This window comes from Rhodopirellula maiorica SM1 (assembly GCF_000346295.1).
Classification (GTDB): domain Bacteria; phylum Planctomycetota; class Planctomycetia; order Pirellulales; family Pirellulaceae; genus Novipirellula; species Novipirellula maiorica.
The window spans coordinates 1-57,671 of the sequence record NZ_ANOG01000025.1 but is presented as its reverse complement, the minus strand read 5'-3'; the positions used below and the strand labels follow the sequence as shown (position 1 = coordinate 57,671).

The 57,671-nt window shown below is 53.9% G+C and carries 37 protein-coding genes and 1 pseudogene (1 of these 38 running past the window's edge); 32 read left to right on the top strand and 6 right to left on the bottom strand.

All coding sequences use genetic code 11. The features are described from left to right. Together RMSM_RS01015 and RMSM_RS01010 are read left to right on the top strand one after the other, a co-directional pair. Positions 1–724, top strand: the final stretch of a protein-coding gene (locus tag RMSM_RS01015; RefSeq protein WP_144057274.1) for an apiosidase-like domain-containing protein. 890 nt of this gene lie to the left of the window's left edge; only the last 724 of its 1,614 coding nucleotides appear in the window; the start codon falls outside the window, past its left edge; its stop codon occupies positions 722–724. A gap of 120 nt (positions 725–844) precedes the next feature. Next, positions 845–3,331: a glycosyl hydrolase family 95 catalytic domain-containing protein gene (locus RMSM_RS01010; RefSeq protein ID WP_144057268.1), complete on the top strand. Its 2,487-nt coding sequence runs from the start codon at positions 845–847 to the stop codon at positions 3,329–3,331. A gap of 70 nt (positions 3,332–3,401) precedes the next feature. On the opposite strand, the gene RMSM_RS01005 is transcribed toward RMSM_RS01010, so the two are convergent. Beyond that, on the bottom strand, positions 3,402–4,793 hold the full coding sequence (locus RMSM_RS01005) for a sulfatase family protein (protein WP_008690173.1): 1,392 nt from the start codon (positions 4,791–4,793) through the stop codon (positions 3,402–3,404). Between the two features lie 601 nt (positions 4,794–5,394). On the opposite strand from RMSM_RS01005, the gene RMSM_RS00995 reads away from it, so the two are divergent. The 21 genes and pseudogenes from RMSM_RS00995 to RMSM_RS00895 all read left to right on the top strand — a co-directional run bounded on the left by RMSM_RS00995 (position 5,395) and on the right by RMSM_RS00895 (position 34,942). Then, positions 5,395–6,207, top strand: a complete 813-nt coding sequence (locus RMSM_RS00995; RefSeq protein ID WP_144057267.1) for an alpha/beta hydrolase family protein — start codon at positions 5,395–5,397, stop codon at positions 6,205–6,207. Between the two features lie 92 nt (positions 6,208–6,299). Next, on the top strand, positions 6,300–7,814 hold the full coding sequence (locus tag RMSM_RS00990) for a sulfatase family protein (RefSeq protein WP_008690170.1): 1,515 nt from the start codon (positions 6,300–6,302) through the stop codon (positions 7,812–7,814). Positions 7,815–7,916: 102 nt separating this feature from the next. Further along, complete coding sequence (locus RMSM_RS00985) at positions 7,917–9,311, top strand: sulfatase (protein ID WP_008690169.1); 1,395 nt, start codon at positions 7,917–7,919, stop codon at positions 9,309–9,311. Positions 9,312–9,469: 158 nt separating this feature from the next. After that, positions 9,470–10,909: a sulfatase family protein gene (locus RMSM_RS00980; RefSeq protein ID WP_201766985.1), complete on the top strand. Its 1,440-nt coding sequence runs from the start codon at positions 9,470–9,472 to the stop codon at positions 10,907–10,909. A 55-nt stretch (positions 10,910–10,964) separates the two neighbouring features. Then, positions 10,965–12,476, top strand: coding sequence for a sulfatase family protein (locus RMSM_RS00975; RefSeq protein WP_008690167.1), 1,512 nt, complete (start codon positions 10,965–10,967; stop codon positions 12,474–12,476). A gap of 76 nt (positions 12,477–12,552) precedes the next feature. Further along, positions 12,553–13,503: a sulfatase-like hydrolase/transferase gene (locus tag RMSM_RS42225; protein ID WP_008690166.1), complete on the top strand. Its 951-nt coding sequence runs from the start codon at positions 12,553–12,555 to the stop codon at positions 13,501–13,503. Next, positions 13,442–14,152, top strand: a complete 711-nt coding sequence (locus tag RMSM_RS42220) for a sulfatase/phosphatase domain-containing protein (protein WP_236621951.1) — start codon at positions 13,442–13,444, stop codon at positions 14,150–14,152. Before RMSM_RS42225 ends, RMSM_RS42220 begins: the two co-directional genes overlap by 62 nt. 173 nt (positions 14,153–14,325) lie before the next feature. After that, positions 14,326–16,122, top strand: coding sequence for an alpha-L-fucosidase (locus RMSM_RS00965; RefSeq protein WP_008690164.1), 1,797 nt, complete (start codon positions 14,326–14,328; stop codon positions 16,120–16,122). A 440-nt stretch (positions 16,123–16,562) separates the two neighbouring features. After that, positions 16,563–17,768 (top strand): DUF1559 domain-containing protein, encoded by a 1,206-nt coding sequence (locus tag RMSM_RS00960; RefSeq protein WP_008690163.1) that lies wholly within the window; start codon positions 16,563–16,565, stop codon positions 17,766–17,768. Between the two features lie 568 nt (positions 17,769–18,336). Next, positions 18,337–19,511: pseudogene (locus RMSM_RS00950) on the top strand (DUF1559 family PulG-like putative transporter). 119 nt (positions 19,512–19,630) lie between these two features. Beyond that, a complete protein-coding gene (locus RMSM_RS40520) occupies positions 19,631–19,804 on the top strand; it encodes a hypothetical protein (RefSeq protein WP_160168202.1) in 174 nt (57 codons plus the stop codon). 171 nt (positions 19,805–19,975) lie between these two features. Then, a complete protein-coding gene (locus tag RMSM_RS00945; RefSeq protein WP_390172471.1) occupies positions 19,976–21,379 on the top strand; it encodes a sulfatase family protein in 1,404 nt (467 codons plus the stop codon). Positions 21,380–21,453: 74 nt separating this feature from the next. Further along, positions 21,454–23,118 (top strand): hypothetical protein, encoded by a 1,665-nt coding sequence (locus tag RMSM_RS00940; RefSeq protein ID WP_052031436.1) that lies wholly within the window; start codon positions 21,454–21,456, stop codon positions 23,116–23,118. A 77-nt stretch (positions 23,119–23,195) separates the two neighbouring features. Next, positions 23,196–25,352 (top strand): sulfatase-like hydrolase/transferase, encoded by a 2,157-nt coding sequence (locus RMSM_RS00935; RefSeq protein ID WP_008690157.1) that lies wholly within the window; start codon positions 23,196–23,198, stop codon positions 25,350–25,352. Between the two features lie 473 nt (positions 25,353–25,825). Then, entirely contained in the window at positions 25,826–27,313 is a 1,488-nt protein-coding gene (locus RMSM_RS00930; RefSeq protein ID WP_236621950.1) for a sulfatase, read from the top strand. A gap of 71 nt (positions 27,314–27,384) precedes the next feature. After that, complete coding sequence (locus tag RMSM_RS00925; protein WP_081613957.1) at positions 27,385–28,923, top strand: arylsulfatase; 1,539 nt, start codon at positions 27,385–27,387, stop codon at positions 28,921–28,923. Positions 28,924–29,021: 98 nt separating this feature from the next. After that, on the top strand, positions 29,022–30,545 hold the full coding sequence (locus RMSM_RS00920) for a glycoside hydrolase family protein (RefSeq protein WP_040763363.1): 1,524 nt from the start codon (positions 29,022–29,024) through the stop codon (positions 30,543–30,545). 143 nt (positions 30,546–30,688) lie between these two features. After that, the gene (locus tag RMSM_RS00915; RefSeq protein ID WP_040763378.1) at positions 30,689–31,750 is read left to right on the top strand and encodes a ThuA domain-containing protein; all 1,062 of its coding nucleotides are present in this window, start codon (positions 30,689–30,691) and stop codon (positions 31,748–31,750) included. Positions 31,751–31,980: 230 nt separating this feature from the next. Further along, positions 31,981–33,738 carry an alpha-L-fucosidase gene (locus tag RMSM_RS00910; protein WP_085980582.1) on the top strand — a complete coding sequence of 586 codons (1,758 nt, stop codon included), beginning with the start codon at positions 31,981–31,983 and terminating at the stop codon, positions 33,736–33,738. 125 nt (positions 33,739–33,863) lie between these two features. Further along, a complete protein-coding gene (locus tag RMSM_RS00905) occupies positions 33,864–34,070 on the top strand; it encodes a BON domain-containing protein (protein ID WP_008690151.1) in 207 nt (68 codons plus the stop codon). A gap of 269 nt (positions 34,071–34,339) precedes the next feature. Next, a complete protein-coding gene (locus tag RMSM_RS00895) occupies positions 34,340–34,942 on the top strand; it encodes a hypothetical protein (RefSeq protein ID WP_052031435.1) in 603 nt (200 codons plus the stop codon). On the opposite strand, the gene RMSM_RS00890 is transcribed toward RMSM_RS00895, so the two are convergent. After that, positions 34,943–36,127: a XylR family transcriptional regulator gene (locus tag RMSM_RS00890; RefSeq protein WP_008690148.1), complete on the bottom strand. Its 1,185-nt coding sequence runs from the start codon at positions 36,125–36,127 to the stop codon at positions 34,943–34,945. Positions 36,128–36,573: 446 nt separating this feature from the next. Here RMSM_RS00890 and RMSM_RS00885 point away from each other — a divergent pair, with 446 nt between their 5' ends. The 6 genes from RMSM_RS00885 to mqo all read left to right on the top strand — a co-directional run bounded on the left by RMSM_RS00885 (position 36,574) and on the right by mqo (position 45,488). Further along, positions 36,574–38,373, top strand: coding sequence for an L-fucose isomerase (locus tag RMSM_RS00885; protein ID WP_008690147.1), 1,800 nt, complete (start codon positions 36,574–36,576; stop codon positions 38,371–38,373). Between the two features lie 166 nt (positions 38,374–38,539). Continuing rightward, on the top strand, positions 38,540–39,298 hold the full coding sequence (locus RMSM_RS00880; protein WP_008690146.1) for a class II aldolase/adducin family protein: 759 nt from the start codon (positions 38,540–38,542) through the stop codon (positions 39,296–39,298). Further along, positions 39,298–40,776, top strand: coding sequence for a rhamnulokinase (locus RMSM_RS00875; protein ID WP_008690145.1), 1,479 nt, complete (start codon positions 39,298–39,300; stop codon positions 40,774–40,776). The genes RMSM_RS00880 and RMSM_RS00875 overlap by 1 nt, the downstream gene beginning before the upstream one ends. 81 nt (positions 40,777–40,857) lie before the next feature. Continuing rightward, positions 40,858–42,342 carry an aldehyde dehydrogenase family protein gene (locus tag RMSM_RS00870; protein WP_008690144.1) on the top strand — a complete coding sequence of 495 codons (1,485 nt, stop codon included), beginning with the start codon at positions 40,858–40,860 and terminating at the stop codon, positions 42,340–42,342. Between the two features lie 231 nt (positions 42,343–42,573). Continuing rightward, a complete protein-coding gene (locus RMSM_RS00865; protein WP_008690143.1) occupies positions 42,574–43,866 on the top strand; it encodes a class II aldolase/adducin family protein in 1,293 nt (430 codons plus the stop codon). An 89-nt stretch (positions 43,867–43,955) separates the two neighbouring features. Further along, positions 43,956–45,488: a malate dehydrogenase (quinone) gene (gene mqo, locus RMSM_RS00860; protein ID WP_236621949.1), complete on the top strand. Its 1,533-nt coding sequence runs from the start codon at positions 43,956–43,958 to the stop codon at positions 45,486–45,488. Between the two features lie 153 nt (positions 45,489–45,641). On the opposite strand, the gene RMSM_RS00855 is transcribed toward mqo, so the two are convergent. Continuing rightward, positions 45,642–46,337 (bottom strand): response regulator, encoded by a 696-nt coding sequence (locus tag RMSM_RS00855; protein ID WP_008690140.1) that lies wholly within the window; start codon positions 46,335–46,337, stop codon positions 45,642–45,644. Between the two features lie 16 nt (positions 46,338–46,353). Beyond that, the gene (locus RMSM_RS00850; RefSeq protein WP_236621948.1) at positions 46,354–48,348 is read right to left on the bottom strand and encodes a histidine kinase; all 1,995 of its coding nucleotides are present in this window, start codon (positions 48,346–48,348) and stop codon (positions 46,354–46,356) included. Positions 48,349–48,738: 390 nt separating this feature from the next. Here RMSM_RS00850 and RMSM_RS00845 point away from each other — a divergent pair, with 390 nt between their 5' ends. The 3 genes from RMSM_RS00845 to RMSM_RS00835 all read left to right on the top strand — a co-directional run bounded on the left by RMSM_RS00845 (position 48,739) and on the right by RMSM_RS00835 (position 51,792). Continuing rightward, positions 48,739–49,701: an alpha/beta hydrolase gene (locus RMSM_RS00845; RefSeq protein ID WP_008690138.1), complete on the top strand. Its 963-nt coding sequence runs from the start codon at positions 48,739–48,741 to the stop codon at positions 49,699–49,701. A gap of 59 nt (positions 49,702–49,760) precedes the next feature. Next, positions 49,761–50,876 (top strand): alpha-L-fucosidase, encoded by a 1,116-nt coding sequence (locus RMSM_RS00840; RefSeq protein WP_008690137.1) that lies wholly within the window; start codon positions 49,761–49,763, stop codon positions 50,874–50,876. Positions 50,877–51,045: 169 nt separating this feature from the next. Further along, a complete protein-coding gene (locus tag RMSM_RS00835; RefSeq protein WP_008690136.1) occupies positions 51,046–51,792 on the top strand; it encodes a dioxygenase family protein in 747 nt (248 codons plus the stop codon). 60 nt (positions 51,793–51,852) lie between these two features. Here RMSM_RS00835 and RMSM_RS00830 read toward each other — a convergent pair whose 3' ends face one another. Both RMSM_RS00830 and RMSM_RS00825 read right to left on the bottom strand, forming a co-directional pair. After that, entirely contained in the window at positions 51,853–55,005 is a 3,153-nt protein-coding gene (locus tag RMSM_RS00830) for a DUF7133 domain-containing protein (protein ID WP_052031433.1), read from the bottom strand. Positions 55,006–55,135: 130 nt separating this feature from the next. After that, positions 55,136–57,523, bottom strand: a complete 2,388-nt coding sequence (locus tag RMSM_RS00825) for a LamG-like jellyroll fold domain-containing protein (protein WP_008690134.1) — start codon at positions 57,521–57,523, stop codon at positions 55,136–55,138. Between the last annotated feature and the right edge of the window lie 148 nt (positions 57,524–57,671).

Sequence of the window (57,671 nt, the reverse complement as noted above, 5' to 3'; positions counted from 1 at the left end):
GCGGATCGAACGACTGCGTAACCTGGATGCGTACAAGCGGTTGGTCACCGTGCATGACTACAGCTACTGCAGGCGATTTCCCCAAAATCTGGATTTCGTCTCGGTGCAACTGTGGAGTTCCGAGCTATACAGCGTGATGCGTAACGTGTGTGACGATTTCCCAAACCAACCGATCTTGAATATCGAACATGGCGGGTACGAGCGAGGTCCCTACGTCGTTTTCACGGGAGACTACACGTCACCGGAAGTCTGCCTAGAACGCGCGTACCAGTGTGTTTTTGCCGGCACATATCCGACACATTACTGGCAAGGTGCCGCATGGAATGTGATCATTCCCGATATCAACGCGATGGATGCAGAATCGCAACCGCGTCTTGATTACTACCGCCACATGCGGACGCTGGTCGACAAATACGATATCGGGCGACTGAAAGCCGGAGACAAAAAGAGCAGTAGCGGTTTCTGTCTGCACAACAACAAAGACCTGTTCGTGTACTACGTCCCCAAAGAAAACGAGCACATCGGAGTTCGACTTCCCAAGGATCGACAAGGGCAAACGATGACAGCTACTTGGTTCGATCCGATCAGCGGAACCTTTGGCGAACCGATCAAGAGAACGATCACTCAGTGGCCAAGCTTTCCCAAACCCGAGGCTGAAAACTTTGCGATTTTGATTGTGCAACTGCAGTCACAAACAGACAAAAACAGCCTTAAAAATCGGTGACAGGGATCATGCTTAGCGTCCGACATCGGCGGCCTCGAAATTTTCGTATTCATTCACTGGCCTCGCAGCAAACGCTGCTGGCTCACCGACTCACAATTTCCCAATCTCAAGAGTAAACCTTTGACGATAACGCGACGCCCTCTGTTGGCATGGATGGCCCTACTGACGATCTGCACCACTTGTATTGCTCAAAATTGTAATGCTCAAATCAATCGTCCACTGAATTCAAACTTCAGCGATACCCCGGCTACCGCGTGGCAAGATGCTCTCGTTAGCGGCAACGGAAAAATGGGCATCTTGGTTTACGGAGATCCCCAGCACGAGAAGATCATCTTCAACCATGAAATGCTGTACGAGTTCATCGGTACCGAAGACATTGAACCGGCCGACATCGCGGATGTCATTCCGCAAGTCAAAGAATTGATCAAGCAACAGAAGTACCGCGAAGCTGAAACGCTCGCACTCAAACGAGCGTTCGAAAAGGGGCATCCCGATATCCTGTGGACCGATCCCTATCACCCCGCCTGTGTGATGAACATCGAGCAAACGTTCGCTGGGGATGTCGCCGAATATCGCCGCAGCACCGGCTACACGGATGGTGAGATCGTGGTGCAGTGGTCCGCCAACGACACCGACTATCAGCGAAAATCCGTTGTCTCGCGACCGGCGAACGTGATCGCAACGCACATCACGGCCTCGACCGCTGCTTCCGTCAACGTCACGATCGACCTTGATCAACAGGCCGTTGCTACGAAAATCAGGGGAGCAAAAGAAAAGCAAAACAATATCACCCGCAATCTGAAAACGTTGTTTCCAGAGAAGTTTTCGGAACTGAACTACCCTCTGGTCGAACCCTTCGAAAAGAAAGCCGAGCAAAACTGGCTGACGTTTTGCGTTCAATATCAAATTTACGATCGCGGCTATGACGTGATTGTCCACGTCCGAAACGACGGCGGAACACTAAGCGACCAGGGGAACGTGATCTCGATTTCCGCTGCTGACAACGTCGAAATTCTGGCCGAAGTGATTCCTACCGACCCCGCTTCGAACACACAGATCGCCACCAGTAAGAAACGCATCGCTGATCTCGCATCCTACGACGAACTACTCACAGCGCACACTGCGGTTCACAACGAGATGTTCAAGCGGGTCCGTCTGCATCTCGACAAAACGGGTTTCGAGGATGGTAGCAACGAAACACTCATCCAAACGCAAAAAAGCCAAGAACGCATCAATCCGTATCTGTTGGAAAAGATTTTCAACATGGGCGTCTACGGTTTGATTTCGAGCTCCGGCGACAACCCACCGAATTTGATGGGTATTTGGAACGGGGCGTGGCGTCCGGAATGGTCGGGCGACTTTACGCTTGATGCGAATCTCAATCTACAGATTTCCGCTGCCGCTCAAGCGAACCTTCCCGAAGCGATCGACAGCTACATGACAATGCTCGAGCGGATCGCTCCGGACTGGGAAATCAACGCGAAAAATCTGTTTGGATGCCGGGGTTATTTGGCCGGAACGCGAACATCCGGTCGCCGTGGCCTGCACACCCACTTCGGCAAATGGCCAGGCAATCACTGGACTGCTGCGGCTGCTTGGTTATTGTCTCCGTGTTACGAGCATTACCAGTGCAGCGGCGACAAAGCATTTATGGTCGACCGACTGTTGCCCATGATGGAAAAGGCCGCGTTATTCTACGAAGACTTTTTGAACACTTATGACAGCAACGGCAAATTCCTGATCGCCCCGTCGTACTCACCCGAGAACCATCCTAGCAACACCGACTCGGCCGTCGTTGCCAATGCAACGATGGACATTTCCGCGATTCGGGAATTGCTGACCAATCTGATCACGGTCAGCAATGAATTGGATCGCAATCAAGACAAGATCGAAACGTGGCAAACCATCCTAGCGAAGCTGCCACCCTATGTGACCAACGAGGACGGCGCGCTTCAGGAATGGTCGCACCCCAATATTCAAGATCAATACAATCATCGCCACGTTTCGCATTTGTATCTTGCCTGGCCAAGCTTGGAATTGACGCCAGAGAACGCGAAATTGTTCGAGGCGGCTCGTGTGGCGATTGCTAAACGAGGGCGTGGAAACGGCAGTGCCCACGGATTGGCTCATACCGCCCTGATCGGTACCCGACTGAAACAACCCGAATTGGTCTATGGCAATCTGTTGTTCTTGATGCAAGGGAACTACTTTTACCGCAGCCTGTTTACGTCTCACAATCCAGGCGTGATCTACAATTCAGACGCATTGCACTCGATCCCGTCGGTGATCATGGAGATGCTGGTTTACTCGCGACCAGGCGTGATTGAATTTCTGCCAGCCTGCTCTGACAAATTGCCAAAGGGCTCGATCCAAGGCGTGATGTGTCGGACGCAAGCTCGAGTCGATTCACTGCGTTGGGATTTTCCTCGCCGCGAATTGACGGCGGTGGTGACGAGCAAGAAGGCACAAACGATCCAAATTCAACTGCGCCGTAATGTCACTGCAGCAACGGTATCAGGCAATTCGGTACTGCCGGAATCCGATACCATTACCGTGGATTTCAAAGCGGGCGAAACAAAGCCAATCAAGCTGCAGTGGAAAGACTGATCGTCCAGCGAGAAGCTTACACGGTGCCAGGGATGTTCCGCGACATCCCTGACACGTGCAATCGATCGTTTTACTGCACGGTTTTATTTAATGGCACGGGTTCGTCGGTTTGCGATTGCGATTCGAGCACCGCAGTAAGACGTTTTCGCACCGCCGCGGTCTCTGGGGTATCCTCCTCGGCGGTGATTGGCTGCTGCTCTAAAACGTCCGCTTCAACGTCAAAAAGCTGTCCGGTTGCGTACAGATGCCAGCGTCGATCGCGGGCCGAGACATGCCGGGTAAACTGATCTTTGTCCCATCCCGGACGAGGATCGTAAAACGAGTAGATCCACTTGCGACGTGGCGCCGAAGAATCCGCTCCGACCAATTCCGGATAAAAGCTGATCCCATCCAAGTCGTGGTCCGATGGCAATGGATGCCCTGCCGCCTGCATCAAAGTGGGAAGAAAGTCGGTCGAATCGACGAGCGCATCCGAAACGCCTGGCTGAACCTTGCCCGGCCAATTTGCGATCAACGGCACATGCGTTCCCGCGTCCGAGGGCAACCCCTTGCCTCCGGCAACAGGCCCCGATTTCGTTTGCGACGTAATTGTAAGATGGGTGCCGTTGTCGCTGTAGAACAGGATCAAGGTATCCTCACGCAAACCAAGGTCGTCGACTTTCTTTACGATCTTGCCGACGCACTTGTCCATATACTCGACCATGTCCTTGAAATAGCGAGGGTCTTCCTCGAACCGCTTTGCCGGATCACTCCAATCGGCACTGTCCGGTGTGGGGTTCATCGGCCAATGAGGAAGCGCCATCGGATAATAGACAAAAAACGGGTTGGCTTTTTCACGCTCCATAAACTCATTGATGTAATTCACCCACTGGTCAGGCCCATATTGGCCCTCGGCCTTGATCAGCGTGCCGTCTTCGAGCCAAGTGGGATCGGCGTACCGCGAGCCTTTGTCTTCGGTGTGCAACGAATGATACAAGGCGTATTGATCAAAGCCGGAGTCTTTGGGGTGCATCCCGATGCCACGCCGAGCTTCCGAACCGGGGTAGTCCGGTGGATCGTAGCTCTGCAGCTGCCATTTGCCCGCGATTGCCGTTTTATAACCAGCCTGTTTCAAATAATGACCAAACGTTTTCTCGCTCGGGTCCATAATCCCAAAGCAAATCCAGTTGCGATCGTTGTGCATCCCCGTCATCAGCTGCATGCGAGTGTTCGCACAGAGAGGCTGAGCATGAGCGTGCGAGAAGCGAAGTCCTTCGGCGGCAAGTCGGTCCAAGTGGGGCGTCGCATAACTGAGTCCGCCATAGCACCCAAGTCCCTCGACGCCGAGATCATCAGCCATGATCAAGACGATGTTCGGTTGACGATCATCCGCGGCGATCAGTCTCGACGTGCCGGCAAATGCGGCGATCGTCGCGATCACGACTGCCAATGCCAGTACAGGGCTTTTCCATTTTTTCATCATCGGCCTTTGGGGGGGAGTTGTTACGGTCACTTCGTTCTCACTTTGATTTTCCAGGCTGCGTGGCGCAAGCCCAATGCCATCTACCTTCGCCGCACCTCTGTCAGTGCGAATGTCGCCGGCAGCGAAAATGTCAACTCAATCGTAATCCAATTCGACAAAACAGGGATCGATGCACGCTCACCGACGGAAATCGCAACGAAAAAGCTCGATCTCTCATCTTACCACCTCGCCCGGGCATGATCGATCCAATGCTGCAAAGGCTCATCCGCTAAACTAGAATACACTGCTCGCACTGCTGCTTGCGACCATATCGCTGGGCTTCCTCGGCATGCTGGGCTTCCTCGGCATGCTGGGCTTCCTCGGTATGCTGGGCTTCCTCAGCATGAGGTTCCTGGCTTCCTGCTAAGTTTGGCGTGTGCGCGGTTGGACACACAGAACCAACAGCAAAACACGCTCCTCCCGATATCGCAATACGCTTGTTTCCATGAACCGTCATCGTCTCTTTGCTCTGATCCTAGTTTGCGTGTTCGCGGTTTCTTCGTGTGATGCCCAGTCCGATTCCCATTCGGATGCTCGGGCAATCGCCAACCCCGTTAACAAAGTGAAATCCTTGACCACGTTCGATCTCGTATCACCGGCGATGACCGAGGGTTCCCCAGGGGCGGGCAAACGAGTGCGCCAGACCGCGCCCGAGTACGAGGGAACTCAGGTTCATCACTCGCTGTATTTGCCGCTGGATTGGAAACCTGGGGGCAAGTTTCCAGTGATCGTCGAGTACACCGGTAACAAGTGGGCGGCCTGCAATTCCAGCGGCGAAGTCGGCGACGCCAATTTGGGTTACGGCATCAGCGGCGGACGAGGTTTTGTTTGGGTTTGCATGCCGTATGTTGAGATCGGACGACAAAAAAATGCGGTGACGTGGTGGGGTGACAAACAAGCCACCATCGATTACTGCAAAACCAACCTTCCTCGCATCTGTGCCGAATTCGCAGGCGATCCCGACAACGTCATCCTCTGTGGTTTTTCACGTGGGGCTATCGCAACCAGCTATATTGGACTCGCCGACGACGAAATCGCCGGTCTTTGGAAAGGCTTCGTGACGCATGACCATTTTGATGGTGAAAAGACATGGGGCTACCCCGACAGCGATCGTGCCTCGGCGTTAACACGACTGGCCCGACTCGATGGCCGTCCAGTGCTGGTTTGTGGAACCCACGCCAGTACGGTGCGCGATGTATTCCTAGGGGATCATCAAGAGTTGGCTCGTTTTACCTTTGTTGATGTGCCTACCAGCCAACTCTTTGCGATTCCCGAAGGCGATGTCGTGCACCCGCATACCGACCTGTGGATGCACAAGGAAAGCGTCTACCGCGCACAAGTCCGAGACTGGGTCCAATCTGTGCTTGATCAATAACAGAATGGCAGCAGTCGATTATGCTGAACAGATTCGCCCCCATTGCTTAACAACTTATCCCTTACTTCTCGAACCCAAGTCGGGCATTTTTGATGAAAGCGTTTCCCATCCTTCGATTGTTGTATCCCGTTGTCGTTTGTTTCTGTCTTTGCTTGTCGTTGTGTGCCGCCGAAAACACGGAACGGCCGAACTTGGTTTTGATTATCGCCGACGATATGAACTGGGACGACTGTGGTGCTTATGGGCATCCCGCGATCCGCACGCCCCACATCGACCAACTTGCAAACGAGGGACTCCGGTTCGAACATGCGTATCTGACCACCAATTCGTGTAGCCCTTCGCGATCGAGCATCTTGACGGGCAAGTATCCGCACAACACCGGGGCCGAGCAATTGCATTGGCCATTGCCGCCGGAGAGCAAGACGATGGCGGCGGAGTTAAAACAATCCGGATACTACACGGCGGCTGCGGGCAAATGGCACTTGGGCGACGCCGTGCGTGACCATTTCGACCGAATCTACGAAGCATCCACGGCGGGCTTTGTGTTGCCATCGGGCAAGGACGGTGAACCGCCAAAGATGATCGCGGCCCAACCGAGCGGCTGCGAAGATTGGGAGCGGGCGATCGATGACCGTCCGCGTGACAAGCCGTTCTTTCTGTGGCTGGCCGCACTGGACCCGCATCGCGAATACAGCGTAGGAGCATTGGATCCACCGCATCACCATGACGACGTGATCGTGCCGCCTCATTTGCCTGACACCAGGGACGTGCGCGAGGACTTGCGGCTTTACTATGACGAAATCGGTCGACTGGATACCTATGTCGGTAAAGTCATGAAGAAGCTCGACGAACAAAACGTAGCGAAAAACACCGTAATCTTGTTCATCAGCGACAATGGCCGTCCGTTTCCTCGCGATAAAACGACGCTGTACGACGGCGGCATTCGCACCCCATGGATCGTCCGCTGGCCCGACGAGATTCGCGGCGGCGTGACCACGAAATCACTGGTCAGTGCGATCGACATCGCTCCCACTTTTTTAGAACTGGCGAATGTCAGCAAAGACAGGAAGGATGCGATGCAGCTCGAAGGAAACAGTTTTGCACCGGTCCTGCGTGACCCAATGACCGAGTCTCGCCAATACGCGTTTGCCGAAGACCACTGGCACGACTACGAGGATCACGCACGCTGTGTCGTAGACCAACATTTCAAACTGATTCGCAACGACTACGTCGACTTGCCTCCAACGCCTTCGGCTGACGCCGGTCGCGGACTTTCGTGGCAAGCGATGTTGCGACTGCACAACGAAGGCAAATTAACAAAGGAACAACAAACTTGTTTTGTGTCGCCGCGTCCGCAGTGGGAATTGTATGACTTGATGCGTGATCCTGGCGAATTGAGCAATCGCATCGACGACCCAGCGTACCAATCGGTCCGCAAACGGTTGACGCAGGCATTGGCGACTTGGAGCGAAGAAACGTCTGACTATTTACCTTCACAGCGTACCCCGGACGAATTTGATCGAGTCACGGGGGAACCCGATCACAGCGTTCGTGTTCGTCCGCGTCCTTCGAAAAAAGAGATGTTTGGCACCAACGGCAAGTATTGAGCAAGAGAGTGTGTCGTGGATCGATCCCACGATCAAAACGAGATTCAACGACGACACCAATAGTCGCACTCACCTTCGTCCCTTCAATCCACGGCAGACTCCATGATCAAGATGACGACCGCGTTTTTTCTACTGTTGGCCGTTCTACCGTGGACGAACGTTACTGCGGCCGATGCGGTGACCACGACGAGCCCCAAACAGCCGAATATCGTCTTGCTGTTTGTTGACGATTATGGTTGGGCCGACATGGGGTGTCGTAACCCGGTATTTGAAACGCCAAATATCGACAAACTGGTTCACGAAGGCCTCGATTTTCGCCAAGCCTATATCGCGTGTCCGACATGCAGCCCTAGCCGCGGCACCCTTTTGACAGGCAAACATCCGGTGCGACTGGACCTGGTGCGTCACATTCCCACCGGCCCCAAGCACCCCGATTTTGATATATTCGGCAGAACAAAGACAGAGTTCAATCTGCTTGAAACCGATCCCGCCCAGTTTCCCTGTCGCAATTGGTTGCCGCTCGAAGAAACCACTTATGCCGAGGCGCTTGATGAACTCGGTTATTACAACGAATTTGTCGGCAAGTGGCATCTCGGCCACGAGGAATATCATCCTGTCAAGCAAGGTTTTGACGAACAGATTGGCACATCGAACTGGGGACATCCAAAGTCGTATCATCCTCCTTACTTTGTCAACTCGGACGTTCTAGCCGATGAGACAGATCGCTATCTGACCGACAAATTGACCGACGAATCGGTTCAGTTTATTGACAGCTATCACAAAGCCCAACCGTTCATGTTGTCGTTGTGGTATTACACCGTTCACGGACCGCATGATGGACGCGAAGACCTGGTCAAGCATTTTCAAGAAAAAGGTGTAACAGGAGCCTACGCACATTATGCTGCGATGGTCAAAGCACTCGACGAATCGGTAGGACGCGTCCGCGACGCTATCAAAGCCAAAGGAATCGAAGACAATACGATCGTCATTTTGTTGTCCGATCAAGGAGGCGCGTTTGACAACCCGCCGTTTCATGGCGGCAAGAAAATCGACACGCTCTACGAGGGCGGAGCCCGGGTGCCGTTCGTCTTCCACTGGCCTGGCGTTACCAAACCGGGCTCGCAAAACAACAGCATTGTTCAATCGACCGATCTGTTTCCAACGCTCCTCGAGATCGCGGGCGGCGATCCATCGAAGTACAAAGACCTGGATGGCCTATCGCTGGTCTCGACGATCAAAAACAACAGCACACTCAAACGCGATGAACCGATTTTTGGTTACCGTGCCTACGAGGACCTGTATGCCTCGGTGCGACAGCATGACTGGAAACTGCTCGCCTACCGAAGTGGCCTCGTAAAGCTCTACAACATCGCCAACGACATTGGCGAACTACACGATCTGTCGCAAACCCATCCCGAAAAAACTCAGGAACTGGTGCAAAAACTAGCTGCGTGGGAGCGACACATGAACGTTCAAAAGTATTCAGCAATACAATAGCCATTGTCGTTGATCGCTCCGCGATCAGAGCGAAACTCTCTCTTCTCACGAAAACATCTTCACTCCGCACGAAACGTGACTCTAATGAACGCTATGATCGCGGAGCAATCAGCGACACTGGCTACACGAACCGATGACATTCAAGGCAGCAAGGTAAAATGACTATGAACAATCCAGTGCGAACGCTTCGGATGCTTGCGTTTGTCCTTCTCGCATGCGTGCCAACGCACGCAGCTGAAGCAAAAACCGAGCGGCCGCCCAATGTGATTTTGATCATGGCGGACGACGTCAGCTGGGAATGCTTTGGCTGCTACGGCGCCCAGGATTACTCAACGCCCAACATCGACGCGTTGGCAGCCAAGGGAGTGCGTTTTTCAAACTGTTATTCGACTCCGATTTGCACCCCGTCACGAGTGAAGTTGATGACGGGCAAATATAATTTTCGCAACTACACCCATTTTGGTTATCTGGATCCGAAAGAGAAAACGTTTGCGCAAATGATGCAGTCCGCTGGCTACAAGACGGCGGTTGCAGGTAAATGGCAACTCAACGGCTTGTACCACGGTGCCGCTGGCCACGATGACAACACGCGGCCAATCAAGGCCGGTTTTGACGAATATTGCTTGTGGCAACTGACCGCGGCAATGGGGGGAAAGCAGGGTGGCGAACGTTTCTGGAGTCCACCGCTGGAACAGAACGGCAAATTTTTGACCAAACAGGATAACCACGAGCAATACGGTCCCGACATCATGTCGGACTTCCTTTGCGATTTCATCAAACGGAACCAAGACCAACCATTTTTCGTCTACTACCCCACGGTGTTGGTCCACAATCCGTTTGTTCCCACGCCGGATACGATCGGCGATTCGCCGCAGACACATGATGCGAACAAGGCTCCCAAAAACGCGAATGCCCAAAAGGCCAACTTTGTCGCGATGGTCAACTACTTGGACAAAATCGTCGGCAAGCTTGTCAAACAAGTCGATTCGGCTGGGCAGCTTGACAATACGCTGTTCCTGTTCACTGCCGACAACGGCACTAATCGATCGATCACCTCGCGTTGGAACGGCCAAACGATTCGCGGCGGCAAAGGCGGCACCAAAGACATGGGAACGCACGTTCCGCTGGTGGCGTATTGGAAGGGGCATACCCCGGCTGGCGCGGTGCTGGATGACCTCGTCGACTTTACCGATTTTTACGCTACGTTGGCCGAGGCCGCTGGCGTCAAACTCGGCAGCGAGGATCCGGTCGACGGCCGCAGCTTTCTGCCGCAATTGCAGGGAAAAACAGGCAATCCACGTGACTGGGTGCTCTGTCACTACCAACCGTACTGGGGCAAATTCCCAAGCTCACAATACGTACGCAATGAAACGTACAAGCTGTATCGTGACGGCAGCTTTTATCGGGTGCCGACCGATTTGTTAGAGACGAATGACTTATCAGCGGAGTCGCTCGATTCGCAGGCGACCGTTGCCAAAAACGAACTAGGGCGCGTGCTTCAATCTGCGCCACCTGCTCCGCCAGAAAAGGGCGGCCCTAACGCGTCCCGGCGGCCCATCCATCCCGACTGGAAAAACATCGTCGATCCCAACGACTGAGCCATCGCCAAAGATTTATTTCGCACATCCCCCAAAATCTGAAGTATCCACTATCATGAAATCCCACGCACTCATTCCCATTCTGCCTTTTCTGCTATTGGCGACTGCAACGCTCCAAGGCGGCGAGGAAAACCATTCGCGTCGTGACGATTCGCGGCCAAACATTATTTGGATCATTCCCGATGACATGTCGGCGAACTTTTCCTGCTACGGCGAAACGGCGATCGGGACACCGAACGTCGATCAACTCGCCCGCCGTGGCGTCAAGTTTACCAACGCCTACGTCACCGCTCCGGTTTGTTCGACTTGCCGTTCCGCGTTTATTACCGGGATGTATCAAACCAGCATCGGAGCGCATCACCATCGCAGCGGACGTGGGACTGAAAAAATCCACTTGCCCGCCGACGTCACGCTTGTTCCCAAACTGTTTCAGGACGCGGGTTACCATACCTCCATTACCGGTTGGCCATTGAACGGCAAACTTGGCAAGACCGATTACAATTTTGAGTGGGACGATTCGGTCTACGACAGCAACGATTGGCAGGACCGCAAACCAGGCCAACCTTTCTTTGCACAAATCCAAACCGCCGGCGGCAAGCTTCGCGGCAAAGACGAAGACGGCTGGAACAAGATCGCTCGACAAGCCAAAAAAGAATTAGGCAGCAGCACACCGATTGATGCCGTCACGTTGCCGCCCTATTACCCCAACCACCCCAACATTTTGCGGGACTGGGCCGCCTATCTGGATTCCGTTCGGTTGACCGATGCGATGGTCGGCGAAGTGCTCGAGCGACTCCGGCGCGAAGGCGTGCTCGACAACACGTTAGTATTGTTCATGACCGATCATGGCATCAGCCACGCTCGGGGCAAACAGTTTCTATACGACGAAGGGTTACATGTACCGTTGGTGATCGCGGGTCCCGGAGTTTCACCGGCAACGGTCCGCGAGGACGTGGTCGAGCATATTGATATCGCAGCATTGTCGCTGGCGGCGGCTGGAATCGAAATCCCTGCGAACATGCAGGCTAAGGATATCTTGGCGAGTGATTATCAAGCTCGTGATGCCGTTTTCGCCGCTCGCGATCGCTGTGACGAAACGGTCGACCACATACGTTCGGTGCGAACCAACGGATTCAAGTACATCCGCAACTTTTTGCCAAACCGTCCCTACTTGCAACCGTGCGCATACAAAGACGCCAAAGCGATTCTGATCGCGCTGCGTGAAGATCATGCCGCTGGCAAGTTAAACGAAGTGCAAGAACTGATTTTCCGCGACGTACGGCCCCGCGAAGAACTTTACGACGTCAAAAACGATCCTCACGAGATTCATAATTTGGCAGAGGATCCGGCGTATGCGAACAAGCTGAAAGAGTTACGTGATCGCTTGGACCGATGGATGGAAGAGACTGGCGACCAAGGACGCAAACCCGAGTCGGCCAAGATGTACAACAGCGACATGAAGGTCTACACCGACCGCCTCGCGTTGCCAAAGTTTGATCCCGATCATTTGAAGGAAGTCCAGGACAACATTTCGCTCATGAAAAAATGGGCTGCCGAAGGCAAGTAAGCCTTTAGGGCTGAACCATCCGATGAAATTGGATTCGCCGCCACAAATTCCGCTTCCCTACAGCGAGCACAATTGAATGAAACACGATTATCGACGACGAACCGGCACTGGCTACGCACCACGACCGGCGACGGCAGTCCCAAGCTTGTTTAGAAAGCTTGCCGTGCTAGCCCTCGTGATGGGCGGCCTGTTTACGGTGCTGGCGCCCGTGTCCGCACAGGAGCAAGCAACCAGCGAGCGACCTAACATCCTTTGGATTTTCTCCGAAGACTTGTCGCCATTCATGGGATGTTACGACGATCCGATCAATGCGGGGCATACGCCAGCGATTGATCAATTGGCCGCTGAAGGAGTGTTATTCAAACGCGTCTATGTGCCGGCGCCGGTTTGTTCCGCGTGCCGCTCGGCGATGATCACCGGGGTGATGCAGACGACGACCGGAACGCATCAACACCGGTCGGGACGAACGACCGAAGGACAAATCGTTCCGCCGGATACCCAGATCCACCTTCCTGAAGGAATGAAGACGATCCCAGAATTGATGCGAGCAGCGGGGTACTTTACTTTTAATAGCGGTAAAGACGACTACAATTTTCACTACGATCGTCGAGCCTTGTACAGCGTCGGCAGTAAAGACAATTACAAAGCCGGCATGAACGGATGGCAGGGAAACAAAGCCCGTCATGCCTTGTCGATCAGCGAAGACACCTGGAACGCTCGCGAGGACAAAGACCAACCCTGGTTCGGACAAATCGAGATTAAGGGTGGCAAAGCAAACGCGAAACACACGCGCAAAGGAGAAGTATTGGCGGACGATGATGTTCCGCTGCCACCGTATTTCCCGGACACTCCAGCGCTTCGCAAGTCGTGGACGACGCACTACAACGCCGCTCGCGGTGCCGATGCTTCGGGTCGAAGCGATCCTCGATCAACTAAAATCGGACGGCGAACTCGAAAACACGATTGTGTTCTTCTTTTCGGATCACGGCAGCAACCATTCGCTCCGCCACAAACAATTCTGTTATGAAGGCGGCGTCCATATTCCGCTTGTGATCACGGGCAAGCATCCGGGGCTGAAAGCAGGTACGGTCCGCAACGAGATTATCACGGCACTGGACATCCCGGCGACCACGCTGGCGATGGCGGGTGTCTCGCTGCCCGATTATCTTGACGGCCAAGATCTGTTTAGCAGCGAATACAAGCCGGTTCGCTATGTGATCTCAGCTCGCGATCGCTGTGATTACACGATCGACCGCATTCGCACCGTCCGCTCGGATCAACTGCGTTACATTCGCAATTTCTATCCCGATCGGCCGATGTTGCAGCCGCAATATCGCGACAACAAAAAAGACGTTCTTGATCTGAAACGGCTGCATCAAGCGGGCCAGCTCAATGATTATCAAGAACAGCATTGGTTTGGCGTCCGTCCCACCGAGGAATTGTACGACATCGCCAACGATCCGCATCAGATAAATAATCTAGCCGGCGATCCTCAGTACGCCGACGTCCTTCGCGAACACCGTGACGTTCTGGACAAGTGGATCAAAGAGACGAACGATCAAGGCCAGTATCCTGAATCGGTGGTCCAGCTGAAAGCGACCTACGAGTTGTGGAAGGACAAGTCGGTGTTCAAGAACGCGGACGTTAATCCCGAATACGATCAGTTTCGTAACTAGACCACATTGTTTTTCGCATGACCTTATCCTGTGAATACACGATACGAAACGGTGGCCTCAGCAGGTAACCTTTTTCGGGTTACGGCTGCGTGAGACTGCACCAACAGCGGTACAGCTGACGCGGGCGTAGCAGTTCTAATTCGACACCAAACGCCTCCCCAAGAGCTGATTGAATGACCTTAAAAAATACGACTTGCTGTCTGTTGATGGTATTCACACTGATGTCTGCTTCGCCTGTGGAATCACAAGAGATGGATAAAATGTGGGGCGAGTCGATCGTCAAACTTCGCGCCGATGATGCAGAGCGAGGTCAACTTTTTGCCGATGGCAATTACGCGATGTTCATCCACTGGGGGATCTATTCTCAATTGGCCAACGAGGTCGATGGCAAAACCTATTACGGTATCGGCGAATGGATCATGAATCCACGGATGGCGGGAATTCCGATCCCGCGATACCGCGAATTGGCGAAAACGTTTAATCCGGTGAAGTTCGACGCGATGGCGATCGCTCAGCTGGCCAAAGACGCGGGCATGAAATACATCATTATCACTGCCAAGCATCACGACGGCTTTGCGATGTACCATTCCCAAGCCAACAAGTTCAACATCGGCGATGCGTCGCCGATCAAGTTGGACCCGATGAAAGAATTGGCTGCGGCATGCCAGAAACTGGGTCTCGGTTTTGGCTTTTACTACTCGCATAATCAAGATTGGACGTTTCCCGGTGGCAATAATGGTCCCACCAAGGATGCTCAAGGCAATCCGGCTACCTTTGACGATTACTTTCAAAAGAAATGTTTGCCGCAAGTCAAAGAGATCACCAGCGAGTACGGCCCGATTGTATTGGTCTGGTTCGATACGCCCGGAAACATGCCAAAGAAATACGTCCAAGAATTGGTCGATGTTGTGCGAGAAAATCAACCCAAGGCATTAGTCTCGGGGCGTGCCGGTCACAACCTGGGTGATTACCAATCGCTCGGCGACATGGAAGTGCCACACCAAAACGTCGAGGGACTCTGGGAAGCCGTCGATACCACCAACGATTCGTGGGGCTATGCTTGGTACGACGAGAACTGGAAAACGCCCGAAGAAATCTTGCATCGGTTGATTGCATGCGTCGCCCGCGGTGGTACCTACATGCTGAACATTGGCCCCCGCGGCGACGGGTCGGTTCCCGAGCGGGCTGCGGTCTCGTTGCGAAGTTCCGGCGAATGGATCAAACGTTATCCTCAGGTGGTGTATGGGACCGATGCTTCGCCATGGCAGCATGCGCTGCCGTGGGGCGATGTCACGGTGAAGGGCAACCAAATGTTTTTGTCGGTATTCGAGTGGCCATCCGGTGGCCAGTTGTATTTGCCCGGGCTACAAACCAAGATCCGTTCAGCCCGATTGCTGGCTGGCGATGATGCGAACCCAATTCAATTCGACACGGCAGGCACATGGACTCGCTTTACGCTTCCCGAATGCGCCCCCGACGAACTGGTCTCGGTTATCGAAGTGAATTTGCAGGGAAAACCGGAGGCCGATCCGACTTGGGGGCTCGACCCCGAGGTCGCCACGGAGATCCAAGCCGAGTTCGCCTCGGTATCGAACGCCGTCCAGAAGAAAAAACGCTGGATGGAAAAGTTCGGCGAATGGAAACATGTGATCGAGGTGACCGATTGGCCAACGGGCGACGATGCAACCACAGGCAAAGCGAGCTGGGAGATCGACGTGGTTGTCCCAGGTGATTATCAAGTCGATCTCAGCTATGCCGGCGAAGGACGATTGGTTTGGGGCGTTGCGATCGACGGCGGTCAGTCGATCCAGAACCAGCAAAATGCATCCCACATCTACCAAAATTTTCCGATCGGTTGGCTCAACTTTCCGGCAGCCGGACGCTACACCGTCTCGGCGTCATGTCTTGACGGCAACGTGGAAACCGGAAGTTTGAAGTCAATTACCTTCACTCCGATTCACAAGGAATAAGTCATCCTTTGCCGGACCGCATTAGGCCGAATGCCCGGTGCAGCCACGACCTCTGCAGGTAGGCGGGCATGACAGGATGAAACCTCACTGCTTATGAGCCTTTGCAGGCTGTCGCATATTTCGCCGACGGCCTGGAAAGGCCGTCCTACTTTCTCGGGAACCAACCTGGGCCGTCCCATCGAGCAGAAGGCCCTGCGAGTTTGCAGTTGCGATTGCCTTGCTGTGTGAATCCGCGGCCTCTCTTAACTATCCCCGCCGCCCCTCAGACACCTCGACGTGTCGCAAAACGTTATTGCCACGTCGCAAAATATTACTACCGCCAAAGCGATGGACTCTATGATTATCCCGTCTTGGGGAATCTCATGCCTCGTTGACGCTCTCTAGCGTCAAGCAAAGCGCCCAATGTTATTGATTTTTATAACTTTCTTTAGGGTAGCACAATGTTTTCCACACGAAAGAAATCCGGATTTACGCTCGTCGAATTGCTGGTGGTCATCGCGATCATTGGCGTCTTAGTTGGACTTCTCTTGCCAGCGGTCCAGGCGGCTCGCGAAGCAGCACGCCGAATGAGCTGCAGCAACAATTTCAAACAGATCGGGCTGGCAATCCACAATTATCACGCGGCCTATAACCAAGTGCCGACTCATGGTACCGGCACGCAGCCGGGAACCGCTTCGAACTACTTCTCTCCCTCGACGCTCGGAAACCGAATTCGCTTGAGCATGCTTGTGCCGTCCTTGCCGTTTCTCGAGCAGCAAGCACTGTGGGAGCAGATTTCCAACCCCAATCTCCAACGCACCGACGGCACGGTCCAATCGCCTGCTTGGCCGGCAATGGGACCTACCCCCGATGACATTCAGTACATTCCCTGGACAACAGAGATTTCCGGTTACCGCTGTCCTAGCGATCCGGGCTTTGGGCTTCCTGCATTGGGCCGAACGAACTATGCCGCCTGTGTCGGAGACTCGTCCTGGGAAATCTATTTTGGCCCTTGGAACAACCTGCGAACGGTAAAGAACAACTCCGAAGACGCGCGGGCGGCACATCGCGGCTTCTTCAAACCGATTGACACGACACGGTTTAGTGACTGTTTGGATGGTTTGTCCAACACGATCGCCATGGGGGAAATCATTACGGATCTTGGGGACAACGATAATCGAAGCCAAGTCACCGAATCGGCTGCCAACAGCAGTGCGCCAGGCATTTCGCTCGGAAACATTCGCAATAATCCCTCACGATGCCAGCCCTTGGTCGACGTAACCCGCCCTCGCTTTTGGGATCCACAGTACTTCATGATCTCGCGGACTCTGTTTGCACGAGGCTATCGATGGGCCGACCAAGGCCCACTGTTTTCCGGTTGCATGACGATCCTGTCCCCGAATCGTGAGATCTGCGGTCCTTACAACACGCTTGGAACCACACTGGTCGCCACGATGTCCAGTCGCCACCAAGGCGGTTGTCATGTTTTGATGGGAGATGGCGCGGTGAAATTCGTCACCGATTCCATCGAAGCAGGCGATCCGAAGGCTGGAAATGTTTGGTTAGGTGGCACGGGAGCTCAGGCGCCTGGTTCGGCAAGCCCCTATGGGCTGTGGGGTGCACTGGGGACACGCGCCAGCCGCGAAGTCATCAACGCCGAGTTTTAGACTTCGGCAACACGAACACGCTTTACGACACGCCCGATTCGGATACCGATCCAAGCGTGGCAAACGTCGAGGTCGTCCGACTTCGACACTTAGTTGAATACCAAGGCACCGTCGACGGCGATCCCAAATTACCGTTTCTCAACTCGTTTAATACGACCGTGATTTGCAACAGCCGATGGCGGTGCGACCAACGACTTCACTGCAACCTCGCTACGGGCGTGGGACGTCAAGTCGCGGGGCAGTTACCGCTGGATTGTTTGGAGCGTTTCGCATGGGAGTCCATCGGGTGAAAATACCGCCTTTCAAGAACCGAATGTCGAACGACAGAACTAGCACATGGCGAGCCTATCGGACATGTCAAAGCATCGAAAAATGGATGCGTGGTAGGTCCACTGCTGCAAGCCCCCCAATCAACGTTCCTATCCAGTAAATACTTGATGGTCTAACACATATCGTAGGTATAAAATTTGCCACCAGAACTCTCTGGCGGCACCTACGCTTCCTTTTCCTGTTTTCTGGGCTGTCGTCATTCGCCAGCCACCCTTCTTTTCTTTTTAAGGTAGTGATCATGAATGGTTCGAGAGTAAACCGCGGTTTCACTTTAGTGGAATTGCTAGTCGTCATCGCAATTATCGGAGTGCTGGTTGGCTTGCTGTTGCCGGCGGTACAGGCGGCCCGCGAAGCAGCCCGGCGGATGAGCTGCAGCAACAATTTCAAGCAGCTAGGTCTTGGAATTCACAACTATCATTCCGCGTACGACCAACTGCCCACCCACGGTACAGGGACGCTCCTTCCTAACCCCGGCAAATCGTGGTGGGAACCTACACCTTTGGCTAACAACATGCAGCTAAGCATGCTGGTTGGCGTGCTGCCGTTTATGAGCAGCAAGCATTGTGGGAGCAGATTTCCAACCCTAGCCAAGTCGGCGGAACATGGAATGCCATGGGGCCGACCCCCGATGAAATCACCTACGTGCCATGGACGATCGATATCCCATCGTACCGCTGTCCAAGCGATCCTGGGGTAGGACTTCCCGCGTTGGGACGGACCAATTACGCCGCCTGTATTGGTGACTCGTGTGACGAAACGGCATACGGTCCTTGGCCCAACACACGAATGATCGGCATGACCCGAACGCGTGCACAAACGGCTCAAAAAGCTCATCGCGGCTTCTTCAAACCATTTGATGTTACCAAGTTCCGTGATTGCTTGGATGGGCTGGCGAACACGATTGCGATGGGTGAAATTGCGACCTCGCTGGGCGACAAAGACAATCGGACGGTTTTGCCAAACTTCACATCGGGCAGCAACAATGCAACCATGAGTGCGATTCGCGACAACCCCAAGGCTTGCGAGGGTGTGATCGATCCCGCACGTCCTCGCTTTTGGACTGCGGACAGTCGCCCCACGCGTGCCCGCGGCTATCGCTGGGCGGATGCCAAAACCATTTTCTCTGGCATGACGACGATTTTGCCTCCCAATAGCGAGATCTGCTCACGTACCAATGGCGACGATTTGAACGTCGTTGGATCGGTATCGAGCTATCACCAAGGTGGTGGCCATGTGTTGATGGGTGACGGCGCGGTGAAGTTCATCACCGACTCGATCGAAGCGGGCAACGCGCGTGCAGGCATGGTGTGGGCCTCGGGTACGGGTGCCCAAGCTCCTGGTTCCCAAAGTCCCTACGGGCTGTGGGGTGCACTAGGAACTCGCGCTAGTAAAGAAGTCATCAGCGAATTCTAACTCTTGAAAAGAGCATGCTTCTGATCCGTTGTATCGAAGATGTCCGTCGGCACACTTGACCGGCGGACACCTTTTCCTTCCCCATCAACGAACTTCCTCATTTACCAAACGGTGTTCCAGTGAAACGCTTTGCATTGATTCCCTTATTGCTATCCAGTTTTCTTCCTCTAATGTCGGGTTGCAGTGATCCTAAACCGACCTCGGTGACCGAAGGTTTGCCGCCCTCGGCCATCGAGGAATACAAGGCAAACGAGAAAAAACTGATGGAAGAAACCGAACAGTCAATGAAGTAGCCTTCAGCGACTGCATCCGTTGTGCATGACTGAAAACGCCGAAGGCACTCGCTGCAAATTTGTTTTGCCGAGGTGCCTTCGGTTTTTCATTTCGAGACGAGACGAGTTAAGATCAATACAAGTCCGACACCCCGCGTGAACCAAAACATGGAAAAACTTCTCATGACGAAGATCCCTCGAGCAGTGTTAATCATCTTATTATTGACGTTCGCAACAGGCGTCGTTGACCGAGTGTCGGCGAACGAGCGATCGAGCAAGCCAAACATTCTGTTTATTTTCGCCGACGATTGGGGCTGGGGTGATCTTGGATGCCACGGTCATCCGTATGTAAAAACCCCCAACATCGATCGGCTTGCTCGCGAGGGCACGGACTTTCATCGCTTCACGGTCGCCAGCGGTGTCTGTTCACCGAGTCGCACCGCGGTCATGACGGGACACTTCCCGGCCCGCTACAACATCGACGGGCACTTTGCCTGGGTACCCAGCAATGCCAAACGCAATATGCCGGACTGGTTGGGTGTCGACGCGGTTACGATGCCACGGCTGCTGCAATCAGCCGGATATACGACGGCCCATTTTGGCAAATGGCACTTGTCCAACGACATGATCCCCGACTCGCCCTCGCCAGGCGAATATGGATACGAAACCTACGGCGCGTTTAATTGTTCAGGCGAACAAATGCCAGTGCACGAGGACGCTGACAATGCAATCGAATTCATTGAAAACAGCAACCAAGCCGGCAAGCCATTCTTCATCAACTTGTGGGTGCATGAACCTCACACTCCCTTCCACGTGGTACCGAAATACCGCTGGCGATTTCGCGACAGCGGACTCGAAGAAACGGATGAGATCTATGCATCCGTGCTGGCCCACGCTGACGATCGTATCGGCGAAGTCCTGGATACACTTGACCGGCTTGGTCTAAGCGAAAACACCCTGGTGATCTTCAGTTCGGACAATGGCCCCGCTCGGGGGAAACCAAGTGCGACACTTGATTTGACCTACGACACGGCCACCGGCGCGGGGTTTGGGATTGCCGCATCCAAAGGCATCACCGCGGGACGCAAAGGCTACAAAGCATCGCTGTTCGAAGGCGGCATCAACGTCCCGTTCATCGCACGATGGCCAGGCAAGGTCGCCGCGGGCAAAGTAGACGATCGTCTGATGATTTCAGCCGTTGATTTGCTGCCAACGTTTTGCGAACTGGCGGGCGCGGAATTGCCACCGTCATACACCCCTGATGGGATCAGCCAGTTGAGTGAGTTGCAAGGCAAATCAAGCGATGGTCGCAGCAAGCCGCTGTTTTGGAAGATGAATGGGCATGGTAAACCGCAAAGCGAGAATAATTATCACTGGGTGTCGTACTGTATCGTCGATCAAAACTGGAAGCTGCTTGCAAACGAAGACGCTTCCTACGTCGAACTCTATGACATCGTCGAGGACGCTTACGAAAAAGTGGACTTGAAAGACAGTCATCCGGAAGTGGTATCGGAATTGGTTGACAAGATCGAGAAGTGGAAAACGAGTCTGCCGGCCAAACCGAACGCTAAAAATTTCTCTTCGCTACGTCGTTAACCAGACGCACGCAAGAGTCTGCCCGCCCCACCTATGCTTTATTCCTCACCCCTTCCCGCCGAGATTCCTTCCCAATGACAATGCAACTGCGCTGGGCCGTCCCTTTACTGACTCTGCTGATTCCCCCCCTTGCATCGGCGCAAACTTTTCTGAATGTCTTTCCCAAGCCCACGGCCGAGGTCGCCCGTGGCCAACGTGGCGACACGACGATCACATCCAAGTTCACCCCGAGTGAAAGCTTGTGGGATGAACGACTCGATGAACGACCGGTTTTCCTTGCGGAAATGGTGCACTCGCAAGACGAAGACAACTCGTTCAAGCTGCGGCTCGGCCAAGGCGGACAAATTTATTCACTGCGTGGCCCGTTCGGTGAAAGCGTGCCACCGTCTTGGCGTGCTGCGGGCGGCAAGGTCTCGCCGTGGAACGACGAGGTCTGGCAATTCGTAGCCGTGTGCACCAAATACAACGGCATCGATGGCAGAACCGCTCGCGGTGTCCCCAGCGAAACACTCGAACGCATTCAACAATCGTCGTACGCCACTTCGTTTTTCATCCATAACTCGGGTGCGTACATCCCTGGTAATTCAGCGGTGAAATCGCTGTACTGTCCGCTGCTGGCATCCGAAATGGACGCGCAAAATCGCACGATCCAAATGCTCAACTGGGGCTTGGTTCCACAGATCAAAACGGTTCATCGTTCACCCCTGCTGTACTACACCCAAGTTCGCGACGTTGGTGATGGCGTGATCGAATTGACGTGGGTCGTTCACAACTTCAGCACTCGCGATGACATCGTTTTCGATCACCTAAACGCTCCTTGGGGCGGGACGCGAATTAGCAGTTTACCGCTACGCTACGTTAGCTCTCCTGAAGGCGAACTACTGCAGCGTGAAGGTTTCTTGAGCGAGCACGGAACCGTCGATGTCCGCGATACCGGCGGTTGGAATATTTCATGTGCTTCCGACGACGACGACAGCCCCAGTTTGGCATTGGTCTATGGGCGTGACAAACATCTCGAAGCCGAGTTGCAGCGAAAGGCCGCCGGCCAACCGTATTGCCAGTTCAAACATTCGCTGTATCGCGATTGGCGTGCCAGCGAACCGCTCTACAAAAATGTATGGAAAGACTGGGCAACGCGTCCGGCGAACAGCTTCCGCAACTACGATGTATGCGAAATCATTCCCAAGATCCAAATCGTTCCTGGCAGCACGATCTGGTTTCGCAGCTATCTGGTCGTCGGACAACGGTCCAAAGTCATCCAGCAGGCAACCGGTTTGGTTGACGACGTCGACTATGGGCTACTGACGTTCGATCCGGCCCACTCGCCGATGACAAACGTTGAAAATGTCCAAGTCAAAAATGCATTCCAGGTCTTTACGCAGCCTGTCCGCGGGACGATGCCGCTGATGCGTATACGCAATACAAAAACGAATCAAGAAATCATCACCACCGATCCCTACTACTTCGTCGACAAAGAAAAACTCGATTTCACGCTGCCGACGGATCACCCGCATTACAATTACTATCGTGATACGACGGGGTATTCGATGGATAAAAACAATAGCGAGTGGTTATCGCTGGTCGGCTATGCGTACGTCGACAAACCGACGACCGGAAATTGGCAAAAACTATCCACGTTGCTCGATGCAAGCGAGTTCCCCCAACCCGATTCGCATCACCTCGATCTCTGGGTAAAGATGTCGAATCGCAAGTCGGTTGGTGCGGCGTTACCGGACTAGACGATTCCGTGCTCTTCACTTGACGCATTAAGCAGGCAGGACCGTGATCCACCTATTCCTAAAACTTTGATCGAAACATGAACTATCACTTCTTTTTAATCCTGTTTGTCTCGTTCGCGATCCTGGGGAACCAAGCCCACGCAGAGCAACCAAAGCCGAACGTCATCCTGATCCTAACGGACGATTTGGGCTGGCAGGATTTGAAGTGTTACGACATTGACGAACCATCACCAATGGAAACGCCGAACCTTGATGCGTTCGCAAAAAAGAGCGTAATGTTCTGGCAAGCCTATTCACCGGCGCCTACTTGCGCACCAAGCCGCTGCGCAATCATCAGCGGAAATCATCCGGCGCGTGCTCAGAAGACGCATGTCGTTGGTGGTGCGCCTCCGACCCCGCACAACAAAAAGGGGGCGCGAATGATGGACCCGTGGTACAGCGGCCGCATGCCGGAGGACGAGTTCACATTGGCGCGAGCGCTGAAACAAAATGGATACGTCACCGGCCATTCTGGGAAATGGCATATCGCGATCGATCATCATGCGTTTCCGCAACCCACCGACGTGGGATTCGATTACTCTCGCTCGCATCGAGGAGTGCAAACGGGAATGAAGGATCGCTTATCAGGCTTTGCTACCGATGCAGAGGAGGATCCCTTTCGTCTGGATGAAAACGGATACCCGCTGGATCAGACCAATCAAGATGCACTGACGTTTTTACAGGAAAACAAGGACAAGCCGTTCTTCCTCTACTACGCGACCTGGTTAGTGCATTCCCCCATCCAGACTCGATGCAAAGCGTTGTTAGACAAATACGTCGACAAATTAGGTGTCGACCCTCGCCACACCGTAACTCGAGAAACCGCAGGGCAACTGAACCCGTACTATTGTGCGATGGTCGAGATGTTGGACTATTACTCGGGTGAACTCTTTGACTACTTAGACGAAACCGACGACCCTCGTTGGCCTGGACACAAGTTAAGTGAAAACACCTACGTCATCTTTACTTCTGACAATGGCGGGATGGAAGGCGGTCCGAAGGAACGCTACACCGACAACAACCCGCTGGACCGCGGCAAAATTTCGGCCAAGGAAGGCGGTACGCGTGTGCCGCTGTTCATCGCCGGTCCCGGTATCCAACCAGGCGTTCAGTCCGATGTGATGGTCAACGGACTCGATTTCTATCCGACTATTCTAGCACTGACGGGATCCAGCAAACCGGCAGACAAACAGCTTGACGGATGCGACCTTTCACACTTGCTGCTAAATGACCCGACCAATCCCGCACTGGTAAAACAAGCTGATGGAACGACTCGTGATACAATGATGTGGCACTTCCCTCATGGCGTTGCCTTGGAAAGCACGATTCGCATCGGCGATTACAAACTGATTCGCAACTACGACCATGTGAACAACGACGGAACTGACGAATTGGAACTGTTCCAGCTCTATCAAACCAACGGCAACCAACAACGGCGAGTCGATATCGAAGAAGCCAAAAACCTTGCCGCGGCCATGCCGGAAAAAGCAGAGGCGATGAATCAAAGGCTGACCGAAATGCTGACCGAGATGAACGCCAGCTATCCCAGCTACAATCCTGATTATCACGGCGACCTGCCCGGAAAACATAACGCCTGCACAGTCCTCTCGCACCAAAAGCAAGGAAACGAAGTTAAGTTTCGCTATCAGGAAAACGGCGCAGCGCTTGCGCGAGCAGATTTGATCTATACGCTCAATGGAGGCGATCGCAATGAAGAATGGTTCCGCAAACCGGCAACCATCCTACGGGACAAAAAACTTGTCTCAGTCAAACTACCGCCACAGACCACGCATTACGTTATCAACTTGATTGACGAAAACAATTTCCTTCGCAGCTATCCTGAAATCAACAGAACCAATCAAGCGTATTCGACGCAAGCACTGTCGGTGACGGGCGAACCGAAAGCAGTCGCGCGCCCCTCAGCGTCGATGGCTGAAAAAGACGCTGACAACGACGGTCGAGTTTCGCAAACGGAGTACATCAATCACTTTTCCGCAGGCTTTGACCGCAAAGACAGAAACAAAGACGGCGTGTTAACGCCGGACGAACACGCGCATCCCTCGTTTACGATCGCTGACACAGACGAAGACAAACAGTTGACTCGCGCCGAGTTCGTCTCCATTTTTACGCGTCAATTCGGCAGGCTGGATCGAGACAAAAATGGTTTCATCACGGCGGATGAAATCGATCGGTAGCCGGCGTGAACCGAGGGGCCAAGCAGGTAGGTTGAAATGATTGGCTGAAATTCCATTAGCCGTTTGAGCTAACGCTGTGAAGCATTTTCGTAGCGAAACTCGCCAAGAGTTTCGAGGGGACGTGCGTCATGAAAGGAAAGTCTTGACGAGTTCCGTAAACCTCGAACCTGACTCAATCGATTACCGAAGCCCATTCAGCGGCGCGTCGCAAATGATTAACACGATGTCGCATTTCGTAATCGATCGAGGTACGATCGCAACCATGATGGGCTCAGATAGAGCCGTTTTTGACACATTTATGAGGGGACCATTTGCATTCCCCTTCTCGTCAAAACACCCTCCGATTCGGCCTCGGTGCCCCAAACGCCTACCTCTTTGACGATCGATGGAACTATCATGGTTCTGCATCGGTTAGAATTTGTGGTTTTGCCTCCCGACGCGAAACGCACCTCGACGCGAAATACGAGTAGAACATGAAAAACATATATATGAGTTTACGTCTTGTTTGGCTACTTTGCGTGCCCACGCTGATGGGGGTTGGGGGCGTATCAACCATCTGTGGTGCGGAGACGAACTCACAGCAGACGCCCAACTTTGTTGTCTTTTTGGTGGACGATCTTGGCTTTATGGATGTGGGGCCCAACAACCCCAACGGCTTCTATGAAACGCCGAACATCAATCGATTGGCGGAATCGGGGATGCGATTTACCGACGGCTACGCAGCCAATCCAGTTTGTTCACCGACTCGCTACAGTTTGATGACTGGCAAGTATCCGACACGCGTCGATGCGACCAACTTCTTCTCGGGCAAACGGAGCGGGAAATTTAATCCAGCACCGCTAAACGACAACATGCCACTGGACGAAATCACCATCGCCCAAGCACTCAAGGGGCAAGGATATGCAACCTTCTTCGCTGGCAAATGGCACTTGGGTGAAAGCGAAGAGTACTATCCTCAGAACCGCGGCTTCGACGTCAACATCGGAGGTTACAGCCGCGGCGGTCCTTATTCAGGCAAGCGATACTTCGCGCCGTTTGAAAACCCACAAATGAAGGAAGAAAGTCCTGCTGGCGATCACTTGCCCGACCGTCTGGCCCGCGACACGGCTTCGTTCATTAAAGCCAATCAAGACAAACCGTTCCTCGCGTACCTGTCATTCTATTCGGTTCATACGCCGTTGATGGGGCGACCGGATTTGGTCGAGAAATACAAGAAGAAAGCGTCCGCGATTAGCGGCCAAGAGTTTGCGGACGAAGAACAAGTGATCGGCAACAAGCCACGCAAAGTACGAGTGTTGCAAAAACATGCGGTCTATGCGGCGATGGTCGAAGCCATGGACCAAGCCGTAGGCAAAGTATTGCAGCAGTTGGAAGACTCGGACGTCGCGGATAACACCGTGGTGATCTTCACTTCGGACAATGGCGGACTGTCCACTTCCGAAGGCTCGCCAACCAGCAATCTGCCACTTCGCGGCGGCAAAGGATGGGTTTACGAGGGTGGCATCCGTGTGCCTTGGATCGTACGGTTCCCGGGGATCACAAAACCAGGCTCGGAATCCGCCGAACCAATCTGCTCGATCGACTTATTCCCAACCATTGCCGCTTCGGCAGGAATCAACGTTCAGCATGAAATCGACGGGATCGACATCCGTCCGGCACTCAACGGCAAGTCGCTTGACCGCGAAACTCTGTATTGGCATTACCCGCACTACAGCAACCAAGGCGGCATTCCCGGCGGCGCGATTCGCGAAGGCGATTTCAAATTGGTCGAACGTTATGAGGACGGCCGCGTCCATCTGTACAACCTTGCCACGGATATCGGTGAAACAAACGACCTCGCATCATCAATGCCAGAGCGAGTCGATCAGATGCGAACTCGATTGCACCGATGGTATCAATCCGTCGACGCCAAATTCCTGCAGGAAAAGAACGGCAACCAGCCGTGGAAACCTGAAAATTAGTCAACCGAATCTGCGTTCACGATCCCCTTGCGTTGACAGAACAACGCAAACAATACCAGGAAGCATTATCGATGAAGACACCTTTCGCACGCCCCCGATTCGCTGGATGCCGCTTCGCTGTGGCGTTTCTGATTGGGGTCGCTGCCGGACCGCTCGTCGGTACCGTGCGAGCCGAACAGTCGGGTTCCGAGGTTGGTCCTCCGAACATCGTTTTGGTAATGACCGACGACCAAGGTTACGGTGATCTAGGGTGCCATGGACATCCGTTTCTGCAGACACCAAATCTCGACAAGCTTCACGCTCAGAGCACGCGGTTTACCGATTTCCACGCCAGCCCGACATGTGCCCCGACACGGGCAGCACTGATGTCCGGTCGAGCGCCTTTCAAAAACGGGATCACGCATACGATTCTCGAGCGTGATCGCATGACACTGAGCGCCACCACGATCGCCCAAGTGTTGAAGTCGGCTGGTTACACCACCGGGATCTTTGGCAAGTGGCATCTTGGCGATGCCGATCCCTACCAACCTGAAAATCGCGGATTTGACGAGACCTTTATCCACGGCGCCGGCGGCATTGGTCAAAACTTTGCTGGCACGCAAAGCGACGCTCCGGGCACCAGCTACTTTGACCCCATCATCAAACACAACGGCCAGTTTGTGCAGACAAAAGGCTATTGCACCGACGTGTTCTTTCGCAAGGCACTTGGCTGGATCAAGGAGAACTCGGACGCAAATACCGCAACAGACGCGAAACCGAAACAGCCCTTTTTTGCCTACATCCCAACCAACGCACCGCATGGTCCCTACCACGTCGCGAAACGCTACTCGGATCTCTATAAAGACAAGTGCACTTCGCCAACCGACGCGTTTCTGGGCATGATCGTCAATATCGACGAGAACATGGGACTGCTTATGCAAAAGCTCGACGAGTGGGATTTGGCAGACAATACGCTGTTGATCTTCATGACCGACAACGGCAGTGCCAAAGGAGCAAGTGTCTATAACGCAGGTATGAAAGGGGCGAAAGGATCACCGCACCAAGGCGGTTCTCGAGTGCCGCTGTTCATGCGTTTACCGGGGTTAACCAAGCCGGGTGTCGACATCGACTACTTGAGCCGTCACTACGACCTGTTTCCGACGCTTGCAGAAATCGCCGGTGCGACAGTGCCAACAAATTTGGATTTGGATGGACGCAGCCTCGTGCCCCTGATCAAAGATCCAAACTCCGCCTGGCCCGATCGCAAAACGTTCTTTCACGTCGGCCGCTGGGCTAAGACCGGAGCTCCACGGAATTTTGGCAAAGGCGATCCCAATCCAGATCACTCCAAGTACAAAAACTATGCGGTGCGGAGCGAGAAGTGGCGACTGGTCAACGACGAGTTGTACAATATCCAACAGGACCCAGGCGAAGAGAACAACGTTGCCGCGGAATATCCCGAAGTGTATAGCGAGTTGCATGCTGCTTTTGACGCTTGGTGGGACGAAGTTCGTCCGCTGATGGTCAACGAGGATGCATCGCTGGATGTCGCAAAACCGTTCCGCGATCGCTTTCTAAAGCAAAAAGAGGAAAGCGGCATTCCTGATTGGGACACGCCCGAGATCGACTAAACTCGTTTTCCGCCCCATGAAAAACCGATGCGGCTTGTTGGTTCCAGCAGCCGCATACAGTCGACTATCCCCCTCCCTTTTCATCATTTCCCAGCACTATGATTCGCATTACACTCTTTTCCGTTGCGGCATTACTAATCTCTGTGGCAGCGACCTGCCCATCGGTCGCAACCGAAGCCTGGACCATCGACAGCCAAGAGCAATGGCAACATGAAACGTCCGAGAAAAACGCCATTGAGATCAAAGAGGGTGTAGCCAGACCGACAGGCAAAACGGCCACCTTGCGAAGCACCCTCAAACGATTCGACAAAAAACGTTCGGCGGAATCGATTGTCTTTCAGCAGTCACCCGTCTGGCAAAACTGGAACCCGGTGAAAAACGTCGGCCCCGCCAACCTTGCCGACGCTCCGGTAATGCTCAGTCTTGGCCCCCAAAATTACTGGATCTTTGGACGCTACGGGGGCGCTAAGAAAGCAGCCAAGAATGCCGCTTCGGAATCGGCATTTCAACCGGAACCGGTGACGCTGGACGGATTTGATATCCCACTAATGACGACGCCGTTTGCCAATCAGTTCGACGCTCCCGGCGGTCTGAAAAAGGGACGAGGTGGTTACCATGCGTGGCAGAGCCGTGACATGGTCAACTGGGTCCATCATGGCCCGGTCACCGAAGGCTTCTCGAAATGGGTGACGTCAGCGGAACATGTCGATGGCAAGACGTACATCTACTATGACTTTCCAAACGACCAAGACCCTCATGTCTATGTCGATGATGATTTGACCGATGGCAAGCCGGGGAAAAACATGGGGAAGGCTCTGAATGATCCTTCGCACGGTTCGGATAGCGGTTTCATTCGCGATTTGGATGGTAAATTCCACGTCATCTACGAGGACTGGAGCCCGATCAATGCCAGCCGACGTTCATGGGATTCGCCATTGGCCGGTCATGCGGTCAGCGACGATGGCGTCTCGAATTTCAAAATCCTGGCGCCGGCTGTCGACCATCGAACAAAACCGACTGGAAAGATCGGAACTTACAAACACCCCCATTGGGCCAAGGAAGATCCCAAGAACTACAAAACCAATGTTGCGGAATTCGAGATCCACGAACCCGAGCAAGAGGCATTCGGCGACTGGGCCGCGATCAGCATCGGAGGGCAATATTATTTGTTTGGCGATTATGATCCCGAACATGGCAAACCAATGAGCGTTGCTTGGTTCACATCGCCGAGCTTGGACAAACCATTTACGTTCTGCGGAAATATTGGCAACGGACACCCCGATCCCGATATCGCATTTGCCGAGGGGCAATTTTATCTGGTCACTCAGCAAAAAAACGATTTCACCAGTCCTGGCCCATGGGTTGAACAAGTCGAAACACGCGTCGGCGTGGACACCACAGGTGACGGCAACATCGATCACTGGAGCGATTGGCAGGTGGTCAAAGAAACGTATGACCATGTGCCAGGCTTTGCCAAGCAAATCGCGAAAACGCCCGCTTCGCTTGACCTGTCCGAATTACCCGCTGGCTTTGGATTCCAGTTCGAGCTGAAATTGACCGACACGACAGAAAACCAATCGAAGCCGATGCTCGATAAAATCACGGTTTCCTTCGAAGGTTAGTGCCGCTGAACTGCGGCGGCTATGCACCGGAACGGGATGAACTCGTCGTTCCCGTGGAAGTTTGTTTTCTTGCAATTCCGAAACTCTTGGCGAGTTTCACTCCGATCCCTCTCACTCGCTCATTTACCCTCCGAGAAACACGAATGAAATTTGCAATCCTGTTTGTTGTCGCATTTACCAGTCTGATCAGCACCGCTCGGGCGGAAACGCTTGTCTACGAAGGAAAAGAAGGTGTAGGCAAGGGCAAGCACATTGTCTTTATGGCTGGTGATCACGAATATCGCTCGGAAGAGTCGCTGCCTGCACTAGCCCGACTGTTGGCAAAACATCACGGTTTTAAATGTACCGTGCTGTTCAACATTGATCCTGAGACGGGTGAAATCGTCGCCGGCAAACCCTCGAACATGCCTGGTCTCGAAGCACTCGACACGGCGGATTTGGCCGTGGTGTTTTTGCGTTTTCAAAATTTCCCAGCCGAACAGATGAAGCACTTTGACGATTACCTTCGTCGCGGTGGCCCGATCGTCGGAATGCGGACGGCAACGCATGGATTCCAAATTCCCGCCGATCAACCGTATGCAAAATATGCATTCAATTCCAAAGTCGAGGGCTACGAACTTGGCTTCGGCCATCAAGTGCTCGGACAAACCTGGGTTGGTCACTACGGCCGCAATCACGTGCAAAGTACTCGCATTACCATTGTCGATGCGATGAAAGATCATCCGATCCTGCAAGGGGTAAGCGACGTTTGGGTTCAAGCCGGCGGGTATGTCGGCAAGCCTACCGATGGCGACATCTTGACGATGGCCCAACCGCTCAATGGCATGACACCTGACTCACCGGCATCCGACACGCAACCCCCGATGCCCTCGGAATGGACACGAACCTACAAAAGCGAATCGGGCAAATCGGGCCGTGTGTTCACGTCGCTGTATGGTACGCCCGAAGACTTGACCAATGACGGTTACCGCCGTTTGCTCGCCAATGGGATCTTTTGGGCAATCGGTCTAGAAGACGCGATCACCCCAGACATGAACATTGATTTCGTGGGTCCATTCAAACCAAACACTTTCGGTAATCAAACCAATGCACGAGGGATCAAACCAGAAGCCTACGCGGGATTCGAAAGCCCGATTCCTGCTCACAACAAAGTGCATCAGCCGAAGAAAAAGAATGCCCCTAAAAAGAAGTCTGCGGTAAAATAACTCGCGGTTGGCGAATCAGACGAACGAGCCTAAACAGACTGCACCGCGGCTTCATTTAGTCGCGAGTGCAGCATGTTGGCTAGCCTCCACGCATCTATCTACAGGAGCCCAAAAGCGGCTTTTGATCGGTTTCGATTTTCGCATCCATGCGTTTCCTTGTCGGACGTGAGCACTCCCTCGCGTCAAAAATCTAGTCACGATCTTTTCCCAAACTAACGAATCTGAATCCCATGAAAACGATGCATCTTCGGCTGCTAAGCCTCGGGCTCCTTACGTTTTTAACAGGTGTCGTGGTCGCACAAGACACGTCTCCAACTATTGAAACCCGCGACGAGCGGCTCGAGTGGTGGCGTCAAGCAAAGTTTGGAATGTTTGTTCACTGGGGCATCTACTCGACGGTAGGCGGCGAATACAAAGGCCAAAAGCTGCCCAATAGCGCCGAATGGATGATGGCTCGAGGAAAGATTCCGATCGCGGAATATGAGAAGTACGCGGCCCAGTTCAATCCGACGCAATTTGATGCGACAGAATTCGTCGGTTTGGCAAAGCAAGCAGGAATGAAATACTTGGTCATCACGGCCAAGCATCACGATGGTTTCGCGATGTTCGATTCCAAAGCGAATCCCTTCAACGTCGTCGACGCGACGCCGTTTGGCCGTGACATCATGAAAGAACTGGCCGAAGCATGCCAAGAACAGGGCCTCCGATTCGGTTTCTACTATTCTCAAGCACAAGATTGGCATCACCCCGGCGGCTTTGGTAATAGTTGGGACAAGTCGATCCAGCGTGTCAGCTCAGATGAATACGTGATGGAAAAGGCCGTTCCCGAGGTCAAGCAGTTGCTCACCGAGTATGGCCCGATTGGCATCTTTTGGTGGGACACGCCTCGTAAGATGAGCCGCGAATCATTCGACGCGCTGCATTCGTTGACCAAGCTACAGCCGAATGTCATCACCAATGATCGTCTGGGCGAAGATTACCGCGGTGATTACAAAACGTTCGAACGCCAGATCCCTCCCCACGCTCCTGGTGAGGACGACTGGGAAGTCTGCATGCCAATCAGCGGCAGCTGGGGGTACAAGAAAGGCGACAGCGATTTCAAATCCACCACCACGTTGGTCCGCAATTTGATCGATATCGCCAGCAAAGGTGGCAATTATCTGTTGAACGTCAGCCCCACCGGCAAAGGGACACTATTGCCCGAGGCGGTCGAGCGACTGCAAGGGGTTGGCCAATGGATGGACGTCAATAGCGAATCCATCTACGGAACATCGGCAAGCCCGCTGCCCAAATTGGACTGGGGACGCTGCACCGCAAAAACGGTCGACGGCAAAACGATTTTGTACTTGCACGTGTTTGATTGGCCCAGCGCTGGGAAGCTGTTGGTTCCAGGTATCCAAAACGAAGTCCAAACCGCACGCTTGTTGGCTGATGGTAGTACATTAACGGCAAAGTCCACCGAGGATGGAGTTGAATTGACATTGCCAAACGAAGCACCCGATGACATCGCCAGTGTGATTGAAATGAAGATCGATGGCGTATTGGAAGTCGCCGTGCAACTCCCCACACCCGACGCGAATGGTAACTTGGTACTTACAGCGGACGCGGGCTATATCCACAACAACGAAGGCAGCCGACAAGCCGACATCCGGTTTCATTCCGACATCCCGCACATCGGATATTGGGTGGACGACCAAGCTTGGGTGGAATGGAACATCAACATTGATCAACCGGGACGCTACGAAGTCTCAGCAACGCTGTCGGTAGAAAAGGAGAAGACTCGGCTTGGCTTCGGAATCGCCGGAGAATTGAAAACAGTGGAAATGATGTCGACCGGCGGCTACGGAAATTATGTCGATCGGCCGCTCGGTACGATCGACATCGACCAATCCGGTCAAACCAGTTTTCGCATCAAGCCGGATGCGGGTCATTGGCAGCCCATCAATCTTCGCTCCGTGACGCTAAAGCGGGTGAACGAGTCGAAGTAGAGTCACTGCGAATAAATCTAGCGATTGCTTAGCGGTTTCTTTGCGAGGGAGCGTGACATCCCTTGCATGACATCGTCCTCTAACGGTAGGCCACATTGAAATGCCATAATCCGTTGAGGCGAGTAATGAATCGAAATCTTCAGTCCATCGAATTCCGCGTCAAATCGTCACTCACACGAGTGGGATGTGTCGATTTGATCGTAACCGACTTTGGCGACGGAGACGTCGAGATTGCCGGCCACGTTGATTCGTACAACGACCGAGTCCTGGCGATCACCGTCACTCGCGCTCTTCCCGGTGTCAGACGGATCACCGATTCGATGCGGCATTAGCCACCGGGCCCCACCAAGACGCCACCACAGAAGGGGCTAAAAACCGAGTGCCCAAACGAGTAATGCGTCATCGGCAGTCCCAGGGTGACACGGATTCTGGACATTTTCTGACAACTCTCCATGCGGGTCAAATTTAGTCAAAACATCGTAATTCTCGGCGATTTTGACGCAAGACGCTCTGCTCGAAACCACGAAGATGATCACAGTCATCGCATCACGCACCGGGTTGCTTGATGCCAAAATCCAGCAATCTAAACCGAGAAAGCGACATGAACATTTCCAGCTCGGCGTCGTCCTTCAGCGGCCAAGCTTCCGCCGCTGGCCGACCTGCCCAAGGCCCACCTGCAAAAAAACAAGAGCAACTCGCCGCGGCGTTGACCGCAGTGGGCGTGGATGATGCGACCGCCTCGAGTGTCCTGAGCCAGGTGGAAGAGGCTGTCGAGGAAGTCAAGTCGACGTCGGCTTCGGGGTCGGGGTCCACCAATGAGACGGCGATCCGATCAGCAGTGGATAGTGTACTAGAAGCCAACGGTATCGATGCCGATAAAGTCGACGAGGCGATCAAGGGGAATCGGCCCTCAGGCCCACGCCCCGGCCGCGGCCCCAAGCCCGAGGAGGACGATTCCTCGACCGTCGAGTCGGCATTGCTGGCCGCCGACGTCGACGAAACCGAAGTGGACCAACTGCTGAACCAATTGATTGAAACGCTTACCGAGCAACAAGAGAGCCAATCGGGAAACGTTTCCTCGGACTCCGTCCGCTCGGCATGGACTCAGGTGCTCGAAGACAACGGAGTGAACGTTGCGAAGTTTGAACAAGCACTCGGCGAGCAACTCGGTTCGAGCGGCAACTTTTTCAACCGTGTTGCCTGATCATTTACGATGGTCCACTTGATTTTTTGTGCGATAGTCACCGGGCGTCTGACCGGTTTCGCGTTTAAAGACGGCACACAAACTCTCTTTGTGGCTGTAGCCCGCTTTGGGCGCGAGTTGCTCGAGTGTCATATCGGTTTCGCGCAGCAATTGTTTGGTCCGCTCAATCTGAGTTGCCATAATTTGCTCGTGAGGGGTACGCCCCAGCACCTCGCGAAAGCGACGTTCCAATTGTCGCCGTGATAGCGATGTCGACCGCGTGACATCATTGACGTTGATCCCGTCGCAAGCGTGCAGCCGAATGAATCGGCACACTTTTGCCAGCTCGATGTCATCGACGGCAACCACTTCGGTCGACAACCGCTGCGAAACCGAAGTCGGCGGAATGAACTCGATTTCGGCCTCGGGTCGTAAACCGTTCAGCATCTCGTGCAACAGTTCTGCAGCACGATAACCGACTCGCGATGCATCCGGCCGAACGCTCGTCAGCGGTGGATCGCACATCAAACAAATCGCGTCATCATCATCAACGCCGATCACACCAATATCATCAGGAACGGCGATATCCGCTTTCCGACATGCATTGAGCACCTGCTGTCCTCGAATGTCGTTGCAAACGAACAACCCTGTGGGGCGCTGCAGCGTGCGAAGCCATTCCGCCATCCGCTCCATATCTCGGACATCGGCTCGCTCGAGCCCCATCAGCGGAGTGCCTGGTTTGCCTTCGGATTGATAGAACTCGAACGGGCACCCTGCCTGGGTGACAAGATCGCGAAAATAGTCCAGTCGCGTTTCGGAATACGACGCAAACCGAAATCCACAAAATGCAAAGCGGCGAAAGCCTCGGTTCCAAAGATGTTCGAGCGCCAATTCGGCAACGCGCCGGTTGTCGGTTTCGACTTGGGGAACCCCCACAAATTTTCGATTGCAGCGAACATCGACCATGGGCACATTCAATTTTCGCAGCGGCTCGATCGTGTGAGTATCCACTCGAGCAATCACGCCATCGATCCGTGCGTTGGTCATCCAGTCCGGCATCGCCGAATCAAGCAACATCTCTTCGTGCAGTAGCGACCAATTAACTTGCGTTCGAGCGAAATGGGAAACTCCGCGAAGCAATTCCCGTCCGTAAGCGCGAGACGCCTCGACGAGGAGAGCGATTTGAGGGCGTAATTTCTGCTTCATAAGAGTAGATTCATGCTCCAGGAGTGACGCAAAACATTACTAATCTGTCGCGTATCATTATTGTAGCAAGATTGATCGCCGGTATTATTAGCTTTAGAATCATGGATGCACGGCTTCGGTCGGCAGTGCATTCTGCCTCGAATCGCTCACGGTGAACGACTATCCAATTCCTGTCGCAGCGTGACATTCGCGTAGTGCCGCAGCGAACCTCGCAGAAACCTTCGACGATTTAATTGCCGATAGTGTACCTCTTCGCGATTTTCGCCGCCCGAAAATGGAGGTGCACTGCACCACTCGAGCTAACCGAATGATAATCAAGCCAATCTCAGTACGCTGAGTGAACTGACCGATCGCTGTGAATTTTATCCCCGGAAACATTGCCGGGTCATCTTCGCACCCCTCTTCAAAACCATACACCTCTGAGTGTCAACACAAAGGATTTTTCGATGGCGGACATCAATACCGTTTGGCAAGGCGAGTTACCTAAAATTGGTATTCGTCCCACGATCGATGGACGATTGGGGGGAGTGCGTGAATCGCTCGAAGAGCAAACACAAGCCTTGGCACAACGCGTCAAAACGCTGTTGACCGAAAACGTTCGTTATCCCAACGGGGATCCTGTGCAGTGCGTGGTCGCGAATCCATGTATCGGCGGTATCGCCGAGGCGACCGCGACCGAAGAATTGTTTCGCCGCGAAAACGTGGGTGTGTCGCTGACCGTGACCCCATGCTGGTGTTACGGATCCGAGACGATGGACATGGATCCTCTGCGTCCCAAAGCGGTGTGGGGATTCAATGGAACCGAGCGTCCAGGCGCGGTGTACTTGGCCGCCGTTTTGGCGGGTCACTCACAAAAGGGCTTGCCCACGTTTGGCATCTACGGCCGCGATGTTCAGGACGCCGGCGATTCGGTGATCCCGGATGATGTGCAGCATAAATTGCTAAGCTTTGCTCGCTGTGGGTTGGCTGTCGCACTGATGCGAGGCAAAGCGTACTTGTCGATGGGCGGCACCTCGATGGGCATCGCGGGCTCGGTGGTCGACCAAGGTTTCTGGGAAAAGTGGCTGGGCATGCGGGTCGAAGCGATCGACATGAGCGAGTTTGTCGGCCGGATGCAGAAGGAACAATATGATCCACAAGAGTACGAACGAGCGCTGGCATGGGTCAAAGAAAATTGTCCCGAAGGCAAAGATTACAACGCAGAAGACCAAGTCCGCAGCCGTGAGCAGTTGGACAGTGAATGGTCCGATAGCGTGAAGATGGCGTTGATCGCCCGCGATTTGATGGTTGGAAACCCGCGTCTGGCCGAGATGGGACTTGGCGAACAAGCGATGGGGCATCAAGCGATCGCGTCCGGTTTCCAGGGTCAACGTCAATGGACCGACCACTTTCCCAATGGTGACTTTCTCGAAGCCATTTTGAATACGTCCTTCGATTGGAATGGCAAACGAGCTCCCTACATTGTCGCCACCGAGAACGACGCACTAAACGGTGCGACGATGTTGTTCGGCCATCTGTTGACAAACACCGCACAGATCTTTGCGGATTTGCGGACCTATTGGAGTCCAGACGCGGTTGCCGGTGCGTGTGACGGTTACCGTTTGGACGGGCACGCCAAAGACGGCCTGTTGCACCTGATCAACTCGGGCCCCGCGACATTGGATGGCACCGGTCAACAGGAAGAAAATGGTCAACCGACGATGAAGCCGTTCTGGGAGATCACGGACGACGAAGTGCAAAAGTGTTTGCAAGCGACGACGTGGCACCCGTCGATCACCGAGTATTTCCCTGGCGGCGGGATGAGTACACGTTACCGTACTCGCGGCGGTATGCCATCGACCATGACGCGTATTAACTTGATCGCGGGACTTGGTCCTGCGTTGCAAATCGCCGAAGGTTATACCGTCGATCTTCCCGACGACGTGCACGATGTTTTGGACCAACGCACCAACCCAACATGGCCGACGACTTGGTTCGCACCGACGATTACGGGACGCGGGGCGTTCACATCGACGTACGAAGTCATGAACCACTGGGGTGCGAACCACTGCGTCTTGACCGCGGGGCATGTGGGGCATTTGTTCATCACACTCGCATCGCAATTGCGGATCCCCGTTTACATGCACAACGTGGCCGAAGATCGTATTTTCCGTCCGAGCACTTGGAACGCCTTTGGCACCGAGAATCGCGAAGCTGCCGATTTCCGTGCATGTGAAACGTTCGGTCCACTGTACGGGCGACGATAAACACGGATGCAATTCTTAGAAGTGAGCCGTTGGCCGCCGAGGTGTCTTCGGCTCACGAATCCAGAGAGAGAGAGAATCGCACGAACATCCAATCCGGCCAATGACCAAGACTCTCAGCGTCTTTCGCTGAACCGATCGAGCTAAGCTTCCTACAAAAGCAAATCAAATGAACGCAAACGCAACCTTACAAGAACTGATTTCGCTTTCGCAGTTCCTCGGCGACGAGCGTCGACAACTCGCGATCCTTGGCGAAGGCAACACGTCTGCCAAGATCGATGACGAGACGTTTTTCGTCAAAGCCAGTGGCAGTTGTCTGGAAACGCTCAGTGAAGACGATCTCGTTGCCTGTCATTTTGCTCCGCTGCTGCAAATGCTCGACAACCACGACTTGAGCGATCAACAGATCGAGGACCAACTGTTTGCTTGTCGTGTTGACAGCAAGTCAAAAAAACCCTCGGTGGAAACACTGTTTCATGCCTACCTGCTGTCATTGCCGGGAATCGAATACGTGGGGCACACTCACAGTGTCAGCGTAAACCAGATCTTGTGTTCACCATTGGCAGAGCAATTTGCCACCCGCAAGCTATTCCCAGACGAAATCGTTTGCTGTGGCCCGCAATCGGTGCTGGTACCGTACACGGATCCGGGACTGAAGCTATCGCAGGTCATTCGCGAAAAGACCCAACAATTCATCGACGAATTTGGCGTGCCGCCCCGCGTGATCCTGCTACAGAATCATGGGCTGATCACGCTTGGGAAAACGCCGGGCGCGGTCAAAGCCGCCATGTTGATGGCTCATAAATCAGCAGAGATTTTTGTCGGCGCCGCGGCTCTTGGGGGGCCGACGTTCTTGGAATCCGACGACGTGGATCGGATCGCTAACCGCATCGACGAACATTATCGCCAACGTGCACTGAAACTATAATGGAAAAACATTACATCGCTTGCGACTTGGGCGCCGAGAGTGGTCGTGTCATCTTGGGGACGCTCCGCGACGGACGCTTAACACTCGAAGAAATTCATCGCTTTGCCAACGGCGCGACGAAGATCCAAAATTCGCTGCGTTGGAACATCATTCGGATCTTTGACGAACTGAAACAAGGTTTGCGAATGGTGGCCGATCGAGGCGTGGCGGCGTCCGGGATGAGTGTGGATTCGTGGGGCGTCGATTATGTGTTGCTGAATGATCGTCAACCCATGCTGGGGTTGCCCTATCAATACCGCGACGCGCGTACCGAGCCAACCTATGCAGCTGCGTTAGAGAATCCGGGCCGCGAGACAATCTTTGCTGAAACCGGCATCCAGTTTATGGCGATCAACACGCTGTATCATCTGATTGCCGATGTGAAAGAAAACTCTGATCTGCTACAGATCGCGGACCAGTTTCTCAACATTGCCGACTACTTGAACTTTTTGTTTTGTGGCGTCGGCCGTGCCGAAGTGAGCCTCGCCAGCACCACGCAGCTGTACAATCCGACCACGGGACAGTGGTCCGCCGAACTCATCCGACAATTTGCGTTACCCGAGAAGATCTTTCCACCGATTGTCGCCTCGGGCACTCGGCTTGGTCCCTTGCTTTCGGAGCTATGTGACGAGACGGGCTTGCCGGCTGTCGAAGTGATCGCGACTTGTTCGCACGATACGGGGGCGGCCGTCGCAGCCGTCCCGGCCGAGGGAGACGATTGGGCCTATCTGAGTTCGGGAACTTGGTCGCTGATCGGAGTCGAACTGCCAGACCCTCGGATCAATAATGACGTCCTTGCGGAAAATTTCACGAATGAAGCTGGACTCAACGGCACCACCCGTTTTCTAAAAAACATCGTCGGGCTGTGGTTATTACAAGAATCGCGACGAAGCTGGTCGCGACAAGGTCAAACGCTCGACTACGCTGAAATCAACCAGCTTGCCGAACAAGCCGAACCGTTTCGATCGCTGATCAATCCGGACGACCCACGATTTATGAGTCCGGCGGACATGCCGACGGCGATCGATTCGTATTGCCAAGAAACAAATCAACCGATTCCCGAAACCCCAGGGCAATACGCTCGCTGTATCCTCGAGAGCTTAGCGTTATTGTACGGACGAACACTCGACACGGTGCAGCGACTAACGGGCCGGCAAATTTCAAAACTGCACATTGTCGGCGGTGGCAGCCAAAGCACGCTGCTAAACCAATTGGCGGCCAACGCCACCGGGCGTACAGTGTATGCTGGCCCTGTCGAGGCTACGGCTATCGGGAATGTGTTAATCCAAGCGATGGCCATGGGTGATTTGGAATCGCTAAGCGAACTCCGCCGCGTGGTCCGCGATTCGTTCTCGATTGCCACCTATGAACCCGAGTCCTCGGAACTGTGGGAGCAGACACGACAGCGTTTCACCGAATTGGTACGCGGCGGAAAATAACGGTACGATGGTTAACGCTCCCGAATCGCTCGAGTCGCCCCCCGAACGAAATTAATTGTTGCACTCAACCAAAGGTATGTCATGAACGTTTCAACCAGCAATCTGCTTCCCGAAGTCGCAGAGTTTCTCAGTCGCGGAGATCTACCCAGTTTTGTCGGCGGTAAAGATTTTCCTGCCGCATCGGGTAAGGTTGTGGCAACCTTGGACCCCGGTTCGGGCGAACATCTCGCGAACATCCATGATCTTGACGCCGCCGAAATTGACCGGGCCGTCGAAATCGCTGGCGAAGCATTTCCAGCCTGGTCCGCACTATCGCACGACGACCGCAGTGCGATCCTATTGCGTTTGGCCGACGCCGTCGAGGAACACAAACCCATCATCGCGCAAATCGAAGCGCTGGATGCAGGAAAAATCGAAGCCCAGGCTCAAGGCGACGTGCAAAACTTTGTCGACACACTGCGGTACTTTGTCAAACTTGCCGGCCAAGTCGAAACCCGCACGAAATTGGACGTCGAGGGTTACGATGCTTGGACCTACAAACAACCTTGGGGCGCCTGTGCGTTCATCTTCCCTTGGAATTTTCCATTCTTGCTGATCGGTTGGGGGATCTCGCCCGCACTTGCCGCTGGCAATACCGTCATCATCAAACCGGCCGAAGACACGTCGATGTCAGCGCTGTATCTCGCCCAATTAGCCAAGAAAGCGGGAGTGCCCGACGGGGTGATCAACGTGGTTACCGGACGGGGTGCCACTGCGGGCGCGGCATTGACCGCCAACCCAAAAATCAAGCGAATGTCGTTCACGGGATCTCCCGAAGTCGGCCAATTGGTGGGCGAAACGTGCGGACGCAACTTGGTACCGGTCAAATTAGAACTTGGTGGAAAGGGAGCGGCAGTCGTGTTCGATGACGTCGATGTCGCTGAAACCGCTGCAAAACTGGTTGGCGCCATCACCTTCCATTCAGGACAAGTTTGCTGTGATGCCACCCGTTGGTTGGTCCATCGCAATATCTATGACGAGTTCGCCGAGCGTTGTGTCGAACTGATGAAGAACGTTCGCGTCGGCCATCCGTTGGATCCGTCAAGCGAGATGGGGCCGGTCGTCAATCCTAAACAGCGTGAACGCGTCCTCGGTTATTTGGAAAAAGGGCAAGCTCAAGGAGCGAAATGCCTGTGCGGGGGCGGCGAGGCATCTGTCGATGGCTATGCCGGCAACTATATCGAGCCCGCACTGTTGGCTGGTTCAATGGACAACGTCGCCGCTCGCGAAGAAATCTTCGGCCCGGTGGCCTATCTGGGCGTCTTCGAAAACGAAGAAGAGGCGATCGCTTTGGTTAACGACACCCAGTATGGGTTGGCCAACAGTGTATGGACCAACGACAAGGAGCGTGCCGCACGCGTCGCCGAGTCAATGGTTGCCGGCAACAGCTGGATTAACGCACACAACGTGTTCGCCCAAGGCGTTCCCTATGGTGGGGTGAACAAAAGTGGGCTAGGTGGCGGAGTATTGTCGGCCGAAACCTTGATGGATTACTACCGCAGCACCTCGGTCGTCCGCCCGCTGTAAGTGCCAACGAGTGCCTGAGCCGCGACGCGTAAGCGGCCGGGTATTTTTCGCGGCCGAGAATTTTTCGCCGCTGGTGTATTCTGGCCGTTGTTTTAAACGCCCAGGGTCCGATGCACGCCCCCGGCGGCTTGCGGTTAACGCCGTCGATGTTAGTAGCGGCACGGCGAGGGGGCTTCACTTACAGGCTGGCAGCCTGTGCTACATACATTTCATTCTCAAAAGACAGTTCCCATGACTGCGAAACGCCATTTGATTCACCCTCGCGATGAGATCATGCAAACGATGGATCGTATCTATCGTTATCGTATGACAACGACTTCGGGTGGTAATCTTTCGATCCGTGATGAAGCGGGCGACATCTGGATCTCACCCGCTCGCGTCGACAAGGGCAACCTGACTCGAAAAGACATCGTTTGTGTCAAAGCCGACGGAACCGTCGATGGACTGCATCCGCCGTCCTCGGAGTTCCCATTTCATAAAGCGATCTACGAAGCAAGACCCGACATTCGTGCGATCGTCCACGCCCATCCGGTGGCGTTGGTCGCATTCAGTATCTGTCGCCAAACGCCGAACACTCGGTTGTTCCACCAAGCCCATTCGGTTTGTGGCCAACTCGGTTTTGCTCCCTATGCCTGTCCCGGTAGCGAGCAACTCGGGGCGAACATTGCCGCGACGTTCGCGAAAGGGTGCGACAGTGTGATCTTGGAAAACCACGGTGTCGTGGTCGGTGGTGATTCACTGGCCCGCGCATTCGAGCGATTCGAAGCATTTGAATTTGCCGGCAAAACGTTGGTCAAGGCTTCGCAACTCGGCAAGGTCCGCTTCCTTGACGACGAGCACCTACAGCAAGCTGCCGAACGAGGAGTCGATTTCGACTCGTATGATCCGGTTCCCGCAACTCCGAAAGAACAAGAACTGCGTCGCCAATTGTGCGAATTTGTCCGTCGCGGTTGTCGTCAACGCTTGCTGATCAGCACCGAGGGAAGTTTCTCGGCTCGTCTTGACCATGATTCATTCTTGATCACGCCGACCCAAAAGGACCGAGAACTTCTGAACGTCGAGGACCTTGTTCTGGTCAGCGGAAATCAACGCGAAGCGGGCAAGTTAGCCAGCCGAGCCGCCCGTGCTCATCAAGCGATTTACGAAAAGCATCCCGCGGTCCAGGCGATTGTGTTCGCCCATCCAGTCAATGCGACTGCATTTAGTGCAACCGATTCCCAATTTGATGTGCGGACAATTCCCGAAAGCTACGTTTTCCTTCGCGACGTCCGCCGCGTGCCCTATGGCATCCAATATCGCGGCGACAAACAGCTCGCAGGCTATATCTCGGAATCGATGCCCGCAGCGATCCTCGAAAATGACGGAGTGATTGTCACTGGACGTAGCGTCTTGGACACCTTCGATCGGCTGGAGGTACTCGAATCAACGGCCGAAGCGGTTATCAACGCCAAAGCGATTGGCGAAGTTGCCTCGATGCCCGATAGCGTCATCGATGAATTAAAAGCGGCGTTCAATCTCAATTAGCGGGCGGTCTGAATTAGCAGGCGGCTTAAAAAACGAGCCCGCTGCGTCGGCAAGGTGAGGGCAACCTTTCTTAGCTCTCGCAAACGGGTTTGACTCTTCTCTCTCTGTACTTCTTTTCTTTGACTTTGATGTATATCGACGATCCCGATGTCATTCTGATCGGCAGTGGCGTCATGTCCGCCAATCTTGGCGCAATGCTCAAGCGGTTGCGTCCCGAGCTGAAGATCCAACTTTTCGAAGTCTCCGAAGATCTCGCACAAGAAAGCTCAAACGCCTGGAATAATGCAGGCACAGGTCATGCGGGGATTTGCGAATTGAGCTATACGCCCAACCGCAATCCCGATGGTTCGGTGGACGTATCAAACGCGATCTCGATTTTTGAACAGTTCGAACAATCGCGGCAATTTTGGGGCTACGCCGTTGCCGAGGGCATGATTGACTCACCGCATGAGTTCATCAACCCGGTGCCTCACATCAGCTTTGTCCATGGGCAGGCACAAGTCGACTTTTTGAAGGCTCGTTACGATGCGATGTCGTCGCATCATTTCTTTTCGGAAATGGAATTTTCAACCGACCGCGATACGATTCGGCAATGGGCACCGCTGCTGGTCAACGGACGTGATTCCACGCCAATCGCCGCCACACGAATGTTGTCGGGCACCGACGTCAACTTTGGATCGCTGTCGCGGAAATTAATCCAGTGGATGCAGACGCAACCGGGTTGCGGCGTGGCAACCCACCATCGTGTCAATGGACTTCGCCGCACCTCAAGCGGATGGGACGTCTCGGTCCGAGACTTGAGCAGCGGCAAGCCGGTGAAGACCTCCGCAAAATTTGTTTTCATTGGTGCCGGCGGTGGCAGTTTGTCTTTGTTGCAAAAATCGGGAATTCCTGAAAGCAAAGGTTTTGGTGGCTTTCCGATCGGAGGCCAGTGGCTGGTGTGTGACGACCCGGCGATCGTCGCTCAGCATCAAGCCAAGGTTTATGGACAGGCGCAAGACGAAGCGCCGACGATGGCGGTTCCGCATTTGGACACCCGAGTCATTGATGGCAAGAAAGCGATTCTGTTCGGCCCCTTTGCCGCTTGGACCACCCGGTTCCTTAAAGACCAAGGTCATATCACCGATTTGCCTTTTTCGATCCGTCCCGACAACATCGCATCGCTGTTGAAAGTGGGTGCCTACAATCTGCCGCTGGTCAAGTATTTGGTCCAACAGGGACTTCAGAGTATGGGCAGCCGGATGAAGCTGCTTCGCACGTTTTACCCCGAGGCTAAAACGAACGATTGGCGACTGATGGATGCAGGCATTCGCGTCCAAGCGATCAAACGCGAGGACGGCGAAGCGGGCATCGTTCATTACGGCACTGAGATCGTGACCGATAAAGACAACACGATCGCCGCATTGTTGGGCGCGTCACCGGGGGCCTCGGTTTCCGTCTCATTGATGCTGCAGGTCATTCAAAACTGCTTGCCCCATTTGCTTGAAACACCTCAAGCTGCCAGCACGATGAAGCAGTTGATTCCATCCTACGACGAATCGCTGCAATCGCCGTCGGCAGCCGAACGGTTTGAGCACATTCATGCGATCAGTGATCATCAGTTACAACTTCAAACAGATTGATTCTGTCAGCCACGTCACGGTCGCTCGGCAATAATCAGGGCATGCCATAAAGTGCCGAGGTCGCAGACGGCACGGGGAAATTTACGCTGTTCTAACCGGCGCGGCGTGACAACCGAACGTGCTAGAGACGATTGCCAAGCGAACGAAGCCACTCTAAACATCGTCTTTGCTTCCCTCGATGTCAGCATCGTGTTGCGAAAAAATCCCCAAGCGATGGGCTCGATTTACTGCTGACGGTCCATTGGTCACTTGCAGTTTTTCGTAGATATGAGCGACGTGGGTGTCGACCGTGCTGTAGCCAATCTTCAAGCGTGCTGCGATTTCCTTTTTGACGAATCCATCGGCCATCAATGTCAGAATCTCAAACTCTCGATCGGTCAGCAAGTTCTTTGCGTCACGATTGGTTTGTTTCTGTTGCAATGATTCCAACAAATACATCGCCACACCTTTATCCAGCGAGGCTCCGCCTTGGGCCACCATGCAAATCCCCTCGGTAATTTCGCTTAGCCGCGCCGATTTCAACAAATAGCCGGACGCCCCCAATGTGATTGCCCGCAGCACATCTTGTTGTTGATTGGATTGAGTCAAAATCATAATTTTCGCCTGCGGCGCTGACTGACGAAACTGCGGAAGTGCTTCCAGCCCGTCCATTCCTGGCAGCCGTAGGTCGAGCAGAATCAGATCAGGAAGCTCCGAATCCGATGCATTCTGCAGCGACCGCAATCCGATCTCGGAGGTCCCAAATTGGCTGACCAATTCAATGTCGGATTCTTGCTCCAACGCCAACCGTATCACCTCGCGGTATTCCACGTTGTCTTCGACCAACATGACACGAATCAATTTTTCCACAGTGACTCTCTCATGTTCAACTTAAAAATTTTCGAGTACGCAATCGTAACGTAATTCGAGTGCCATGGTTTTCTAAATCTCGAGCATCGACTTGAGCACCGAGCAACCGCGCTCGGCGACGGAGTGAACGCGGCACTCGAGCACCGGTCGAATGTTCTAATCCACTGCCATTATCGGTAATCGTTAAGCACAACTCGCGGTGGTCAGCCTTCAGATGGGTCGTCACAAACGTGGCGCCCGAGTGGCGAAGGATGTTGACCAGACACTCTTTATAAAACAGGAACAAATCAATTCGAACCGCGGGCTTTAGTTTGCGTAGCAAAGCTTCACCTTCGAACGAGATTTCGTGTTCCAAATCGGCCATCATTCGTGTTGATGTTCGACGCATGTCATCCATCAGATCTCCGAACAACCCTTTGGCTTCTAGCAGATTGGAACAATAACGTGTCGCGGCACCACTGCGTTCGGTCAAATCGCGAATCCGTCGCAACAGTGATTTTAGTTGATCGGGTGAATCCGTGGTCGTTTGGGCGAGATCACCAAGCAGTCCGATGGCGTGCAGATTCGCCCCCAATTCGTCATGCAGGTCAGCGGCAATCCGCTGCCGCGTTTGATAGATCACACGTTGGCGAACGATACGCTCGACCAAGATCGTACAAACCGCGATAAACCCGAGCAGTCCCGCCAACCAAGCCAAGCGATTCAAATTCGTCTTTTGGATCTGGTATCGCTCATTCAATTCCGCTCGCAGTAACGGACGCTCCGACTCGAGATCGTGCCGTTTGGCCAACTCGTTCATCCACCGCCGGATCGGCAAGATTTCACCGAACAGATTATTGCCATCGGTCAACGCGGATACCTTTCGCGTAGGGCTATCCGCATTGAAATTCGCCCGAACCGTCTTTCCCACCGAAACGTTTTGTCCGTTTGCAAATAGCTCAATCTCTGCGAAACCGATTCGGGATCCCGTTTTGCCGCCACCCGAGTAGACATAAGGGTCCTGCACGATCAACCGAACATAACGACATGTGGATTCAGGAAACCGACGCATGATGATCGGTCCAACTTCGTAGACCGATTCCATGTGGTATTCGCAGAGCTGAACCGCGTCCGAAAAATCAGGCTCCCTCGAGCCCTCGATTAGCATTGAACGCGGTATGCCAAAATCTTCGGGAACGCTCTGCGGCACCGTATCACTTAGATCAGTTGAATGCATATGAATGCGGCTGAGCGGCACAGGCTGATCGAGGTCAATCACAATTTCGGGTGAATCGCCAACCCCAATCTCGCTGACAAAAGCCAAACTTTGTTTCCCTTCGTAGGCGTCCATCAAATAGGGGACAAATCCGTCAACCAAATGCTGTTTGTGACGGGCAGAACGAGGATCACGTTGTTCCTCGGACGACACATCGACCGATTGTCTCAATGCCACATTTTCTTGACCGCTAAAAACCATGATCTCCGATAGCTGCAAAATGTACATTCCGTCCCACCCGCGAGGTGAAAGCCGAGTCGCCTCGAGTCGCATCCAACTTGCCTCGGTCGCCGGGAACGAGACGACCAACGGAGCAACGCGGGGTAGAATCGAATCCGCAGCCCCGTAGCTGGCCACGACCTTGCCTTTGGACTCGCCCGCAGTCCCCACCAAGATGCGAAACTCGGCCGGGAATCCATCGGCGCGAAAACCGTTGACCGTATCACGCCAAATTGTCGGAACCAGCACGATTTGATTGATGGTCACGTCTTGCTGCCAATCAATCTGAATCCACTCTCCCTGATGATCATCGTGTTTCGCGATCGAACGGTATCCCACCGCCCCCACTCCCGTCCGCATGCTCGGCTGAGCGAGAAACTTAAGTTGTCGGTCGAGCGCGGTCATGCGTTGCTCAAGCGCGGAAAGCGACAGCCGCTTCAGAGGCGAAGCCGAGGAATCCAATGGTCCACTGGACAGCGCCACGGTGAACCACCATCCCACCAACAACGCAATTACGCCAAGCGTCGCGAAAGTCAATAAATGTCTTCGAGCCGGATACATCACCACCACAATTTGCTGCACCTACCAAACGCTTCTCACGTGATCCCAGGATAGTGCAGAGCATCGGTAAGGGCTATTGCGCGGCCAATCCGGCAAAATATCAAGAAACGCCCATTCGTTGGCTGCCTGGCTGCCCGCGTGCCTGACTGCCCGCTCGCGTCGCACTGCTTAGGCTGTGGCGAATTGGGCATCCGAAGTACGCATGACGCAATCTATCAATGTCCCGTCGTAATTAGCTAATGACAACGCCGCCAATCTAGCTAGTCTAAATGATTGACAGTTCCGTCAATTTGCCTACGGTTCGATACGCGCAAAACGATTCCCGCTCGGATACCTTCCGCACACTTTCACTTGAGACCTCGAATAATGATTTACCAAATTCGCTTGCTTGTTGCGGTAACAGCATTGGTGATTGGGTGCAATGCGGTGGCGCAAGCTCAATCAGCCCCGAAGGCACCGGAACCGACGTTGTCAAAAGTGCCTTACGGACAGCATCCCAAGCAATTCCTCTATTTTTGGCAAGCAGAGTCGGATTCGCCCACTCCGTTGCTTTTCTATATCCATGGGGGTGGGTGGCGTGGAGGTGATCCGCAAGACAAGAATTTGTTGAACATGTTGTCGATCCTGCTCGAACACAAAATCTCGGTGGTGTCGATCCAATATCGCTATATCCAAGACGCGGTTGCGGCAGACATCAAACCGCCCGTCAAAGCTCCGCTGCAGGACGCAGCACGGGCGTTACAATTTGTTCGCACCCACGCGGCCCAATGGAATTTCGACCCGCAGCGGATCGCGGCCAGTGGCGGTTCCGCAGGCGGTTGCACCAGTCTGTGGCTTGCCTTCCACGATGACATGGCGGACCTCGATAGCGAGGATCCGGTGGCCCGTCAATCCACTCGCTTGTTCTGTACGGCGACGATACGACCGCAGACGACATTGGATCCGGTTCAGATGAAACAATGGACGCCCAATAGTAATTACGGCAGCCACGCCTTTGGAATCTTCAAACCGGGGCCGAAAGAATTCCAATTGGATTTCGATGCCTTCCTTGCCCAACGTGATGCCATTGCCGATTGGATCGCCGAGTATTCTCCCTATGCATTGGTATCGAGCGACGATCCTGCGACCTATTTGTTTTACAGCAATACACCTGCGATCGGGAAGAAACAAGGCGACCCTACGCACACATCCAACTTTGGACTAAAGCTGCACGAGCACCTTCAATCCAAGAACGTCGAAAGCGAGCTGTATTACCCCGGCGCCCCCGATGCAAAACATCACACGGTCCACGCCTATTTGATCGATCGTCTAACGCGAAACGAAAAGTAGAAACTCGAATCGACTGCCCCGTTCCCACAACCTTTAGAGTACTGTCAGAGAAAAACCACATGATTTCACGCCGCAATTTTATTACATCAGGCCTTGCGGGTGCCGCACTCGCCACCTCCTCGGCTGTCGTTGCTGACGATACGGCGGCGCTTGATGCGGATGTCTCCGTCCCAACGTATTTGCAGGACGTGGCGGAACAGTACGCGGTTGACCCTCGGGGGGCGGCGTTACAGTGGTTTCGCCAAGCAGAGTTCGGTTTGTTCATCCACTACGGTCTTTATTCGTTGTTGGGACGCCACGAATGGGTGATGATCAAAGAGAAGATCCGCGTCAAAGAGTATGAAAAACTAGCAAGTCGTTTTACCGCTGAAAATTTTGATGCGGACTTCATCACCGACATGGCTTTGGATGCCGGTATGAAGTACATCAATTTGACCACGCGGCACCATGACAGTTTCTGTCTGTTCGACTCGAAGTACACCGATTTCAAGAGCACGAACACGCCCGCAAAGCGAGACTTGGTCGCGGAGGTCGCCGAGCAGTGCCAAAACAAGGGACTTGGCTTTTTCCTCTATTATTCTCACGGCCGCGATTGGCGACATCCGCACGCGCCGAACAATTGGGGCTGGGGCGGATCGGCGCGGCCCAAGTACAATCCGCCTGAATCGTTTTATGCCAGCGGCAAGGAACACGACTTACAGATCTACGTCGAGTTCATGAAGAACCAAATCACCGAACTGTTGACCCACTATGGGCCGATCGCCGGTATTTGGCTTGATGGTTTTGCGACCCCCGCATCTCGCAAAAAAAAGATGCACGAATTTAAGACGCAACAACTGTACGATCACATTCACAGTATGCAGCCGCAGGTGTTGGTGTCGTACAAACAAGGGCTGCTCGGAACCGAAGATTTCAAGGCCCCCGAACGTCACTGGAAAGGCGAATCGGATGTTCCGCTCGAAATCTGCGACACGTTGCAGCCGCATGGATGGGGCTACATGAAAACGGACGATGGCAAGCATAAAACCGCCGATCAAGTGATGGAAATGTTGGCCACCGCGAAATCAATGAATGCAAATCTGCTGCTCAATACGGGACCGCTGCCTGACGGATCGATTCACCCCGAAGATCTTGCGACGCTCAAGGAGGTGGGCCGAAGACGACGTCAGGGGTAAGCAGAATACGGCGTGAGATGTCTAGCTTTACTAAAATTTCGCTTGAATCCACGCGAAACAGATGACCACGCGGCAGGTTGGATCAGGATAGAATACAAACGCTAGGATCGAGCACGAAGGACGCCCTTCCGATCCATTCCCGCACACAAACGCAGGTCGAGAAAATACCATGATCCGCCATCCCTTCAATACTCCCCGCGGCATCGCTCGTAACGTGATGGGTCGACGTGCGATGCTGCAAAGCGGAATCGCGTTGGCTGCGACCACGCTGTCGACTTCCAACGTTTTCGCCGACCTGATCGAGACGCCGGCCCAGACCGAAGGACCGTTTTATCCAAACAAAATGCCGCTCGATACCGACAACGACCTGTTGGTGATCAATGATTCGATCACGCCCGCGGTTGGCGAGATCACTCATTTGACCGGACGTGTGCTCGACGCCAAAGGCAATCCCGTTCGCAACGCCTTTGTCGAAATTTGGCAAGTCGATAACAACGCGGTGTACATCAATACGAACGATACGACCAACCGCGTCAATCAAGACAAGAACTTTCAGGGCTATGGTCGTTTCTTGACCGATTCCAAAGGACAGTATTACTTCCGCACGATCAAACCGGTGCCGTATCCAGGGCGAACGCCGCACATTCACTTTGGTGTCAGCAAAAGCGGCCACCGCATCTTGACGACGCAGCTGTACGTCAAAGGACATCCCGAGAACAAACGCGACGGCATCCTTCGCCGCATCGATCCAACATCTCGCCAAACGGTCCTCGGTGACTTCAAACCACTTGTGGATTCAACGATTGGCGAGTTGGCCGTGGATTTTGATATCGTGCTAGGCGTCACCGCTCAAGAAGACGAGCAAGGCCGAATGCACGGCATCGGGAAACCAGAATGGCAACGTCGCGGTCGCTGACACCGGTTCGAGCGCGAGCGTGATCCACGGCCGAGCTGAATCGGGTTCAGCGAATTCGTCTTAGTGTGCCGTCGCATTCCCCTTCGCCGGACGAACCCCTTTGGTCAACGTTTGTAACGGCTCTGCGCCGCCACCATTGATCTCCATCAGAAACCGGACCAGATCAAGAAATTGTTGCTTGCTTGCTAAAGGATTGACCAGTCCTGCTGGCATCGCTGAAATGGTCGATGGTTTGGAAAACTCGATGTCGTCTTGAGCAATCTCAATCAGTTTGCCGCTCGCGGGATCACGCAATACAAGCGTTTCGTCGCTCTCGCTCTGCACGAATCCCATCAAGCTCACTCCATCGACGGTCAACACCATCAACTGCGAATAATCCTTGCGAATGTCTTTGGACGGATCGAGTACGGATTCGACAAGAAAACGATCGGTCACGCCATCCCGCCGCGAAGCGAGATCAGGCGCCAACTGCGGGCCATTGGCAGGGTCGTGACAATTCGCGCACGACAATGCGGCGTTGTAAAACAACGTGGCTCCCAGTTTTGGATCGCCATGCTCTCTGGCCTCGGCGGCGAGCTGCTCAGGATCCGCGTCGGCAAGCGTTTGCGCCAGCGATTCGGTCGGCTTGGCGTCGGCCGACATCCCTTTAATTGCCAACTCGTGAATCGACCAATAGTTTTTTCGTGCCTTGCCCGTTTGCGTGATGCGGACGTGTTTTACTGGTTCGGGACAGTCCAATTCGATCAAGGTGACCGGATCGTCGCCCACCCCGTCGGCAACCGGGTCGCCCCAATCCTTGCCGTCGGCCGAAACATGAATCACAAATTGCCGAGGATAATCTGCTCGCGAGTGTTGGGTATCCAAAGTCAGCGACATCAAACGAATCGGTTTTGGGAATTCGACTGCGAACCACATTCCCGGTTTCTGGTAGGTCGCCGTGTCCCACCGCGTTTTTTCATTTCCATCGATCGCCGCCGATACATGCTTCGCGTTGTGACTGGCTGTCAACGTCCATTGATCCCGATCAAGTTCCGCCGGGTCGAAATAGTTTAATTCGGCAAGCGTCCACGGCCCGATGCGACCGGACGAATCATCGCGAATTCGCGCCACATCCGCTTGCTCGACCAGCGAACCATTATTTCCCCACTGATTGCGAACAAAGTTAGCCACGTCGGCAATCCAGCGATCATCATGTGCCACCATCGGCAACATTAAACCAGCCGCATAGGTTGTTTCGTCAACGGGACCGACCAAGCCATGCAGCAAAATTCGCGTCAGCCGTTCTTTGTGCCCCAACACACGGGCTGAACCAGCAAGCGGTGGAGCCAAGACAAGATCGTGATTGTCGGGCGAGCGTTGACCGGTTCCATCGGCGCCATGGCACTCCGTGCAGAGTGTCTTGTAGGTGATTGCCCCACGCTCGACCGATTCCGCGAGCATCTTGTTGTGTCGGCGCAGTTCCTCGAGTTTCCTTTGTTCCGCCAACGCCGCTTCACGATTGGCAACGATCTGGCTATGCAATTCGCTGATCGCCGAGTTCTCTTTGTGGGCTGCCACGATCTGTTCAGTCCACGCTGCGGCTTGGGGATGTCGCCCGTGACCGATCGAAAGCATCATTTGAATCAAAACATTGGGATTTTCATCATCCATCAATTCTTTGATCGCCATGTCGAGAGAACGATCCGCTGCCATCTGAGGCTCCGCGATTCTCAGCGCCGCACTACGGACTCGCCAATCCGCGTCCGCCAACGCGTCGATCAGCAACGCCGCTGTGACCGCGTCGAGCCCTTCGAGTGTCCACATCGCATGCAGCCTTGCCAACGGGTTCTCGTGAGTTGTTGCCATCGTTTCCAGCGTGGGCACGACGCTACGGTCGCCGTGCAACACGATTAACTTCTGAGCTTCGCTGCGCCACCAACCGTTGGGATGCGAGAGGTGCGAAACCAGTTCCGCAGGAGTCTCGTCAAGCATTCTTGGCTGCGGACCACGCGTGGTGGTTTGATGATCGATGCGATAGATACGTCCACGGCCAATATTTTTTTCCAGTTCGTATTCCCTGACGACTTCGCGCAAATACGATCCCTTGCGAACCCAGTTTCCTTCTTGGATGATGCCTCGATACATATCGACGATATACAGACAACCATCGGGCCCCGTCGCACTGTTAACGGGACGGAAATTGGGATCGGTCGCGGCAATGAACTCGCTGCGATCATAGGCGTTCGAGACGACCACTCGACCTTGATCGTTCGTGACCTTCGCACGACGAATCAATCGCCCCACCGGCTCGGGAATCAACAAATCGCCCTGGAAATCCGCAGGCATTCGGTCACCACGATAAACCGATTGGCCGCAACAGGCCGAAAAGACTGTCAACGTGTTGTCGTCACGAAGCCGTTTCGGTCCACCCTGGACATCGGGCACGTTGTCGATGGGAAAGACTTCGCGAAAGCCTGCCGCTTGCTCACCGCGGAGCGATAGTTTCCCGTAGACAATCGGTCGCTGAAAATCCATCGCGGGATTTTCGCCACCAGCCGTGGAATAGAAAATGCGGCCCTCGTCATCGTGAGTTAATCCCCATTGCCCCGATCCATGCGGCAACGGTTCACGAATCACTTTTCCATCAGTAAATCGGATCCGTTCATGGGTGTAGGTGGCGTAGATCCAATTATCAATATTCCAAATCAACCCGCTGGTTTGATGCTCTAGATTATTGCCTACTCGTCCTCGCTCGCACCACATTTCGATTCGATCGGCGACGCCGTCGTCGTCGGTGTCTTGATAACTTTTCAAGTCGAGCGAGTTGGTTTCACAAATAATGACACGATCCAACAGCGGCAACACCATTCGTGGTAATGACAGATTGTCCGCGAACACCGTGTGTTTGTCGTAGATCCCGTCATCATCGGTGTCCTCGTGCCGCGACACACGACTGGTGGGTTTCAATTGGTTCTTACCATCGATGTCCTGCATGTAGGTTCGCATCTCGATCACATACATGCGACCGTTCCCATCCCACACCGCCGCCACGGGTTCCTCGATATCAGGTTCCACCAAAACGGGGACCAAGTCGTATCCCGGTTGGATTTTCATCGTTGCGATCGAATCCGCAGGCGAAAGCGGTGGTGCTTTCGAACTGACCTCTTCGGCGAACGCAATCGGAATCAAAGTCCCAAAAACTAGAAGAACAAGAAGATGACGTACTAAACGCATGAAGTGCACTCGAGAATGTTTTAAGAGAGGAGAGATAGGCTCGGATATTGCAGACAGCGATACGCCAGAACGCTAATCCAACAGGATTTCTTTGGTGGCCAACGCTATCGAATAGCCACACGGATGATTTTCATTTTGCCGCAGTCACGCGAAGCGTATCCGGTTCGCCCGAGGAATCGGTATCGATGAACTGAAAACTCCATACACTTTGATCCACCGCCTCGGCAAATCTTAATCCATGGTCGTTAAGTTTTCCGTCCCACTTCATGACGTCCCATGAACCAACCTGGGGATCGTCAACGAAACCAACATCTAATAATGCTCCGTCGGCAAACGTCACATCGCCACCACCATCGTTGCCAACTTCGTCGATAAAAATCGTGCTAAGTCCTCGATCGTCGATCAACGCCGCTAGAGTGCTGCCGGTATTTTGAACCCAAAATCCATCGAAACTACTAAACGATCCGATACGGATCTTCGAAGCGTCGGAGCCACGAACACGGAACGTTCCCACACCATCGCTGTAACCGATCGTCACACCGGCGCGTGATTCCAGCGAACCTGCGGAAATCTCGAAGGATCCGGCGCCCTGGTGACTGCCCACTTCCAAACTGCTAGTGGACAACTGGACGCCACGCAGCAACAACAACTTGCCGCCACTGATTTCATAGCTTCCTTGGGACTCCTTATCGAGCCCAATTTGCAAGGCGTTCACAGTAACGTCGCCATCAAACTGCTTCACGGCTCCGTCACCGCCAGCAACCCCCACGCGAGTGTAGTTGTTTGAATTGATCGTCGCCGTGATCGTGCCACCGAGGATATCCATTTCCCCTTTTTCGCCCTTTGCTGTTCCAACATGGATGGCGTTTAGGTTCCCGATCGTTTCATCATTGACAATCGCTTTGTCACGATCCGATCGGTCGACTCGAACAACGTCGTGCTGCGCCGGCAAAATCCCTAATAACCAATTTGCCGGTTCGTTCCAGCGATTATCGTCTGCCGTGTTGCTCCAAGACACGTTTGCCAAGTCGTAGTAGGCACGAAGTTCCTGCGGATTCAGTGCCGAACTGAAAATTGCAAACTCATCCATGCGGCCATTGAAGTTGCGAACCGGAGCGTAGGATCCACCGGTCAAGGAACTGTTGCCGATTTCAACGTTATCAAGCCGTAACGTCCGAGCATGGTCGAGCCCGAACGAACGAATCGGTTCGTTTGATACAAGATTACCATTAACGTATTGGCGGACCGTCCCTTGTTGACCATCCCAAACAAATGCCAACTGCACCCAAGTACCGAGTTGCGATCGGCGGAAAACCGGTGAACTAGGGTAAGCTTGCACTTCACTGCGTAGCGAATGTTCGCGCCGTTCGAAAGACAGACGCGCCGAGTCGGCGGATTCCGGTGCAATCCACCACTGAAAATCGCCGACTAAATCACCATTGGACGTCAGCAACGAACTGATCGATGTATCCAACGCGTCCAACCGCACCGAGGTGATGCAAGTGAGTGTCGTGTGGATACCAGGAAGCGAGAACCGAATTCGATCCGACATGTTCTTGAATTCAAACGCTTCCTTTCCCGGCCATCGTCCCTGAGTTCGGTTGCAACCGATGATGGTTCCGTCGGCAACATTTTCCGAATGGATCGCATGATTGGTGAGAACCGTTTCCCCTTTTTCCGACCTGCTAAAATCGAAATAGACCAAGCAGTCCGGATGCTCTGTCAAAGCGTCACGGCGTCGTTGCCATGCGAGTTTCTGCACCACATTTGCGTTACGAGTCCGTGAACGGATTTGCGATTCTGTAGGAAACGAGTTCGACTGCGATGGAATATCCCGGTACGCCCCCACCGAGGCGACGCTGACCGAACTGCCTTTTCGCAATTCACGCATCGAATCGGTATCCGTTGGCGACACAAGTTCGACCATGCCGTCGATCACATGAACTTCGGTTTCTTCGTTTGGATTGATATTCATGGCGAACGCGGTGCCGCGATCAACCACTTTGACAAACGGTGCATGGACAAGGAAACCCTCCGCCGGCGGTGGAACATCCACTCGAAACCGTCCTTGCCGGCATCGGACTTCCATGTCGCTGATGATTTCCAAGTCGGCAGGGCCCTCGAGAACCATCAACGCACCGCTGGTGGTTTGGATTTCAATCAATCCACTTTCGAACTGAATGCGTCGCGGCGGCATCGGTTCGCCAAGGTGAGGCGCCGAATCCGCATCGATCCAATGGACATCAACGGCTTTCCGCAATAGCGCCACCCATTGGTCGATTTCGCTTTCTCCACTGTGGGGATGACGAAGCGAATCGCCGGTCGCGGCACTTTGTTGGGCAAGTTGGGTTTGTGATTGTCGACTGCTATAGAATTGCAGCCCCACGGCAACCAACACGCATGCGGCAAGTAGCAACGTGACTAATCGCGTAAGCGTGTTTTTTGCAATGAATCGAGGTTTTTCCGAATCTGGATGCGCTCGTAGCGATACCGACGTGGGATGACGATCGTGATCCACAGATCCAATCGACGCATCAGACGCCGATGGTGATCGTTTTGGGGACGACGGATTCGAAGATCCCTGCTCACTTCCCCAACTTTCCTGACCTTGCTGGCGAAGTATCGAGTGGATCTTCGCCTTCTGCCAAAAAGAGCTCTCGTGCCTG

Bases quoted from the DNA above. Each gene is read 5' to 3' on its own strand.
- RMSM_RS01005 (WP_008690173.1), bottom strand. From the start codon at position 4,793: ATGATGAAAAAATGGAAAAGCCCTGTACTGGCATTGGCAGTCGTGATC.
- RMSM_RS00990 (WP_008690170.1), top strand. From the start codon at position 6,300: ATGAAAGCGTTTCCCATCCTTCGATTGTTGTATCCCGTTGTCGTTTGT.
- RMSM_RS00985 (WP_008690169.1), top strand. From the start codon at position 7,917: ATGATCAAGATGACGACCGCGTTTTTTCTACTGTTGGCCGTTCTACCG.
- RMSM_RS00980 (WP_201766985.1), top strand. From the start codon at position 9,470: ATGACTATGAACAATCCAGTGCGAACGCTTCGGATGCTTGCGTTTGTC.
- RMSM_RS00975 (WP_008690167.1), top strand. From the start codon at position 10,965: ATGAAATCCCACGCACTCATTCCCATTCTGCCTTTTCTGCTATTGGCG.
- RMSM_RS42225 (WP_008690166.1), top strand. From the start codon at position 12,553: ATGAAACACGATTATCGACGACGAACCGGCACTGGCTACGCACCACGA.
- RMSM_RS00965 (WP_008690164.1), top strand. From the start codon at position 14,326: ATGACCTTAAAAAATACGACTTGCTGTCTGTTGATGGTATTCACACTG.
- RMSM_RS00960 (WP_008690163.1), top strand. From the start codon at position 16,563: ATGTTTTCCACACGAAAGAAATCCGGATTTACGCTCGTCGAATTGCTG.
- RMSM_RS00940 (WP_052031436.1), top strand. From the start codon at position 21,454: ATGACAATGCAACTGCGCTGGGCCGTCCCTTTACTGACTCTGCTGATT.
- RMSM_RS00935 (WP_008690157.1), top strand. From the start codon at position 23,196: ATGAACTATCACTTCTTTTTAATCCTGTTTGTCTCGTTCGCGATCCTG.
- RMSM_RS00930 (WP_236621950.1), top strand. From the start codon at position 25,826: ATGAAAAACATATATATGAGTTTACGTCTTGTTTGGCTACTTTGCGTG.
- RMSM_RS00925 (WP_081613957.1), top strand. From the start codon at position 27,385: ATGAAGACACCTTTCGCACGCCCCCGATTCGCTGGATGCCGCTTCGCT.
- RMSM_RS00920 (WP_040763363.1), top strand. From the start codon at position 29,022: ATGATTCGCATTACACTCTTTTCCGTTGCGGCATTACTAATCTCTGTG.
- RMSM_RS00915 (WP_040763378.1), top strand. From the start codon at position 30,689: ATGAAATTTGCAATCCTGTTTGTTGTCGCATTTACCAGTCTGATCAGC.
- RMSM_RS00910 (WP_085980582.1), top strand. From the start codon at position 31,981: ATGAAAACGATGCATCTTCGGCTGCTAAGCCTCGGGCTCCTTACGTTT.
- RMSM_RS00905 (WP_008690151.1), top strand. From the start codon at position 33,864: ATGAATCGAAATCTTCAGTCCATCGAATTCCGCGTCAAATCGTCACTC.
- RMSM_RS00895 (WP_052031435.1), top strand. From the start codon at position 34,340: ATGAACATTTCCAGCTCGGCGTCGTCCTTCAGCGGCCAAGCTTCCGCC.
- RMSM_RS00890 (WP_008690148.1), bottom strand. From the start codon at position 36,127: ATGAAGCAGAAATTACGCCCTCAAATCGCTCTCCTCGTCGAGGCGTCT.
- RMSM_RS00885 (WP_008690147.1), top strand. From the start codon at position 36,574: ATGGCGGACATCAATACCGTTTGGCAAGGCGAGTTACCTAAAATTGGT.
- RMSM_RS00880 (WP_008690146.1), top strand. From the start codon at position 38,540: ATGAACGCAAACGCAACCTTACAAGAACTGATTTCGCTTTCGCAGTTC.
- RMSM_RS00875 (WP_008690145.1), top strand. From the start codon at position 39,298: ATGGAAAAACATTACATCGCTTGCGACTTGGGCGCCGAGAGTGGTCGT.
- RMSM_RS00870 (WP_008690144.1), top strand. From the start codon at position 40,858: ATGAACGTTTCAACCAGCAATCTGCTTCCCGAAGTCGCAGAGTTTCTC.
- RMSM_RS00865 (WP_008690143.1), top strand. From the start codon at position 42,574: ATGACTGCGAAACGCCATTTGATTCACCCTCGCGATGAGATCATGCAA.
- RMSM_RS00845 (WP_008690138.1), top strand. From the start codon at position 48,739: ATGATTTACCAAATTCGCTTGCTTGTTGCGGTAACAGCATTGGTGATT.
- RMSM_RS00840 (WP_008690137.1), top strand. From the start codon at position 49,761: ATGATTTCACGCCGCAATTTTATTACATCAGGCCTTGCGGGTGCCGCA.
- RMSM_RS00835 (WP_008690136.1), top strand. From the start codon at position 51,046: ATGATCCGCCATCCCTTCAATACTCCCCGCGGCATCGCTCGTAACGTG.
- RMSM_RS00830 (WP_052031433.1), bottom strand. From the start codon at position 55,005: ATGCGTTTAGTACGTCATCTTCTTGTTCTTCTAGTTTTTGGGACTTTG.